The organism is Bartonella sp. AP331QHHD, assembly GCF_042195905.1.
Taxonomy (GTDB): Bacteria; Pseudomonadota; Alphaproteobacteria; order Rhizobiales; family Rhizobiaceae; genus Bartonella.
Genome location: NZ_JBHIPG010000010.1, coordinates 1 through 57,671, shown reverse-complemented (window position 1 = coordinate 57,671; position 57,671 = coordinate 1). Strand labels below are relative to the sequence as shown.

The 57,671-nt window shown below is 37.8% G+C and carries 45 protein-coding genes, 1 tRNA gene and 1 pseudogene (1 of these 47 running past the window's edge); 12 read left to right on the top strand and 35 right to left on the bottom strand.

Features of this window, described 5'->3' with window-relative positions; all coding sequences use genetic code 11:
* Nucleotides 1–860: the 3' portion of a DEAD/DEAH box helicase gene (locus ACFIMS_RS01345; protein ID WP_375682809.1), read on the top strand. The gene continues 544 nt to the left of window position 1, outside the view; the window shows 860 of its 1,404 coding nt (coding positions 545–1,404); its start codon lies off the left edge, out of view; its stop codon occupies nucleotides 858–860.
* 59 nt (nucleotides 861–919) lie between these two features.
* On the opposite strand, the gene gltX (ACFIMS_RS01340) is transcribed toward ACFIMS_RS01345, so the two are convergent.
* From gltX (ACFIMS_RS01340) to ACFIMS_RS01310, 7 genes are all read right to left on the bottom strand, one after another.
* Complete coding sequence (gene gltX / locus ACFIMS_RS01340; RefSeq protein ID WP_273790689.1) at nucleotides 920–2,293, bottom strand: glutamate--tRNA ligase; 1,374 nt, start codon at nucleotides 2,291–2,293, stop codon at nucleotides 920–922.
* A 10-nt stretch (nucleotides 2,294–2,303) separates the two neighbouring features.
* Nucleotides 2,304–3,965: an NAD+ synthase gene (locus tag ACFIMS_RS01335; RefSeq protein ID WP_375629641.1), complete on the bottom strand. Its 1,662-nt coding sequence runs from the start codon at nucleotides 3,963–3,965 to the stop codon at nucleotides 2,304–2,306.
* A gap of 119 nt (nucleotides 3,966–4,084) precedes the next feature.
* Nucleotides 4,085–5,464 (bottom strand): class II 3-deoxy-7-phosphoheptulonate synthase, encoded by a 1,380-nt coding sequence (locus tag ACFIMS_RS01330; protein WP_375696311.1) that lies wholly within the window; start codon nucleotides 5,462–5,464, stop codon nucleotides 4,085–4,087.
* A 68-nt stretch (nucleotides 5,465–5,532) separates the two neighbouring features.
* The gene (gor, locus tag ACFIMS_RS01325; protein ID WP_375620794.1) at nucleotides 5,533–6,924 is read right to left on the bottom strand and encodes a glutathione-disulfide reductase; all 1,392 of its coding nucleotides are present in this window, start codon (nucleotides 6,922–6,924) and stop codon (nucleotides 5,533–5,535) included.
* Nucleotides 6,925–7,127: 203 nt separating this feature from the next.
* Complete coding sequence (locus ACFIMS_RS01320; protein WP_375612140.1) at nucleotides 7,128–7,697, bottom strand: DUF2059 domain-containing protein; 570 nt, start codon at nucleotides 7,695–7,697, stop codon at nucleotides 7,128–7,130.
* A 106-nt stretch (nucleotides 7,698–7,803) separates the two neighbouring features.
* Nucleotides 7,804–8,508, bottom strand: coding sequence for a ribose-5-phosphate isomerase RpiA (rpiA, locus tag ACFIMS_RS01315; protein ID WP_375613478.1), 705 nt, complete (start codon nucleotides 8,506–8,508; stop codon nucleotides 7,804–7,806).
* A gap of 482 nt (nucleotides 8,509–8,990) precedes the next feature.
* A complete protein-coding gene (locus tag ACFIMS_RS01310; RefSeq protein WP_375613477.1) occupies nucleotides 8,991–11,249 on the bottom strand; it encodes a ComEC/Rec2 family competence protein in 2,259 nt (752 codons plus the stop codon).
* Between the two features lie 111 nt (nucleotides 11,250–11,360).
* Between ACFIMS_RS01310 and gltX (ACFIMS_RS01305) the strand changes: the two genes are divergently transcribed.
* From gltX (ACFIMS_RS01305) to ACFIMS_RS01275, 7 genes are all read left to right on the top strand, one after another.
* The gene (gene gltX, locus ACFIMS_RS01305; protein ID WP_375613476.1) at nucleotides 11,361–12,791 is read left to right on the top strand and encodes a glutamate--tRNA ligase; all 1,431 of its coding nucleotides are present in this window, start codon (nucleotides 11,361–11,363) and stop codon (nucleotides 12,789–12,791) included.
* Nucleotides 12,792–13,052: 261 nt separating this feature from the next.
* Nucleotides 13,053–14,348, top strand: a complete 1,296-nt coding sequence (gltA, locus tag ACFIMS_RS01300) for a citrate synthase (protein WP_375612136.1) — start codon at nucleotides 13,053–13,055, stop codon at nucleotides 14,346–14,348.
* 707 nt (nucleotides 14,349–15,055) lie between these two features.
* The gene (locus ACFIMS_RS01295; RefSeq protein ID WP_375612135.1) at nucleotides 15,056–15,808 is read left to right on the top strand and encodes a transporter substrate-binding domain-containing protein; all 753 of its coding nucleotides are present in this window, start codon (nucleotides 15,056–15,058) and stop codon (nucleotides 15,806–15,808) included.
* A gap of 464 nt (nucleotides 15,809–16,272) precedes the next feature.
* The gene (locus ACFIMS_RS01290) at nucleotides 16,273–17,025 is read left to right on the top strand and encodes a transporter substrate-binding domain-containing protein (RefSeq protein WP_375696310.1); all 753 of its coding nucleotides are present in this window, start codon (nucleotides 16,273–16,275) and stop codon (nucleotides 17,023–17,025) included.
* 79 nt (nucleotides 17,026–17,104) lie between these two features.
* Nucleotides 17,105–17,827 carry an ABC transporter permease gene (locus ACFIMS_RS01285; RefSeq protein WP_375612133.1) on the top strand — a complete coding sequence of 241 codons (723 nt, stop codon included), beginning with the start codon at nucleotides 17,105–17,107 and terminating at the stop codon, nucleotides 17,825–17,827.
* A complete protein-coding gene (locus ACFIMS_RS01280) occupies nucleotides 17,824–18,531 on the top strand; it encodes an ABC transporter permease (protein ID WP_375612132.1) in 708 nt (235 codons plus the stop codon). The genes ACFIMS_RS01285 and ACFIMS_RS01280 overlap by 4 nt, the downstream gene beginning before the upstream one ends.
* A 78-nt stretch (nucleotides 18,532–18,609) precedes the next feature.
* Nucleotides 18,610–19,383, top strand: coding sequence for an amino acid ABC transporter ATP-binding protein (locus tag ACFIMS_RS01275; RefSeq protein ID WP_375612131.1), 774 nt, complete (start codon nucleotides 18,610–18,612; stop codon nucleotides 19,381–19,383).
* Between the two features lie 20 nt (nucleotides 19,384–19,403).
* Here ACFIMS_RS01275 and lpxB read toward each other — a convergent pair.
* From lpxB to ACFIMS_RS01210, 13 genes and pseudogenes are all read right to left on the bottom strand, one after another.
* Nucleotides 19,404–20,601, bottom strand: a pseudogene (gene lpxB / locus ACFIMS_RS01270) (lipid-A-disaccharide synthase).
* The gene (locus ACFIMS_RS01265; RefSeq protein WP_375612129.1) at nucleotides 20,594–21,466 is read right to left on the bottom strand and encodes an LpxI family protein; all 873 of its coding nucleotides are present in this window, start codon (nucleotides 21,464–21,466) and stop codon (nucleotides 20,594–20,596) included. Before ACFIMS_RS01265 ends, lpxB begins: the two are co-directional and overlap by 8 nt.
* 2 nt (nucleotides 21,467–21,468) lie before the next feature.
* The gene (gene lpxA, locus ACFIMS_RS01260) at nucleotides 21,469–22,293 is read right to left on the bottom strand and encodes an acyl-ACP--UDP-N-acetylglucosamine O-acyltransferase (protein WP_375609506.1); all 825 of its coding nucleotides are present in this window, start codon (nucleotides 22,291–22,293) and stop codon (nucleotides 21,469–21,471) included.
* 24 nt (nucleotides 22,294–22,317) lie between these two features.
* The gene (gene fabZ, locus ACFIMS_RS01255) at nucleotides 22,318–22,785 is read right to left on the bottom strand and encodes a 3-hydroxyacyl-ACP dehydratase FabZ (RefSeq protein WP_375646798.1); all 468 of its coding nucleotides are present in this window, start codon (nucleotides 22,783–22,785) and stop codon (nucleotides 22,318–22,320) included.
* 1 nt (nucleotide 22,786) lies between these two features.
* Nucleotides 22,787–23,833: a UDP-3-O-(3-hydroxymyristoyl)glucosamine N-acyltransferase gene (gene lpxD / locus ACFIMS_RS01250; protein ID WP_375612127.1), complete on the bottom strand. Its 1,047-nt coding sequence runs from the start codon at nucleotides 23,831–23,833 to the stop codon at nucleotides 22,787–22,789.
* 65 nt (nucleotides 23,834–23,898) lie between these two features.
* Nucleotides 23,899–26,295 (bottom strand): outer membrane protein assembly factor BamA, encoded by a 2,397-nt coding sequence (gene bamA / locus ACFIMS_RS01245; protein WP_375696309.1) that lies wholly within the window; start codon nucleotides 26,293–26,295, stop codon nucleotides 23,899–23,901.
* Between the two features lie 202 nt (nucleotides 26,296–26,497).
* Nucleotides 26,498–27,646: an RIP metalloprotease gene (locus ACFIMS_RS01240; protein ID WP_375613470.1), complete on the bottom strand. Its 1,149-nt coding sequence runs from the start codon at nucleotides 27,644–27,646 to the stop codon at nucleotides 26,498–26,500.
* A 15-nt stretch (nucleotides 27,647–27,661) separates the two neighbouring features.
* Complete coding sequence (locus tag ACFIMS_RS01235) at nucleotides 27,662–28,477, bottom strand: phosphatidate cytidylyltransferase (RefSeq protein WP_375613469.1); 816 nt, start codon at nucleotides 28,475–28,477, stop codon at nucleotides 27,662–27,664.
* Nucleotides 28,478–29,208: 731 nt separating this feature from the next.
* Nucleotides 29,209–29,769, bottom strand: a complete 561-nt coding sequence (gene frr, locus ACFIMS_RS01230) for a ribosome recycling factor (protein ID WP_273790667.1) — start codon at nucleotides 29,767–29,769, stop codon at nucleotides 29,209–29,211.
* Nucleotides 29,770–29,806: 37 nt separating this feature from the next.
* Nucleotides 29,807–30,526, bottom strand: coding sequence for a UMP kinase (pyrH, locus tag ACFIMS_RS01225; RefSeq protein ID WP_273790666.1), 720 nt, complete (start codon nucleotides 30,524–30,526; stop codon nucleotides 29,807–29,809).
* Nucleotides 30,527–30,681: 155 nt separating this feature from the next.
* Nucleotides 30,682–31,605, bottom strand: a complete 924-nt coding sequence (gene tsf, locus ACFIMS_RS01220; RefSeq protein ID WP_375612122.1) for a translation elongation factor Ts — start codon at nucleotides 31,603–31,605, stop codon at nucleotides 30,682–30,684.
* A gap of 102 nt (nucleotides 31,606–31,707) precedes the next feature.
* On the bottom strand, nucleotides 31,708–32,487 hold the full coding sequence (gene rpsB / locus ACFIMS_RS01215; protein ID WP_273788135.1) for a 30S ribosomal protein S2: 780 nt from the start codon (nucleotides 32,485–32,487) through the stop codon (nucleotides 31,708–31,710).
* Nucleotides 32,488–32,654: 167 nt separating this feature from the next.
* The gene (locus ACFIMS_RS01210; protein ID WP_375620783.1) at nucleotides 32,655–33,491 is read right to left on the bottom strand and encodes a cell envelope integrity EipB family protein; all 837 of its coding nucleotides are present in this window, start codon (nucleotides 33,489–33,491) and stop codon (nucleotides 32,655–32,657) included.
* A gap of 145 nt (nucleotides 33,492–33,636) precedes the next feature.
* Between ACFIMS_RS01210 and ACFIMS_RS01205 the strand changes: the two genes are divergently transcribed.
* Both ACFIMS_RS01205 and ACFIMS_RS01200 read left to right on the top strand, forming a co-directional pair.
* A complete protein-coding gene (locus ACFIMS_RS01205) occupies nucleotides 33,637–34,098 on the top strand; it encodes a RidA family protein (protein WP_375607219.1) in 462 nt (153 codons plus the stop codon).
* 134 nt (nucleotides 34,099–34,232) lie between these two features.
* Nucleotides 34,233–34,655, top strand: a complete 423-nt coding sequence (locus ACFIMS_RS01200; protein WP_375607220.1) for an HIT family protein — start codon at nucleotides 34,233–34,235, stop codon at nucleotides 34,653–34,655.
* Nucleotides 34,656–34,662: 7 nt separating this feature from the next.
* On the opposite strand, the gene clpA is transcribed toward ACFIMS_RS01200, so the two are convergent.
* Both clpA and clpS read right to left on the bottom strand, forming a co-directional pair.
* Nucleotides 34,663–37,014 carry an ATP-dependent Clp protease ATP-binding subunit ClpA gene (gene clpA, locus ACFIMS_RS01195; RefSeq protein ID WP_375613468.1) on the bottom strand — a complete coding sequence of 784 codons (2,352 nt, stop codon included), beginning with the start codon at nucleotides 37,012–37,014 and terminating at the stop codon, nucleotides 34,663–34,665.
* 6 nt (nucleotides 37,015–37,020) lie between these two features.
* Nucleotides 37,021–37,392 carry an ATP-dependent Clp protease adapter ClpS gene (gene clpS / locus ACFIMS_RS01190; protein WP_375612119.1) on the bottom strand — a complete coding sequence of 124 codons (372 nt, stop codon included), beginning with the start codon at nucleotides 37,390–37,392 and terminating at the stop codon, nucleotides 37,021–37,023.
* Nucleotides 37,393–37,622: 230 nt separating this feature from the next.
* Here clpS and ACFIMS_RS01185 point away from each other — a divergent pair, with 230 nt between their 5' ends.
* Both ACFIMS_RS01185 and ACFIMS_RS01180 read left to right on the top strand, forming a co-directional pair.
* Nucleotides 37,623–38,972, top strand: a complete 1,350-nt coding sequence (locus tag ACFIMS_RS01185) for a D-alanyl-D-alanine carboxypeptidase (protein WP_375629618.1) — start codon at nucleotides 37,623–37,625, stop codon at nucleotides 38,970–38,972.
* 32 nt (nucleotides 38,973–39,004) lie between these two features.
* Complete coding sequence (locus tag ACFIMS_RS01180) at nucleotides 39,005–39,283, top strand: hypothetical protein (protein WP_375629616.1); 279 nt, start codon at nucleotides 39,005–39,007, stop codon at nucleotides 39,281–39,283.
* A gap of 1,830 nt (nucleotides 39,284–41,113) precedes the next feature.
* Here ACFIMS_RS01180 and ACFIMS_RS01175 read toward each other — a convergent pair.
* The 13 genes from ACFIMS_RS01175 to ACFIMS_RS01115 form a co-directional block, all read right to left on the bottom strand.
* Nucleotides 41,114–42,505, bottom strand: coding sequence for an L-serine ammonia-lyase (locus ACFIMS_RS01175; protein ID WP_375620780.1), 1,392 nt, complete (start codon nucleotides 42,503–42,505; stop codon nucleotides 41,114–41,116).
* A 340-nt stretch (nucleotides 42,506–42,845) separates the two neighbouring features.
* Entirely contained in the window at nucleotides 42,846–43,535 is a 690-nt protein-coding gene (locus tag ACFIMS_RS01170; protein WP_375612167.1) for a nitroreductase, read from the bottom strand.
* A 205-nt stretch (nucleotides 43,536–43,740) separates the two neighbouring features.
* Nucleotides 43,741–43,944 (bottom strand): hypothetical protein, encoded by a 204-nt coding sequence (locus ACFIMS_RS01165; protein ID WP_375638423.1) that lies wholly within the window; start codon nucleotides 43,942–43,944, stop codon nucleotides 43,741–43,743.
* 714 nt (nucleotides 43,945–44,658) lie between these two features.
* Nucleotides 44,659–48,870 (bottom strand): DNA-directed RNA polymerase subunit beta', encoded by a 4,212-nt coding sequence (gene rpoC, locus ACFIMS_RS01160; RefSeq protein WP_375638422.1) that lies wholly within the window; start codon nucleotides 48,868–48,870, stop codon nucleotides 44,659–44,661.
* Between the two features lie 172 nt (nucleotides 48,871–49,042).
* Nucleotides 49,043–53,191 (bottom strand): DNA-directed RNA polymerase subunit beta, encoded by a 4,149-nt coding sequence (rpoB, locus tag ACFIMS_RS01155; protein WP_375681414.1) that lies wholly within the window; start codon nucleotides 53,189–53,191, stop codon nucleotides 49,043–49,045.
* A 289-nt stretch (nucleotides 53,192–53,480) separates the two neighbouring features.
* On the bottom strand, nucleotides 53,481–53,852 hold the full coding sequence (rplL, locus tag ACFIMS_RS01150; RefSeq protein ID WP_273790654.1) for a 50S ribosomal protein L7/L12: 372 nt from the start codon (nucleotides 53,850–53,852) through the stop codon (nucleotides 53,481–53,483).
* 101 nt (nucleotides 53,853–53,953) lie between these two features.
* A complete protein-coding gene (rplJ, locus tag ACFIMS_RS01145; protein WP_012755027.1) occupies nucleotides 53,954–54,472 on the bottom strand; it encodes a 50S ribosomal protein L10 in 519 nt (172 codons plus the stop codon).
* Nucleotides 54,473–54,826: 354 nt separating this feature from the next.
* Nucleotides 54,827–55,531 (bottom strand): 50S ribosomal protein L1, encoded by a 705-nt coding sequence (gene rplA / locus ACFIMS_RS01140; protein ID WP_375613460.1) that lies wholly within the window; start codon nucleotides 55,529–55,531, stop codon nucleotides 54,827–54,829.
* Between the two features lie 4 nt (nucleotides 55,532–55,535).
* The gene (rplK, locus tag ACFIMS_RS01135) at nucleotides 55,536–55,964 is read right to left on the bottom strand and encodes a 50S ribosomal protein L11 (RefSeq protein WP_375696308.1); all 429 of its coding nucleotides are present in this window, start codon (nucleotides 55,962–55,964) and stop codon (nucleotides 55,536–55,538) included.
* A gap of 150 nt (nucleotides 55,965–56,114) precedes the next feature.
* Nucleotides 56,115–56,645 carry a transcription termination/antitermination protein NusG gene (gene nusG / locus ACFIMS_RS01130; RefSeq protein ID WP_273790740.1) on the bottom strand — a complete coding sequence of 177 codons (531 nt, stop codon included), beginning with the start codon at nucleotides 56,643–56,645 and terminating at the stop codon, nucleotides 56,115–56,117.
* 20 nt (nucleotides 56,646–56,665) lie between these two features.
* Nucleotides 56,666–56,878, bottom strand: coding sequence for a preprotein translocase subunit SecE (secE, locus tag ACFIMS_RS01125; protein ID WP_273790652.1), 213 nt, complete (start codon nucleotides 56,876–56,878; stop codon nucleotides 56,666–56,668).
* A 200-nt stretch (nucleotides 56,879–57,078) separates the two neighbouring features.
* A tRNA-Trp gene (locus tag ACFIMS_RS01120) sits at nucleotides 57,079–57,154 on the bottom strand.
* Between the two features lie 48 nt (nucleotides 57,155–57,202).
* Nucleotides 57,203–57,671 (bottom strand): EF-Tu/IF-2/RF-3 family GTPase (locus ACFIMS_RS01115; RefSeq protein ID WP_375629610.1); only part of this gene is annotated, 469 nt, incomplete at its 5' end.

The following is a 57,671-nucleotide window of genomic DNA, read 5'->3' as shown; positions in this document are numbered from 1 at the left end:
CGCGTCAAACTTTGTTCTTTTCTGCAACAATGGCGCCAGAAATTACAGAACTAACGAAACAATTTTTACATTCTCCCGTATCTGTTGAAGTTACAAAAGCTTCCTCAACAGCTACCACAATTACACAACGGCTTGTCAAATCTGGAAATAAATCATGGGATAAAAGAGCGGTTTTACGAGAGCTTATCCAAAATGAAGGTGCAGAGCTTCAAAATGCAATCATTTTCTGTAATCGAAAGAGAGATATTTCTGAACTTTTTAGATCGCTCATCAAACATAACTTTAATGTAGGGGCACTTCATGGAGATATGGACCAATATTCGCGCATGAACACCCTAGCTGATTTTAAAAATAATAAACTTACACTTCTTGTTGCTTCTGATGTTGCTGCCCGTGGACTCGATATTCCAGCTGTAAGTCATGTATTTAACTATGATGTTCCTACACATGCTGAAGACTATATCCATCGAATTGGTCGTACAGGGCGTGCAAATCGTAGCGGAAAAGCCTTTACAATCGTTACAAAAGCTGATCAAAAATATATCAATGCCATCGAGGAAATGAGTAATGAAAAAATTGAATGGCTCAATGGAGATCTCTCAACTTTAATAGCCGATGATCAAACAGAAGATATTGTTGTAAAGAAAAAATCTTCAAAACCATCAAAGAAAACTACTCCAAAAGAGACTGTTGCTCACACTAAAAAATCTGTAGAAGAGAATAAAACAGAATATATCAAAAATGCAAATAATAAGGAGAAGCCATCTGAGCAACAACGCTCACGAAAAAATAAGAATTACACACCTATTGGATTTGGTGATGATATTCCTGCTTTCATGCTTATAAAAACGTGTAAATAAACCCGTTCTCTACTCTCTTTTAGAGTGAAATGAACGAAATACTTTTAAAAAATCCGCTCTTATTTCCTAGAGAGCCTTTCCGTTACCTTTTCACGCCCTAAAAGCTGCAAAATTTTTCCCATTTCAGGTCCATGATCCATGCCCGTAAGTGCCTGACGTAATGGCATAAATAAAGCTTTTCCTTTTCGACCTGTTTTTTCTTTTAATGCTGTTGTCCAAATTTTCCAACTTTCCTCATTCAAAGCACCTTCAGGTAAGAAATCGAGTGATTGGTGCACAAAAGCACGATCCTCTAGTGCTACTGTATCAAAATTCTGTTCATCATGAATGATTTTCCACCAAAAAACAGCATCATTGACTTTATTAATATTGCTTCTTATCGCGTTCCAGAAATATTCCGCCTTATCTCCCTCAATAGAAAGTTTTTTAAGGCGCATTTTTACTTCCTCATAGGTTAACTCATGGACAAGATGACTATTCAAAGCAAGAAGATCAGCAATATCAAATTTTGCAACGGATCTTGACGTATCTTGGAGATTAAAATGCTCTAAAAGCGCAGCTTGATTGGGATAGGGATGCACATTTTGCGATGTCCCAATCAAAACGGCAAGGCATTGAACAGCTATAGATTCAAATCCTTCTTCCCGTAGAGAACGAATAGAAAGATCATTATTACGTTTTGAAAATCCTTTTCCTAAAACTGTCGCCAATAAATTGGTATGAGCAAAAACCGGTAATTCTGCATTAAGAGCTTTAAAAAGAGCAATTTGAGCGCCTGTATTTGTAATATGATCATCCCCACGAATAATATGCGTAATAGCCATATCTACATCATCAACAATAGACGGCAATGTATAAAGATAGGTTCCATCTTCACGAATAAGAACAGGATCTGAAAGAGAAGCTAAATCAATCGTCTGCTTTCCCTTTATTGCATCATTCCAGCAAACTTCTGTTCGCTTTGTGTGTAAAGGATCACTTTCAAAATTAGGAAGAAGAAAACGCCAATGGGGTTTACGACCTTGTGATTCAAAGTTTTTTCTCTCTTCTGTTGTCAACTTCAATGCTGCACGGTCATAAACAGGAGGCAATTTGCGTGAAAGCTGGATTTTACGACGCCGCTCTAATTCCTCTGTTGTCTCATAACAAGGATAAAGAAGGCCACGTTGTTTGAGAATTTCTGCCACTTCATCATATCGATTAAATCGCTTGGATTGGTAATAAATTGCATCTGGTTGAATACCAAGCCATTCAAGGTCAACAGCAATAGCATCGATATATTCTTGTTTAGAACGTTCAATATCTGTATCATCATAGCGTAAAATAAATTCTCCCTTATACGCTTGCGCATAAAGCCAGTTGAAAAGCGCAATACGGATATTGCCAATATGAATATAACCTGTTGGAGAGGGAGCAAAACGAACTTTAACCATAAAATAATACTCAATTTTTATCGCGAAAATGATTGACTATAGGATAGCGACGATCGCGTCCGAAATTTTTGTAACTGATTTTTACACCAGGCGCAGATTGACGCCTTTTATATTCGGCACCATAAAGAAGCTGTTCAACTTTCGCAACAGTTTCTCGTGAATGTCCACGTTTAACAATATCACAAATACTCATGTCATTTTCTACAAGATATTGTAATATATCATCTAAAATAGGATAAGGCGGAAGAGAATCTTCATCTTTTTGATTTTCCCGCAGCTCTGCAGAGGGTGCTTTTTCTATAATATTGGATGGAATGATCATTCCTTCTGGTCCTCTCAAATTGTGCAAGTGATTTTTATTGCGCCACTCCGCTAATGCATAAACCTGCATTTTATAAATATCTTTAAGAGGATTAAACCCGCCATTCATATCCCCATACAGTGTTGCATATCCCACAGCCATTTCTGACTTATTGCCTGTCGTTACCACCATTGAGCCGAATTTATTTGAAAGCGCCATTAAAAGTGTACCGCGTATACGACTTTGAAGATTTTCCTCTGTGACGTCAGAGGGTAACCCTGAAAAAACAGGTGCCATTGTCTTTAAAAAAGCCTCAACAGGTTGTGCAATCGGTATGATTTCATAACGACATCCCAAAAGATCAGCACATTCTTTGGCATCTTTTAATGATTCTTGCGAAGTATAATGATAGGGCATCATAATGGTGCGAACCCTCTCAGCACCAAGAGCATCCACCGCCATTGCCGTACACAGGGCTGAATCAATTCCTCCTGAAAGACCAAGAATAACATCCTTAAAGCCGTTTTTATTAACGTAATCTTTCAACCCCAAAACACAAGCTTGATAATCAGCCGCTAATCCATTGAGAAGTCTTTCATTAGGACCTGAAATACAGTGCCATCCCGTCGTTGTTTTTTGCCAATGGCTTAAAGCAATATGGCTATCAAAGTGTTTCATTTGAAATATCTTTTTGCCTTGTCCATTCAAGGCAAAAGACCCACCATCAAAAACGAGCTCATCTTGACCACCTACTTGATTAGCGTAGATAATTGGCACTCCAGATTGTAGAGCCTGTGTATGAACAACGTCTATACGTTTTAATGTTTTATTACGATAATAAGGAGATCCGTTAAGGACAAGAATAATTTCCGCTCCTTTATCTTTAAGCTCTGTACTAAGAGAGGAATCATTCCAAAGATCCTCACAAATGACTATTCCTAATTTAATTCCATGATAGACAATAGGCTGAGGACGTGGACCTGAAGAAAATAAACGCTTTTCATCAAATTCAGCATAATTAGGTAAATCAAACTTCAAACATTCGGCAATGACTCTCCCTTCATCAAGAACCATGACAGCGTTGTAAATATTACCATTGCGCCTTAATGGAAGACCAATGACAATTCCTGGTCCGCCTACGGTTATCTTTGCTAATTTCTCAACAGTCTCTTCACATGTTTTTGTAAAAGCAGGTTTTAGAACAAGATCTTCCGGCGGATAAGCACTTATAAAAAGTTCCGTGAATAAAACAAGATCAGCCCCCTCTTCTTTGGCCTTTTGATGCGCCATGACAGCTAAAGAAAAATTCCCCTCAATATCACCGACAATAGGATTTAATTGGGCAATTGATACCCGAAAATCATTTTTCATAAGCCTTTGTATCATTTCATCAGTTTAGCAACCACAACTTTATTCTTCATCATCGGAAACATCATTTTTTAAAATTCTTTTCTGCCATAATGACCTAAAAATATTAGGCAAATTTTTGCCTACCCCCCAGCAGCAATTGCTAACGATTCAGTCACGCGATTTTTTTTAAGGAGTTCAGCAACAAGAAAAGCCAATTCTAACGCTTGATCTGCATTTAACCGTGGATCACATTGCGTATGATAACGATCAGATAAATCGTCCACAGAAATGGCGTGCGCCCCTCCTGTACATTCAGTAACATCACGACCTGTCATCTCAATATGAATGCCTCCTGGATAAGTTCCCTCTCCACGATGCACTGCAAAAAAATTCTCTACTTCTTTTAAAACATAATCAAAAGGACGCGTCTTATAACCATTGGCAGTAATTGTATTGCCATGCATTGGATCACATGACCATATAACCGCACGCTTCTCGCGTTCAACAGCACGGATGAGTTTAGGCAGATAACTTTCAACTTTATCATAACCAAAGCGCGTAATGAGAGTAAGCCGCCCCAACTCGTTTTCAGGATTTAAAATATCAATTAATTTTAAAAGCTCATCAGGCTCAATGGAAGGACCACATTTTAATCCTATAGGATTCTTAATGCCGCGACAATATTCAACGTGAGCATGGTCAATCTGACGCGTACGGTCACCAATCCATAACATATGACCAGATGTTGCATACCAATCTCCTGAAGTTGAATCAATCCGAGTCAAAGCCTCTTCATAACCAAGCAACAGTGCTTCATGACTGGTATAAAAAGATGTTTCACGCAATGAAGAATGTGTTTTGGATGTAATCCCTATAGAACGCATAAAATCAATTGCTTCAGAAATACGCTCTGCCAATAATTCATAACGTTCTCCCTGCGGACTGTTAGAAACAAAACTCAACATCCATGTGTGAACATTTTCTAAATTAGCATAGCCACCTTGTGAAAAAGCACGCAATAGATTAAGTGTTGCCGCAGATTGGCGATAAGCCATAGACATCCGTTGCGGATCTGGAATACGAGAACCGGCTTCAAATTCAATGCCATTAATAATATCCCCACGATAAGCAGGAAATTCAACTCCCTCTTTTCTTTCAATATCAAAAGAGCGAGGCTTTGCAAATTGACCAGCAATACGACCAATTTTAACAACCGGTTTAGAACTACCAAAGGTCAAAACAATCGCCATTTGCAAAAATACACGAAAAAAATCACGAATATTATCAGCTTCATGTTCTGCAAAGCTTTCGGCACAATCACCACCTTGCAATAAAAAAGCTTGGCCTTTCGCAACGGCTGCTAATTCATTTTTTAAATCACGTGCTTCACCGGCAAAAACTAAAGGAGGATACCTTCTCAGTTTTCGCTCAACATCTTCTAACATAGACTTATCCGGATAAGTCGGAACTTGTTTAATTGGCCTTGTTCTCCAAGTGTCAGGCGCCCATTCTTTTATCATTACACTCTCTCTAAAGATTAATCTTACAGATTAGCATATCAAAAGCTTTTTACCGCAATATATGCTGTTTAACTTTCTATTTTCTTCCCATTTTCATATATATAACTTGGTTTATACATCGTTACCAATTCTTCTGCCATCGTTGGATGCACTGCCATCGTCTCATCAAAGATATCCTTCGTCAGCTTACCCTTGAGAGATATCCCTATAAGCTGAGCCATCTCACCAGCATTTTCCCCTAAAATATGAGCGCCCACAACAATACGGCTTTCACCGTCAACAATGAGTTTCATAAGCATTTTCTCTGAACTACCAGAAAGAACATTACGCATAGGACGAAAAACTGTACGATAAATTTCAAGACGCTTATAACGCTTTACCGCCTCCTCTTCTGAAAGACCAACCGTTCCAATCTCTGGCTGTGAAAAAACTGCTGTTGTAATTAAATCATAATCAGGTGTTGTTGGAATATTTTCAAATGCTGTCTTAACAAAACACATTGCATCATGAATCGCAACGGGTGTTAATTGAATATGACCTGTTACATCACCAACAGCCCAAATATGGGGGATATTTGTTGTCATTTTCTCATCAACAACAACTGCACCAAATTCATTCACCTTAACACCTGCCCGCTCAAGTCTTAAACCCGTTGTATTTGGTACACGCCCCGTAGCCAACATAATCTGATCGGCTCTGATTATTTTCCCATTTGATAAAACAACTTCATAACAATTTTCTGCAGCCTGCACTTTAGAAATTGTTATGCCATAAAGAATAGAAATCCCTTTTTCAATCATTGCATCGCTGAGCAATTGCCGCAAATCATGATCAAAATTACGAAGGATTAAATCACCACGATGAAGGAGTGTTGTTTTTACACCTAATTCATGAAAAATATTAGCAAATTCAACACCAATATACCCTCCACCAACAATCACTATTGATTTTGGGAGTTGATTAAGGTCAAAAATCTCATTAGAAGTAAGGCAAAATTCACCGCCTTCTATGGACGTATTTGGTGCAAGTTTTGCCCCTGTTGCAATCAAAATTTTTTCTGCACTTACCCGCTCACCCGTGGCAGAAAGCTCTAATGTGTGATCATCTATAAAAGTAGCACGACTTTCATAAATATGCACATTGTTATTTTCTAATCCCTTACGATACAACCCTTCTAACCTTGATATTTCTTTATTTTTAGCTGCAACCAACTTTTCCCAGCTAAAAATTGGATCCGCATATTCCCACCCAAAACCAACACTTTTCTTAAATTCTTTTACATATTGTGATGCATAAACATAAAGTTTTTTGGGAACGCAACCACGAATAACACAAGTGCCCCCTATACGATATTCCTCTGCTATAGCGACCCGCTTGCCAAGACCTCCAGCAAGCCGTGCTGCACGCACTCCACCAGAACCACTTCCAATAACAAATAAATCAAAGTCAAAAGAGCCCACGAATTATTCCTTCTTATACATCTGCAAGAGTAGGCTAAGATCTTTTATTATCAAATGAAAGTCTTTTTTTCTTTTGAAGAAGCCTTTTTTATAAAGCAGTATTCTAAAAAGACTTATTCTCATTAAAATATTTAAAACGGCGGGAAAACCGCCGCTATAAAAAAAATCAGAAATTGCCCATTGTTGTCATGATATCGATCAAGCTATTTTTTATTTTCTGAAGATTCTGATTTTATAGGCATATTTGTAGGCATAGTAGAATTATTCAAATTAAGTGTTTCAGACATCTCTTTTTTCACATTTTCTACAAGATCCCGCATAAGAGCAGTACGCCATATATCAAATGCTGAATAAGAATCACGTGCAATATTGGGGACTTCTGTCAAAAACTTTTTACCGGTATCAGAATTATAAAATGTTGTTATCGCATCAAGCTCTTTTTGAGTAAAATATTTTGCATATACGTGAGCAATCTCTTTTTCTAGATCAGAGCGCCTTTTAATTAAAGCAAGCGCCTGCTTATCAACAATATCAGAAATAGCTGTTGCCAAATTCGGATCATCGCTAATCAGTTCATTTTTGAAATCATGGACCGCATTTGGTAAAAAGCTATCAAATTGATCCGTTGCATGAATAGCTCTGATTGCCTTTCGCGCTGAATCTAAATGTTGATCACTCACACCTTGTGCATAAGCCATGCCAACATTCACAACAAAAATAGCAATTGCACTAAAATATACGACAAAACGCTGAAAAGAAAATATTATTTTCATTTAATGATTACCCCGATCGCTAATTATAATTTTAATTCGTTATTCTACCTAAAATCTTTAAGACCCTTTTTTACTGTGCTAACATATCATCATGTAAATGCCTTTTCTAAAAATCAAACGGTTCTAAAACTTTTATTTGACCATCAGCCATAGCGACAATTGCACGTGAAGCCAACCCCAAAAAAAGGCCATGCTCAACAACACCAGGAATAGCAAGAAGTGCATCCGATAATGGTTTTGGTTGCAAAATGCAGCCCCAAAATGCATCAAGAATAAAATGGCCACCATCTGTTTCAAAAGGATTTTTTCCATTCATTCGCAATGCAATTTTTCCAGAAAGCCCTAAATCATCAGCGACTTTTTCAATGGCTCTGCATGTTGTGTGGATACCAAATGGATTAACTTCAATTGGTAGTGCAAAAGCACCAAGTCTTTTTACCACCTTTGTTTCATCCGCAATGACAAGCATTGCACGAGATGCCGACGCTACAATTTTTTCATACAACAATGCTCCCCCTCCCCCTTTAATGAGCATCATCTCAGGACCAATTTCATCTGCTCCGTCAATATCAAGATCCAGCTCAGGTATTTGTTCTAAAGTGCTAACAGGCACTCCAAACTTATGACAGAGTTGTTCAGAATATTTTGAAGTAGCAACACCAGTCACCCGCAAACCATCCGCAACACGCTCACCTAGAAGATGAATAAATTCATTGACTGTCGAACCAGATCCGATACCAAGCCGCATACCATCTTCAACAAACTCAAGCGCTTTAATAGCTGCCATTTTTTTTAACTGCTGAACATTCATGAATAACTTTGCCTTCTATCCGTATAAGCAGCATTTATCACCCCTATTACCACCGATAATAATGATAATAAAAGATAACCTCTTGACGCAATCTATTTAAATTGACCATCATCTCTTGCTTGAAGAGATGTTACTCGTTATAGAAATATATGATAAGAATAAAATAGAATAATCAACAATTATCTTTTTTATTTCTTTGAGAATATTTGTTAGCATTTTTCTCATTCAATAAGAATTTTTGATTTATTTTGTGCTATCAATAGGATGCACAAAGATGCACATATCAATTTTTTTGAAAAAATTAAAATGATCAGATATAAAAAATCATCTATTTCTAGAAAACTGTAGATTATTATCTCATTTCAATAACGTTGATAAACTTACCAATTTAAATACCGTAAAATATTATGAGAAAAGTCTTCTGTTATTTTTTGTTTTGTCATTATCCAAATGTGAAGCAAAATATGACTGATTATATGTTTTTATGAATGCTGTCTGTGCATATTCCATGGTCTATGAAACCCTAGCGAAGACCAAATAATATCTCCACCTTTGGTCATCATAACGCTTCCTCGTGATAACAATTGTTGAGGTATAAATACTATTTTTGCCTTCTTGTAACAAGTTGGATTATGCATCACAAATGTCTGAATGAGAATATCTGCCTCTACACATTGATCTGTTTCTCTCTGTAAAACGATCACTTTTAATCCATTATCCAATAAAGATGTACATACATGATAATCACAAATAAATTGTCCGTGTAACGAAGGACCATATTTTGTTGGTTTAATCGTTTCATTCACACGAAATGACTTTTTCCATATGGATGTCGTGAACTTAGAAATATGGTAACGATCAATATATAATTTTTTATCATGAATAACGCCCACGAGGCGCATATTATCTGCTATAATCAGTTGTACAGGTGAATGCAATACACAAATAGAAACACCTGCCAAAATAAACAAACTAAAAAAGAGCCGGATGGGTGTTTTGCAAAAAGTCAGTCCAACCAAGCCTATGCTCAATAAAACTAACGCTGATAACGGCATAAAACCAGGATTCAAATCAGGAGAAATAGCCTTGATAGCATGTGCAATCTTTATTACAAGATCAACTCCAAAACCCATAATTTGAAGAGGAAGCCATTCGAATCCTCCTAACATTGCAAGAACTGCGATTAATCCAAAGGGAATGACAAAAATTGAGATGACAGGCAAAGCAAAGGCATTACTGATAATGCTCAAAGATGCCATATTAGAAAAATGATAAGCAGCATAAATTCCACTTGCACTCCCTGCAACAAAGGAAGAAGCACATGTTGAAAGAATCGATAAGAAAACAAAATTTATCACTCCCCCTCCAACATAAGAGGGAGTTGTTTTTCTTTTACGAAAAAATGATCTTCCACTCCACCAATCAAAAAAAGCGATCAAAGCAGCAGTCGCAGAAAAGGACATTTGAAAGCTAGGACCTAATATTTCATGGGGTGTCATCGCCAGAGTTATCAACCCTGCAATGGAAAAATTACGCATTGTTATAGCAGAGCGATTACACAATATAGCAACCAACATAACAGCAATCATCACAAAACTTCTTTGCGCTGATATTGCTAAGCCCGACAATAACAAATAAAAAGCTGTTATCATAAAAGCAACGATAGCAGCAAATTTTTTACTGGAATAATAGGAAGAAAAAACTGGAAAAAATGCTAAAAAACTACGGATACTCAAAAGAACTATGCCGCTTAACAACGCCATATGTAAACCTGATATTGATAAAATATGAGCTAATCCAGCTGTACGTAATGCTTCATTTGTCTCATTTGAAATACCAGCACGCTGCCCTGTTATGAGGGCAGCTGCAACACTCCCCTTTTCTCCTTCAAGGGCTATACGGATTCTTTGTGTCATCTTCGTGCGTAAATTTTCAATTTTCTGTAGAATGATAGCGAATATTCCATCAGGCTGCGAAACGGATATTTTTCTTGGTTTTCCTAAATAAACGCCTTGTGCTCCAATTCTTTTAAAATAATTATGAAAACTAAAATCGTAGCCTCCTGGACGCACCGGCCCAGAGAATGCACGAATCTTAACTTTTCCATGCAATCCATCACCAATCGCTAAGCCAGATGGCAAATATCTTGCCGATAAACGAACACGATGAAGACTATGGCGTAATACGGGATTTTCTGTATTCAAAATATCCAAAACTAAACGAAATCCTCCTTTGGCACCTGACTCAATAGAAACAATTCTTCCCGTCAATGTAGTGACAATGTCACTGCTTAGCATGGGTGTTGCAATACGCCACGTTTCTATTTTTGCCGCTAAAGCACCCAATATAATACAAAACAGAAACCCCACGGGAATCGATATTTTTCGATAAAAACGTGCTACATAGAATATTCCCAGAAAAATACTGACCAACGCCCCCAATTGTCCCCAACTTGGTTCCCACTCTAAATGAAAATAGAAAATGATTCCTAGGGCAAAAAAGACTAAAATCAGCGAAAAAAGGATACCAAAAGAAACTTCTTTATTAATACAATCTTCTAACCATTTGCGAAAAAAAATGATTACTTCTTTTAAGAGTGTCAATAAAAAAAGTTTTTGTTGATTATAGCTACTGTTCTTTGCATCATCATACCTAGAAAAAACACTCTGCCCTATCTGACATGGCTTTTTTCTTTCTGTAACAGATTTTTCGGATAAACCCTCTTTACTTTTATAAAACATCAGTCCCCCACTTTAACTCGCAATACGGCTATTGCACGCCCCATCACTTATGCTAACATGACTTTTCTATAAAATTCCATAAGTAATATCTTAGTTTAAAGGAAAATATTCGTGTCTGTTATTACTCGTTTTGCCCCTTCACCCACTGGCTTCCTTCACATTGGTGGTGCTCGTACTGCTCTTTTTAATTGGCTTTATGCAAAACATACCGGTGGAAAAATGCTTTTACGAATTGAAGATACAGACCGAGAGCGTTCAACCGAAGCAGCTGTAAAAGCCATTATAGATGGCTTGCACTGGATGGGTCTTAGTTATGATGGCGCCCCTATTTCGCAATTCGAACGAGCAGAACGTCACCGCCAAATCGCTGAACAGTTGGTCAAGAATGGCAAAGCATATTATTGTTATGCTTCACCTGAGGAGTTAGCTGAAATGCGTGAAAAAGCCCGTTCAGAAGGGCGCCCACCACGTTATGATGGACGTTGGCGTGACCGTGATAGTTCTGAAGCTCCTAAAGGTGTTAAGCCTGTTATTCGCATCAAAGCCCCTCAAGATGGAGAAACGATTGTACATGATCGTGTTCAAGGTGATGTCCGTTTTCCTAATAAAGATCTCGATGACTTCATTATTTTGCGTTCTGATGGTTCGCCTACCTATATGCATGCTGTTGTCGTTGATGATCATGATATGGGCATCACACATATTATACGTGGTGACGATCATCTTACCAACGCAGCCCGACAAACGATTATCTTTAAAGCAATGGGATGGGACATTCCTGTTATGGCCCATATTCCTCTTATCCATGGTGAAAACGGTGCAAAATTATCAAAGCGACATGGTGCGCTCGGTGTTGATGCCTACCGAACAATGGGATATCTTCCTGCTGCTTTGCGCAATTACCTTGTCCGTTTAGGTTGGAGTCATGGTGATGACGAACTGATGTCACTTAAAGATATGATTTCTTGGTTTGATATTGAGGATATTAACAAAGGTGCTGCTCGTTTTGATCTCAAAAAGCTCGATTCCATCAACGGACACTATATGCGTATGAGTAATGATCAAGAACTTTTTGATGCCGCTCTTAATATTCTACCAGAAACCGATAGGGGAGCACAAATTATTGAAAGACTTGATGAAAAACGCCGTGTTCAATTTTTAAAAGCAATCCCGCATTTGAAAGAACGTTCAAAAACACTGTGCGAACTGATTGACAATGCCTCCTTCATTTTTACGCAACGACCTTTACAACTTGATGAAAAAGCTCAAATGCTCTTAGATAAAAATGGACGAACCATTTTAAACGATCTTTATCTTGCTCTGAAAGCGTGCCCCTCTTGGGATACAAAAACTCTAGATGAAACACTTCGCTCTTTTGTCCAAACACAGAATCTCAAATTTGGATCTATCGCCCAACCACTTCGCGCAGCTCTTACAGGATGTGCAACATCACCAGGTGTTTTGGATATTCTTATTTTATTAGGACGCAATGAATCCCTTCATCGCATCAAGGACCAACTTATCACAACAATATGCCCATGATGTGCACTGAGTATATTTCCTCAAATAAGGATCTATACAGATATCTCAACGCGCCCTAAAAGAGTTTTTTATGTTATATCATTGAAATACATTTCTTATTGAGTAATAATGATCAATAAGGAAATATTTTTAGATTGCATGTACTCACTTTTAGAGGCAATCTACCCTTAAATAAGTAAGAAAAGCTTCAGTTATACATCCCCCACTCTGATGAAGCAGAGTCTTAATTTTTAGAAGTGAAGGATCTGAAAGGAATACCGAATGTCTGAGAATAACGCATATATTATTGTGAATGATAAAAAAGTAGAGCTTCCCTTGCGTAAAGGCACGAGTGGACCTGAAGTCATTGAAATTGCTTCTCTCTATAAAAAAACCGATATTTTTACTTATGATCCTGGTTTTACTTCAACAGCTTCTTGTGAATCAAAAATTACTTATATCGATGGTGATAAAGGCATATTGCTTTATCGTGGTTATCCTATTGATCAATTGGCTGAAAAAGGAGACTTTCTCGAAAGTTGTTATCTTTTACTTTATGGTGAACTCCCAACACAGCAAGAAAAAAATGAATTTGATCGATGTATTATGCAGCATACCATGGTCCACGAACAATTTGCACGCTTCTTCCATGGCTTCCGTCGTGATTCTCATCCTATGGCCGTCATGGTTGCCTGCCTTGGCGCTATGTCTGCGTTCTATCACGACTCTATTGATATTACAGATCCTCACCAGAGAATGATTGCTTCTGTTCGTCTTATCTCAAAAGTTCCAACGCTTGCTGCTATGGCCTATAAATACAGTATTGGACAAGCATTTGTTTATCCACGTAATGATCTTAGTTATGCTGCAAATTTCCTCCATATGTGTTTTGCTGTTCCTTGTGAAGAATATAAAACAAACCCTGTGCTTGCTCGGGCGATGGATCAAATATTTACCCTTCATGCAGATCATGAACAAAATGCTTCTACATCTACGGTACGTCTTGCTGGATCCTCAGGTGCTAATCCGTTTGCCTGTATTGCAGCAGGTGTTGCATGCCTTTGGGGACCAGCACATGGTGGTGCCAATGAAGCATGCCTAAAAATGCTACAAGAAATAGGTTCTATTAAAAGAATTCCTGAATTTATTGCACGTGCAAAAGATAAAAATGATCCTTTCCGCCTTATGGGCTTTGGGCACCGTGTCTATAAAAATTATGATCCACGTGCAAAAATCATGCAAAAAACCTGTCATAAAGTTTTAAAAGAACTCAACATTCAAGATGACCCTCTTCTTGATATTGCAATAGAGCTTGAAAGAATTGCCTTAAGTGATGAATATTTTATTGAGAAAAAGCTTTATCCCAATGTTGATTTCTATTCCGGCATTACATTAAAAGCTCTAGGTTTTCCAACTGAAATGTTTACTGTCCTTTTTGCATTGGCGCGCAGTGTCGGGTGGGTGGCACAATGGAAAGAAATGATTGAAGACCCTGCACAAAAAATTGGTCGTCCTCGACAACTCTACACAGGCTATGCTATGCGTGACTATGTTCCTATAGATGAACGTGCAAATTAAAAAAAGAAATCAATAAAGCTTCAATTTACTGAAGCTTTATTGAGAGTAATCAAAAAACATCCTTTAAAAATTTTTATAAAACGTGATTTTAAAACTCTTTCTACAGAGATAACATCATCATAAAAATTTACTAAAAAATTCTAAGTTTTAGCTCTGTAAAGAAATTGAGAATACTCTTCTGCAAATTAGCCAAACATTTAGCAAAAAGAAATTGAAAATTTTACCTTATAATCCTCATTATCTTTAATGGAAATGTATTCCCTATCATTCCCCCATGTTTAAAAGCCTTATTACATATTAAAATCTAGCAATGTCAGAATTTTTCTTTCTATCTTCTTCAGATAAAATTGCAAAAAGCTTACATTAAGTGCTTCTCTAATTAGAATAAAAACACTTTTACATTTTGTCCTGTTAAAAGCTGAAATTTTCTTTGTATTTAAGTTGATAGTTTTTCTTTTAAAGATAAATTATTGATTTTTAAATAAAATTATTAAAAATCACCCTATAACCAATAAGAGGTGACTTTCTTTCCTATATTTTTTATTCCCATACTTTATAAAAAGAAATTATTTTTTTGATAATGATATTCAGCATAATGATAGCAAAATGAACACAGATAAATTTTTTACATTGCTCCAAAAGAGCTTACAGATTATAAAAATTCATGATGGTTTCATATTTGCCAGCTTATCTAATAGGAGAACATAATGAAATTATTAGCAGGAGCTCTTATAATAAGCGCGACACTGTTTACCCTATCGGCCAATTCTCAAACGCTGAAAATTGCAAGCGATGCTTCTTATCCGCCATTTAGTTATATTGACTCAAATAACAAACTGCAAGGGTTTGATATTGATATATCTTATGCGCTTTGTAAAAAAATGAATGTTGAATGTACTATTGTCACACAAGACTTTGAGGGGATGATTCCCGGTCTTCTTGCCAAAAAATATGATGCTATCGTTTCTTCCCTTTCTCCTACAAAAGAGCGCTTACAAAAAATTGATTTTACAGATCCTTACTACAACACAGCACTCGCTGTTATCGTTACCAAAAATTCGGAAATTAAAGAAATCTCAACACAAGCCTTTAGAGGTAAAAACCTTGGTGTACAATCAAATACAACACAAGCTGCATATGCGGAAGATCATTATGCCTCTGAAGGAGTTAATATCAAACTTTATCCTACAGCAACAGAAGTTAATCGTGATCTTTTAAGCCATCGGCTTGATATCATCATCTTTGATAAATTAAAAGCATTAAATTGGCTTGAAAATGAAGGAAAAGACTGCTGTCTCCTCTTGGGAACTCTAGAAGAAACAAATTTTCCTATTGCAATTGCACTCCGTCAAAATAATAATGATCTTAAAAACAGTTTTAATAAAGCAATAGAAGAAATCCGCGCCGATGGAACCTATGAGAAAATTATGAGAAAATATTTTACTTTCGATATCAATTAGATAGTACTATGAATTAAAACTCAATCTGTATATTTAAGGGGTATCTTTAACTCTTTATTGAACATGCAGGTATAATTGGAAATTCGGCATTTTTATAAGAAAATTTACATTTATCAAAATAGCTTTTAATTGCTCCTTGAGATCTAAATATTTTGTAGAATCTAATGACAACAATAAGGTTGTATTTTTACCGTATCAAAATCTAATTTTTTTATGTTCAAATTTAATAGCCTTATTTTCAAGAAAAATCCTCAGTTTTTACTCATGAAATGATTCAAATCAATCATTTCGTGAAAATTAAGCTATCATACAAGCAATAAGATATTTATTCTTTTTTTATCAATAATGCCCAACATAATGATCTAAAATAAACATCAATAAATTTTTGAATTGCTCCCAAAAAGCTTACAGATTATAAAAACATAATGATTTCATATTGCCCGCTTATCCAATAGGAGAACATCATGAAACTATTAGCAGGAGCTCTTATAATAAGCGCCGCACTATTCACCCAATTGGCTGATGCGAAAACATTAAAAATTGCGAGTGAAGGCACCTATCCTCCCTTCAGTTATATTGACTCAAATAATAAATTGCAGGGACTTGATATTGATATATCTTATGCACTTTGTAAAAAAATGAATGTTGAGTGTACTATTGTTACACAAGACTTCGAGGGAATGATCCCTGGACTTATTGCAAAAAAATATGATGCTATCATTGCTTCCCTCTCTCTCACACAAGAGCGTTTACGAAAAATTGACTTTACAGATCCTTACTACGATACAGCACTGGCTGTTATTGTTACCAAAGCTTCGGGAATTAAAGAAATCTCGACAAAAGACTTTAGAGGTAAAAATCTTGGTGTGCAATCAAATACAACACAAGCTTTCTATGCAGAAGATCATTTTGCCTCTGAAGAGGTGAAAATAAAACTCTATCCTTCCACAATAGAAGTGAATCGTGATCTTTTAAATCATCGACTTGATGTGATCATTGTTGATAAATTACAAGCATTAAATTGGCTTAAAAATGAAGGAAAAGATTGTTGTCTCCTCTTGGGAACTCTAGAAGAAACAAGATTTCCTGTTGCAATTGCAGTCCGTCAAAATAATAATGATCTTAAAAATAAGTTCAATGAAGCTATAAAAGAAATCCGTTTGGATGGAACTTATGAAAAAATTATGAGAAAATATTTTACAAGTGATGTTTATTAAATATCAATATGATATTTTAATGAAACCCGTTGGTTATTGCTAAAAAATATTATCTAACTCTTTCATGAGGAATACAAGAATGATTGAAAATTTAGCATTGCTATCATTTAGCAATGGTGGATGGGGAGCAGTTATACTTTCCAGTGCAGGAATGACTTTGTCATTGGCATTATGTTGTGGACTTCTAGGATTTCCTCTAGGGCTTCTCAATGCAGTGATGATTCGATCCAATATTAAGATGGCCAAAGCTATGGCACGCCTCTTTTCAACGATATTTCGTGGGCTACCAGAGCTTTTAACTTTGTTTTTAGTTTACTACGGATTACAAAGCCTTATTCAAAATTTATTTGACTATTTTAGTTTTGAAATCATGTTCAGTATCAATGCTTTTGTTGCTGGTGTTCTTGCCCTTAGTATGGTTCTTGCAGCTTTTTCTTGTGAAGTTTGGCTTGGAGCATTTAATATTTTTGATAAAGGTCAATATGAAGCAGCTAAAGCTTTAGGACTTTCACGGTCAACCACATTTTTTCGTATTGTCTTCCCTCAGCTCATCCGAAATGCCTTGCCAGGACTTTCTAATAATTGGCTTACTTTACTGAAAGATACATCCCTTGTTTCTACCATCGCGCTTGTTGACCTCATGCGACAAACGAATCTAGCTGTCGCTGCTACCAATAAACCCATGCTATTTTATTTTGTAGCATGCTTACTCTATTTGTTATTTTCAGCGGTTTTTACTGCAATCTTACGCCATTTGGAAACATACACTCAAATAGGCTATAAAAAGGTGCTAAGTCAATGATTCCTGAGTGGCTTTATTTTCTTTTTAATCCTGATCTTTTAAGTCATTATGGACCCAAATTTATTAATGGCTTTATTGTTACTGTTGAACTTGTTTCTATTTCTTGTTCTCTAGGCCTTTTTCTTGGTATGATTATCGCTTTTGCACGTCTATCAGAGAATACATTTTTACAATATTTTGCAAATGCTTATGTCTATTTTTTCCGTGGCTCTCCTTTATTAGCTCAACTCTTTCTTTTTTATTATGGGCTTGGTTCAATGAACAGTTTTTGGCAACAAGTGGGGCTATGGTGGTTTTTTCAAAACGCGTGGTATTGTTGTCTTTTTATTTTTACACTCAATTCTGCTGCCTATCAATCTGAGATCTTTAAAGGAAGTTTTCTATCCGTAACAACTGGACAACGCGAAGCATCAAAAGCTTTAGGTTTAAGCAACTCTGTCACATTTTTTAGAGTTATTCTTCCACAAGCAATGATTGTAGCATTACGCCCCTTAGGAAATGAGTTGATTTTAATGATTAAATCCAGTGCTGTTGCCTCACTTATTACTGTTTATGATTTAATGGGGGTTGCTAAACTCGCTTATTCACGGACTTTCGATTTTCAAGTTTACGTTTGGGCTGCTCTTATCTATCTCTTTATCGTTGAACTCATTCATCGTTTTATTGTTTTTATCGAGCAGCGCCTCACTCGATATTTACGGTAAATAAAATGATCATAAAAACAGTATCAAATCAAAATGTTGAATTAATCAAGTTCTTCATCAATGAAAGAATAAAATAAGATGAATTTGAAAAATAATAAATCGATCTCTCCCAGTAAAAACCCTGTGATCTCTATCCAAAATCTAAATAAATGGTATGGAAACTTTCAGGTCCTACATGATATCAACTTTAATGTTCAAGCTGGTGAACATATCGTTATTTGTGGACCATCCGGATCAGGAAAATCAACGTTAATTCGTTGTATTAATCAATTAGAACAAGCACAAAAAGGTTCAATCTGTATCCATAACGTTGATATCCATACTGCACCTATACAACAGCAAAAAAATGTTCTTCGTAAGATAGGAATGGTCTTTCAGAACTTTAATTTATTTCCCCACATGAGCGTTATACAAAATTGTATTTTAGCACCTATGACCGTTCAAGGGCTTTCCAAACAACAAGCACAAGAACGGGCAATTCGTTACTTAACGCATGTTGGTATTGAAAAACACTGTGAAAAATATCCTTTACAACTTTCTGGTGGGCAACAACAACGTGTTGCGATTGCCCGTGCACTTTGTATGGAACCCGAAGTCATGCTTTTTGATGAACCAACCTCTGCTCTTGATCCAGAAAGTGTGGGAGAAGTTTTGGAAGTGATGGCTCGATTAGCCGATACAGGGATCACAATGCTTTGTGTTACCCATGAAATGGGCTTCGCACGTAAAGTCTCAGAAAGAATACTCTTTCTAGAAAATGGAAAAATTGTTGAAGATGCAGCCTCTGAAGAATTTTTTACCAATCCTAAAAGCCAACGTGCTTGTAATTTTCTTGCTAAAATTAAATATTAATCATTAAAATATTGCTTTATTTATACAATTTTATTCCTGCTTTTTAAAAGAGTGATAATTGTTTGTGCGCCAACAACCCCCGATGGTACTTCAGTTTTCATTTTCTGTTCTACCATCTCAAAGGAATCAAGTTGTGCCTGTCGCAATAAAGGATTAGCCAAAAGTTGTTCTACCTGTCTTGCTAACATGCCAGGACGGATTAATTCATTCAAATATTCCGAAACAATAGGCTTATCAGCAATAATATTTGGAAGAGCAGCACTCCATAACATCATTTTAGGAAAAATAAATAATTTAGAAAAGAAATCAAGTTTATAGCAAAGAACCATAGGAACTTTTGCTAAGGCTAATTCAAGTGAAACAGTTCCATGTGCAGCAAGAGCAACATTTGCTTGTGCAAAAGCACGCCATTTTTCATCTTCACCAACTACAATTTCTATCTTGCTTTTCCAGCCCTGCACAAAGTCCCGGATTCTATCTACCAAATGAGGTAAGGTTGGTAAAATAATACGTAAATGAGGAATACGTTGTACAAGAATCTCTACTGTTTCTCGAAAAATAGGCATTAAGGAACGAATTTCTGAATTGCGTGATCCTGGCAAAATAACTAATGTAGGCGATAATGTTTGTGTATCGATCAAATTTCTTTGTTCTAATTGGCTTTTTTTTTTCTGACTGAACTCTCAAAAGGGGAGGATATGTCAAAAGACGATGTCCAACATAAGTCGTGGCAGGGCCTCCCAAATCTTGCATAATCTTTTCTTCAAAAGGAAAAACCGCTAAAACATGATCAACAAATCCACACATAGCTTTTGCACGCTCTGGCCTCCATGCCCAAACGGTTGGTGCAATATATTTAATGATAGGAATAGAAGGCGCTAAAGCACGTACCTTTTTTGCAATACGATGCGTGAAATCAGGACTATCAATAATAATTAAACAATCAGGTTGTTCTTGTGCAATAAATTTGGATAAATTGCGAATATGTAGCAACAACAATGGTAGTTTTTTCAACACCTCCTTTAAACCTATTAAAGCAATATCATGGGAATCAAAAAAGCTTTTTAAGCCTAATGCCTTTAAATGGCTCCCCCCAACACCAATCAAATGAATATTGCATCCTATCTGTTGTGATAAACAAGAAATTAGATCGGCCCCAAGTAAATCACCAGATTCCTCACCTGAAACCACTGCAATCTTTAAGAAACAATTATTCATGACCAAACTTTTCAAATGTCTCTATAAATAAAGAATATTTGTTGGCTTTTTCTATTGTTGTTTTCACTGATAATATTAGACTTCTATTTGCCTCCACCGCAACACCAGATAAACCACTCTTTGCAATATTCATTATTGTCGCGGGCCCAATTGATGGCAAATCAACGCGATTATCCTGTTGTGGTTTTGCGCATTTTACAAGAATGCCACCTTTAAGGGGAATTTGCCCTCTTTCTCGCATTTCACAAATACGCCACAACATATTATCAGTTCCCTCAGCGCCCTCTAGAGCAACCACCCTTCCTTGGACAACGACAACGGCTTGCCCGATATCTAATTGACCTAAAAGCTTTGCTGCTTCTACTGCTAAAAAAATATCTTTTTTCTCTTTTGGAGTAGCGCGCCGTACTGTTAAATTAAATTCTATGGGAGCTAAAAGATCTGGGACTATTTCGTGAGCACCAATAACACAAAAACCGTGTGCTTCAATAACCCGTATAAAAGCTTTTAATAACGCATCATCTCCCCTCTTCAAAGCTCCGATTAACTTAGGAAGAGCTAAAAATGTTGTCCAGTCCAGTCGCAATTGTTTAAGAAGTGGACGCTTTTTCACACCACCTGCCAAAACAACATTATATACACCAGCCTCTTTTAAAATTTTAACGAGTCGTGCTAGCTCTACAATTGATAGCTCGCAATGCTCATAGCGATAAAGAACAGAATCTGCCTCACCATGCAAAAGCACAAGAAAAGGATTTTCTCCATTCTTCTCAAGAGTCTGCGCAACAGTAATCGGTAGAACACCATTTCCTGCTATAATAGCAGTACGGCCGGAAAGAAAACTTCTGGCTCCCCAAATAGGCATTTTTAATCCTTATGTTCTTTTATTCTAACACCTTCAAATTTTGGTGTGCAATAAAAACGCTTTCCTTCTTCTTTAATAAAATTAACAACTTCAGAAACAGACTGAGAAGAAGAATAGAAAGAAGCAACATCACTGACACGCTCTTTAAATGGTTTGCTATGATCAAAAAGCATAGCAACCGCATGACGGAGTGCATGAATATCTTGACGCTCAAGTCCTGCACGCTTCATGCCAATAATATTGAGTCCAGCAAGTTTTGCCTGCACACCAACAGCTGTTCCATAAGGTATCAGATCACCAACCAGTGCAGATACGCCGCCGATAAATGCATGGTGTCCAACACGAACAAATTGATGAACAGCAGCACCACCACCAATAATCACATAATCACCAATAGTAACATGACCAGCAATCATTGCGTTATTGGCAAATGTTACATGATTGCCTACATAACAATCGTGAGCGATATGCGCATAACAAAAAAATTGGCAATTATCACCAACAACTGTCATTCCTACACTCGAATCGGAACCCCTATGCATTGTTACACCTTCACGAATCGTACAATTCTTACCAATAAAAAGAGTTGTAGCCCCTCCTTTATGTTTATTATTTTGCGGATCTGCCCCCAAAACGGCATGAGAAAATACTTTACTCTTGGCTCCTAACGTTGTCTTTCCCATTATTACAACATGACTTGTCAAACTACATTCATCACCAATAACAGCCTCTGAACTAATATGGCAAAATGGTCCAACGCGTACATTCTCACCAAGCTGCGCTCCCTTCTCCACAAGAGCAGTTGGATGGATTTTCGTACCGGACATTTTTTAATTCCCATCAAATATCGTTTATGCTTCTTCGACAATCATCGCAGCAATTTCTGCTTCAGCGACGCGAACATCTTCTACTTTTGCAACACATGAAAAACGTCTCATACCAGATCTTTTTTTCAAAAGCTGAACATGGATTTTTAGCTGATCACCAGGCATAACCGGCTTACGAAATTTCGCATTATCAACCGTCATAAGGTAAACTAAATTTGTTTGCTTATTGCCTAAATTTAAAAGTGCTATTGCTCCTGCCGTTTGTGCCATAGCTTCTAAAATCAAAACTCCAGGCATAACAGGCTTTGAGGGAAAATGTCCTGTAAAATGTGGCTCGTTAATCGTTATATTTTTAATACCAATCGCTTCTTGTTCACCATCAATATCAACGATACGATCAATTAATAAAAATGGATAACGGTGCGGTAATATTGATAATAGTTTTTCAATATCGACAGCCTCTAAGTTTTTAGTTTTTTCACTGCTGATCATATCAGCGTTTCTCCTTTTTAACTTTTCCCATACTGCGCAACGCCGCTACTTCACGAAACCATTGTTTAAATGGTCGCGCTGGACTACCTCCCCATTTTTCGCCATCCGGAATGTCATTCATAACACCACTACGAGCAGCAATCTGAACAGATTTACCTATTATGATGTGATCAGCTACTCCCACACTTCCGCCAAGCTGAGACATATCCCCTATAGATGTACTTCCCGCAATGCCACATTGAGCGGCAATAAGACAATAGCGGCCAATTTTTACATTGTGGGCAATTTGTACAAGATTATCAATCTTGCTTCCTTCACCAATAACGGTATCTTGAAATGTTCCACGATCAATTGTCGTGTTCGCACCAACTTCTACACCATCCTCAATAATAACGCGACCAAGCTGTGGAATTTTCTCGATTCCAGAAACGCCCCCAACATAACCAAAACCATCTTGCCCAATGCAAACACCAGGATAAAGCTGAACCTTATCACCTATTATAGAACACTGAACTGTTACCTTAGGAGCAATATAGCAGTCACATCCAATACGGCAATTTTCACCGATAACAGCTGTGGATGAAATAAGAGTTCCTGCACCAATCTCAACATTTTTACCAATAACAGCTCCCGCTTCAATACACACATCATGTGCCAACTTAGCCGTTGGATGAATATGCGCATGCGATGAAATCCCCTTCTGCCCCAACCAAGGCATTGGCTTGACAGAATCTGGAAACAAAATACGACCAATCTGAGCAAAGTCACGCTGTGGTGTGGATGTCACCAAAATTGCCATAGTTTCGGGAACTTTAAAAACAATCTCATTCGTACACAAAACAGCAACAGCAGAACTGTCCAGTAAAGCATCAGAAAACTTCCGATGCTCTACAAAAACAAGCGAACCTTCCACAGCACTCTCAAGTGAAGAAAGAGTATTGATAACTTTATGAGAAAACTCTGGATTAAGAAGCTTTGCACCCGTCAACTCAGCAGCATTTGCAACTGTCAATCGTCGGGACGGCGTAAAAAAAAATGTATCCGCCATCAAAACACTTTCTCTCCCAGCTTAAGCTATTCTCTTCAAGTTTTTCCTTCTTAAAATCGCTCAAATCAGAACTTCGTAGAAATACCAAAGTTCAATTGTTGCAAACGATCACCTTCCTGCTTCGTTATTGGCCAAGCATAATCAAAACGCAAAGGACCAAACGGAGAATCCCACATCAAACTCACACCTGCAGATGAACGCCAAGCACTTTTGGTATTGGTAACAGACGGTTCACCCTTAAAAACGGCTTTATAATTATTGCCATAAAGCGTGGCAATATCCGCAAATAAAGCACCGCGCAACCCAAATCCTTCAGGCACGACAGGGATAGGGAACTGTACTTCAGCAGTCGCATTCAGATATGTCGTTCCCCCCAAGAAATAAACCTCACCCTTACTGGAAACCTGACGCGGACCTATTCCATTATATTTGAACCCTCGAATCATATCAGAATTTACTTTAAACATATCGAAAATACGAACACCATCTCGGCCCATTCCGTGGATATAACCACCCCCAAAGGAAAGCAAACCAACGATATCCTTCTGGTCAGAAAGAGTCTTGTACATCATCGCCTTACCCGTGGTCTTCAAGAACTTTGCACTCCCACCAAGCCCTGCATATTCCTGAAGCAGATGCACGTACCACCCATCATGGGGGGATCTCATATCATCAATCGTATTATAGGTGAAACCATAACTAATTGATGAACGTTTCCAAGGGCTGTGTTTTGCAGCTTGAACAATCGCACCAGAATATTTCCCATATAATTCTATTATGTCACTCTCTTTGTCAAAATCATACTCTCCGCCAAAATCATATTCTTCCTGCACATAAGAATAAGCTACATTAGCAGATAATTGATTATTAATAGGTAACGAAAACCGCAGCGATCCACCTGTCTGCCGTACATCATAGGCTTTATCAGCACGATAAGTACTACGAAAAACATCAACACCAGCAGATAAACGATACCCTAAGAAATAAGGATCAACAAATGATAAATTATAATTACGAGATTTTTCTTGCCCCGCACCTAATCCTAAACGAACATATTGACCACGTCCCCCAAGATTACGTTCAGTAACAGAAACTTCAAGTGACATACCAGGACTTGTTCCCCCTGTTGTATACCCTCCAGAAAGAGAAAGATCTCCTGTTGAAGCTTCAACGACATCTATTACCAAAACAACTTGGTCAGATTGATCTGTAGGAACCATTGAAATATTAACGGCTTTGAAGAAACCTAAACTTTCTAGACGACGTTTTGCCCGCTGTAATAAAGTTTGATTGTAAGCATCTCCTTCGTTTAAATCAATCTCACGGCGAATGACGTAATCACGCGTTTTCTCATTGCCACGTATATCAATACGTTGAATATAAGCACGTGTTCCCTGTTCAATATTATATAAAATTGAAATTGTATGATTTGCTAAATTACGATTTCCCCGCGGTTCAACTTTAGCAAAAGCATATCCCGAATCAGCAACTTTGTTATTAATAGTTGCAACAGACTGTTCAATATCTTCTGCACTATAAACATTACCTGGCTGGGTTTTAAGTATCCTTTTCACAGATTGAACGTCAATTCCATCAACATCACTTTCAACCTGAATATCGCTAATTTTATAGAGCGCACCCTCATCAAGAACGAAAGAAATTTTATACGTATTGCTTGCTGCATCAAAAGTTGCTTTAGAAGAGACTACACGAAAATCTGCATAACCACGGTTATAATAAAAGCGACGTAAAGCTTCTTCATCAACAGCGAGGCGCTCTTCACTGTAAACATCACCTCCCAATAGCTTCGAAAAAATTCCCGAAGTTTTTGTTGAAATCACATCACGCAAACGGCGACTTCCAAAGACATTATTTCCCTTAAAAGTGATATCACCAATCTTTGTTTTTTTCCCTTCAACGACATTAAATACCACATTAACCCGCCCTTTTCCAAGGTTAATCGTTTGAACGTTAACAGTGATATTATTACGACCAAGAGTTTTATAAGCCTCACGAATTGTATTTATATCAGCAGAAAGCTTAGCAGAATTAAAAGGCTCATTCGGTTTTAAAGAAATAAACCGCTTAAGATCTGGGTCTTTAAAAGATTTATTTCCTTGAAACAATATTTGATTGACAACCTCATATTCTTTTACGAATACAACCAATTTATCACCCACCGGATTTATTTTAACATCATAAAATAAACCCAATTCGAAAAGGTTCTTCACAGCACTATCAACATCACCACTGGAAACACCTTGCCCAACCTTAATCCCCATATTGTCTCGAATCGCCTGAGAACTTACAAACTTATTCCCACGAACCTCAATAGAGCGGACTACAGACGCTTGTATTTCTCCGACCGCAGCAATTGACATAAAAACCGTTGCTGGGGCAAACATCCCCATCTTTAACACCAATACAGATGCTGCATTTAAAAACTTTGAATTCGTAGTCATTGGCTTTTTTACCTTACTCTCGTTCCTTGGACATGATGCCTTAAAAGCTAACTGCCATAACAACCTTTTTACAGCGAGACTTTTCATTCCTTAATTACTCATTATAATGTACAACGCCACAACATTTTGTAGACATGGTAAACAACCTTCAATTTGTTTTTGCTATTATTACTTAATTTATAAAGCGTTTTCCATAATTTAATTAGCTAAACCAACAAAAATAATCATTAAAAAAGACAAAGATCATAAAAAGGAGAAGAATGGAAAAACCTAAACGAAAAACGATTCCCTGAATTTTAGCAGATATTTTCCTCCCAGTAATGACCTCAATGACATGCAATAAAAGATGCCCACCGTCAAGCGGTAGAATCGGAAAAAGGTTAATAAGCCCAACACTTATTGAAAGAAAAGCTGCCAAATTCAACAAAGAGATAAAACCTGTCTCGCTCACTTTCCAAGCAATTTTAACGGTTTTAGAAGGTCCACTTAGCCGACAACGATCCTCTTTGCCTCCTATTAAACGACTCATAAAAAGAACGGTTTGAGTGGCGATAAACACAGTACGGTCTGACGCTTTTCTTACAGCTGTTACAAAACCATAGCGAATATGTTTTATATAAGTTGGATCTAAACGTGCAGGATTATTTAAATCAACAGGAACACCTACACCTATCATAGCACTTCGTGTTCGATTACCAAATCCATCATCTCGCTCAACGACTTTCGGGGTAATCATCGTTGTAAAGACTCGCCCCATGCGTTCTATTTTAAACTCTATGGGTTCTCTTCCGTGAAAAGCTACATAATTCATCAAATCTTCAAAGCTTTCAACCCGTCGTCCATCCATTTCAACAAAACGATCACCTAATTCCAAACCGGATTGAAGAGCAGGGCTATCTTTTACCAAAGAACCAACAACGGGCTCAATGGCTACACGACCATAGATAAAGAAAAAAAATGTTAGAATAACAACAGTAAAAAGGGCATTGAAGAAAGGACCGGCAAAAACAGTTGCTGCTTTTTTCCAAGCATGCGCACTAGCAAATGAACCATCAACAATCAGAGATGATTGGGATGATTCCGTATCGATTTTTTCCTCATCCCCAACAAATTTTACATAACCTCCTAAGGGGATAAGTGCTAAACGCCACTTCGTGCCATGCTTATCTGTATAACTCGCTATTTCTGGTCCAAATCCAAGCGAAAAAATTAACGCCTTAATACCACACCACCGACCAATGAGATAGTGCCCAAATTCGTGCACAAAAATGATAATCATAATGATGAAAAGAATACTCAAACTTCTTAAAAGAAAATCACCCATAGTGACGATATGATTTAAAAGTTCCAAACTATCTTCTCCCAATTAGATCATACTAAAAAGATTAAAAGGCGCATCCATATCAGACATAAATGAACCAATTAAATAAAGAAGAAAAGCTGCCCCTACCAATCCATCTATACGATCCATAAAACCACCATGTCCAGGCAATAAAGAACTAGAATCTTTAACAGAAAACCGTCTTTTGAGCCATGATTGCCCTAAATCACTCAATTGTGAAACAATTGACAAAACAAGTGTAAGGAGTGGCACAAAAAAACTGGCTAAATTTATATCAAAAAATCCAAAAGCAACCCATATACCACCGAAAACTCCGACAAATGTACCACCAAGTGCTCCTGACCATGTTTTATTAGGAGAAAATTGTGGTGCTAATTTAGGGCCCCCTAATGCACGTCCGATAAAATAACCACCAATATCTGTTCCCCACACTATCGTAAATAAGAAAATAACAACTTGGAACCCCAACATTTCATGATCCCGTAGAAAGCATAAAGCAACAACAGGAAAAGATGCATATAAAAAACCACAAAAAACCCAACCACTCTTTTTTATAGATATAATAGCTAACACTGTAGCTAAAACGATTAAAACACAAAAAATCAATGAAGCAGATACACTCAATACTAAAAAAAAGCCAAAGATTAAATAAAAGATACTTGCTAATATTTTTTGTAAAATACACCATTTCTCTTTAGTAATACTCATCCACTCATAAAGAACAAAACCGCCAATACACCATACAAATAAAAAAAAGAAGTTTCCTCCCAACCATGTTAGATACAACGCAATAATGCCAAAAACAAAAGCTGTCAGAATACGATAAACCAAATTAGACAAAACAACATCCAAACAATAAAAATAGAAAATACAAGCTCTAAAATTAACGCAAGAAAAACTCCCCTACGCAGTATTTTTATCTCATACCTGTATAATTTCTCTTATAATTTATCATAAATAATTCAGTCTACTAAGATAGCGCTTATGAAACTAATAATCAATGAAAACAGCTTCAAAAATCTCCGTCAAAATTATAAAATATTTTTTTAATATTTTCTCAATATAAAATGAAAAAGCAGTTACCTCTGCCCCATACAAATTAACTAATATAGGTTTCGTATAAAAACACTTTTCTATCAACTATTCGTCATTAAAAAATGAATTACGCCACATAACATCTGCTTGATCAATTATACTCACATGTTTTATAATGAGAAATAAGAGAAAGGTTAGACTTGTTTTTTTGCATTATATTCTTTCCTCAACCTTCATCTTAGAATATTTGAATAATTTCTAATAATGCTTTCATTATGCATTTTAACAAAGACGTGCTCAACTAAAAACCCGCACCATGCTGTTAAATAGTGTCTCCCAGCAAAGGGCATGATTTATCACGCAGACTAAAAAATTAAAACATCTGCCCTTTCAAATCAGTCTCTCCCATATCAAAATGATAGAACACCTTCCTGCATCACACCTTGCTACCACAGAGCACACCACTCCCCACAATTATCCCTAGAAACAATTTACAGGCTGGGAGTAAATATCCTTTTTCTAGTGACAAAATCGTCTTAAACGTGCATAATTTCAGATTCTTTTACGGCTAAAATTTTATCAATATCAGCAATAGTTTCATCCGTGAGTTTTTGAACTTTTTCAGACAAACTATGGGCTTCATCTTGTCCAATTTCACCATCTTTTTCTAACTTTTTCAAATTGTCCAGACCATCCCGACGAACATGACGTGTAGCAACACGCGCTTGCTCTGCATAGTGATGCGCAATTTTTACAAGTTCTTTACGGCGCTCTTCATTCAATTCAGGCAAAGGAATACGTAGATTCGTACCATCAGTTATGGGATTTAAACCAAGACCAGAATCGCGAATAGCGCGCTCTACAGCTCCGACCATCGTTTTATCCCATACAGAAACAGAAAGCATCCGAGGTTCGGGAACAGAAATATTAGCAACCTGATTTATATGCACAACAGAACCATAAGATTCAACGGTCAACGGTTCTAATAAACTGGCCGATGCACGTCCAGTCCGCAAACCACCTAATTCATGTTTAAAAGCCGTAATGGCACCATCCATGCGACGTTTCAGATCATCCATAATTGATGTAACATTCATATTTCTGTCTCCTTCAATTGTCCTTTGAAGCTTACCCTTATTCCGATACTATTGTAAAGCGTCCTGTTCCATTCAAGACCTTAGCCAAACCGCCTTTTTCATGAATGGAATACACAATAATCGGTACATTGTTCTCACGTGCTAAAGTGACCGCCGTTGAATCCATAACAGATAATCCCCATTGCAAAACTTCAACATGTGTTAATTGGTCAAAACGCTTAGCCGTAGGGTCTATTTTTGGATCTGCTGAATAAATACCATCAACTTGTGTTCCTTTAAGAAGGACATCCGCACCAATTTCTGCTGCACGTAAAGTAGCAGCAGAATCAGTGGTAAAAAATGGATTTCCTGTACCACCTGCAAAAATAACAACTTTTCCCTGATTCATATAAGCTATTGCTTTACGTTGCGAGAAGCTTTCACAAATTTGTGGCATAGCAATCGCAGAGAGTACAACAGTTTCAACCCCTAATTTTGTCAAAGATGTTCGCAATGCTAAAGAGTTAATAGCAGTTGCAAGCATTCCCATATGATCACCTGTCACTCGGTCCCCACCATGCGAAGCAACAGCAACGCCACGAAAAATATTTCCCCCACCGATAACAACCGCAACTTCTATCCCCATTGTGCGCACTTCTGCAATATCAGCGGCAATACGGTCTACAACAGAAACATCAATGCCAAAATTCTGCCCTCCCATAAGAGCTTCACCAGAAGCCTTTAAAAGAATACGTTTATACGGAAGTGCTAATGCCATTCATAATCTCCCCAAAAGCACATTTATTTTCGCTTTTGACACCACGAAGGGCACCACTTTTTTCACGTGAGCCCTCTCAACAATTATATTGTTCCCCTCAGAGATTCTACAACCAACGATATGACTTTAAATCTCTGTTCAAGAGTTTGCAATAACTAGCCTTTTACAGCAGCAGCAACCTCTGCAGCAAAATCAGACTCCTCTTTTTCCACACCTTCACCTAATGCAAAACGAATAAAGCCTGTAATTTTTGCTGGAGCACCAATTGATTTCTCAGCATCCTTTAAAGCGGCCTCAACAGTTATATCAGGATTCATAACAAAAGCTTGAGAAAGCAAAACAACCTCTTCAAAAAACTTACGCATACGTCCTTCTACCATTTTTTCAATGATATTTTCAGGTTTTCCAGACTGACGTGCTTGATCTGAAAAAATTTCTTTTTCTCGCTCAACAGCAGCAGCATCAACATCTTGTGCTGTAAGTGCTAATGGATTGGTTGCCGCAATATGCATCGCGACCTGCCGACCAAAAGCAAGAGCAGCCTCTTTATTTCCTGTTGTTTCAATCGCAACCAAAACACCAAGTTTTCCAAGCCCATCAGCCACACTATTGTGTATATAAGTCGCAACAACACCATTCTCAACAGACAATTTAGCGGAACGACGAAATGTCATATTTTCGCCAATTGTACCAATTGCATCTTTAATCGTAAGCTCTACAGTCTTCTCAGAACCTGGATAAAGAGAAACAGAAACAGATTCAACATCCCCTAGCGTATCTAAGGCAGCAGTTGCTACTTTACGCACGATGTCTTGGAATCCATCATTGCGCGCAACAAAATCTGTTTCAGAATTAATCTCAACCAAAACTGCATGTGAATCTTTTGATACGACTCCGATTAATCCCTCAGCTGCTGTACGACCAGCCTTTTTATCTGCTTTAGCTATTCCTTTTTTACGAAGCCAATCAACAGCAGCTTCCATATCACCATTGGTCTCTGCTAGGGCGGCTTTACAGTCCATCATACCAGCGCCAGATAGTTCTCGAAGTTCTTTTACTTGTGCAGCAGTAATGCTCATATTTGCCTCTTTATTTTATAACAGTGAAAGCGTGCAAAATCCCTCTGCACGCCTATAACTTCTTCTTTAGACAATAAAAGTACCTTAATTAGGCATTTTATATTATTCAGAAACTTCTGAAACTGCATTTTCTTCCAAAATAGGCTCCACAGGTGCATCAACTTGAGCTCCTAAATCGATACCCATTGCTCCTTGCTGGCGTGCAATACCATCAAGAGCAGCACGGGCAAAAAGATCGCAATAAAGAGAAATTGCACGTGAAGCATCGTCATTACCTGGTATTGGATGTGTTACGTCATCGGGATCACAATTGGTATCAATAATAGCAATCACTGGAATACCTAAACGCTTTGCTTCTTGGAGTGCAATATTTTCTTTATTCGTATCGATAACAAAGATAAGATCTGGAACAGAACCCATATCTTTAATACCACCAAGCGCACGATTAAGCTTTTCACGATCACGTTCAAGATTTAAACGTTCCTTTTTAGTAAAGCCTTGCGCTTCAGCAGCAAGAATTTTGTCAAGCTTCCGCAAACGATGGATCGAATTGGAAATCGTTTTCCAGTTTGTGAGCATGCCGCCAAGCCAACGTGCATTAACGTAATACTGAGCGGAACGATTCGCCGCATCTGCGATAATGTCAGATGCTTGCCGTTTCGTACCAACAAAGAGAATACGACCACCACGCGCTACAGTATCTGAAACAAGTTTAAGTGCTTGGTGTAAAAGTGGAACGGTCTGAGCAAGGTCAATAATATGGATATTATTACGCTGGCCATAAATATAGGGAGTCATTTTGGGATTCCAGCGATGAGTCTGGTGACCAAAATGCACACCGGCTTCTAAAAGCTGGTGCATAGTAAAATCGGGTAGTGCCATAAATCTTATCCTTTCCGGTTCAACCTCCGCGGAAAAAGCAGGAAGACCTGCTACCGGCGGATGCTTGCTAGAAGTTTCTCACAGATCATTTGCAAACACCCAGACTCCGCGTGTGGAATAGCGCAAACATACTAATATTTGATTCTTTTTCAAGTTATTTTCTTTAATCATTTAATATTTGCATTTTCACATTGATTAAGATCTTTTCCAAGTTCCAAGAATTCGAGACTGTTCAATTTTGCACGCACTGAAAAAGTTCCATAATCTATATGAAGATCACGCATGACACCATTCTCATGTAAGAGAAAACTGCTACGATAAACCGGCAAACCATCTTTATTTTCTCCATCATCAAAATAAGAAATTGTAACAGGCCAATATTCTTCTTCATCCAATTTTCTTACTTTTTCCGTTTCGCTATCAGATAAAAGCGTCTTCTTTTCCCCTATGACGATACTTTCTTTTATAACTTTATCTGCTTTATTTGTCCCATCAAATACAGTAACATTGTAAAAATGATCTCCTGCTTTTGCATGGCGGATAATATTTTTTAGTTGCATCATTGGAAATTCAGCCATTGCAAGCTTATACTCTTTTTCCTTTGGCTTTTTTAAGGTAACTGTGATACCATCTTGCGTACGCTCCGCAACCCCCTCGGCACGATGCACAACCTCTTCTCCCTCTTGATCTGTAATATTAAAACGAAATGTACGGCTGTCTCCTGTTTCATAACTCGTCGTCTGTTGATCCGTCAAACGTACTGGCATATCTTCAATGTGAACACGGCTAATAAAACGAAAACGTGTGCTATAGCCCTGGCATGCCGAACCAGTGAGCTCGTAAACCATTCGTCCTGACATCGCAGAAATTGTCATTTCATGAGAAACACTATCGAGATGAAAATCATAAATTGCTCGATGAGGCACAATAAAAATGGGCTCTTCAGCTCTCGCAGTACATAAAAAAACAATATATAAAATTATTATAAATAATGATCTAATCATTCCCAACTTCCGAACTTTATCCCCGTTGCATAACATCATACAATAAGGCAAAAAAGGCTAATTTCTCAATTAACCACACATTTTCTTAAATCAAAAAATAGATTATGCAATGAATATATTATAAAGCAGCTATGGAGTTAAAATTATGACCAATATGATTGAAAAAAACTTAGAAAAATTCGGAATCACTCTTCCTGAAGTAATCTCCCCCCTTGCCAATTACATCACCACTTCACAAAGTGGCAATCAACTCTTTATTTCTGGACAACTCCCTCTTATTAATGGAAAACCAATAGCCATCGGTAAAGTTGGTGCAACTGTGAATACCGAACAAGCCCAAAAAGCATCTGAAGCTTGCGCTCTCAATATTCTCGCGCAACTCAAGGCAACTCTGGGTGACTTAAATAAAATAAAACGTGTGGTCAAAATTACTGTTTTTGTGGCTGTAGATTCTCATTTTACCGATATTCCTTTTGTTGCCAATGGAGCTTCTAATTTATTCGTCAATATCCTTGGTGAAATTGGAAAACACGCCCGTTCTGCTATTGGTGTTGCCTCTCTTCCTATGGATGTTCCTGTAGAAGTTGAAGCCATCATAGAAATCTAAACCTTCATTAAGACAGTGCATTATCCTAAATATAACTGAAGTCAAAATACTTCTTTGTCTTACACTCTGATAAACCTTGCATTTTTTCGTTTTTAAATTAGAATCTTAAACTTACGATAAAAGGAAATATTTGTATGAAACAAGCTTATGACAATAACAATATTTTTGCTAAATTGATTCGCAATGAAATCCCTTCTGTTCGGGTCTACGAAGATGATGATGTTATTGGATTTATGGATATCATGCCACAGGCACCAGGTCATACGCTGGTCATTCCTAAAAAAGGCTCTAGAAACTTACTTGATGCAGATCCTGAAACATTATTTCCTGTTATTAAAGCTGTTCAAAAAATTGCAAATGCTGTCAAAAAAGCCTTTCAAGCAGATGGCATAACTGTCATGCAATTTAATGAAGCAGCTAGTCAACAAACCGTCTATCACCTTCATTTTCATATTATACCACGTATGGAGGGAATAGAGCTTACCCCTCATAATGATATGGTAACGCCTCCAGAAATACTTGAAGAGAATGCAAAAAAAATTCGTGCAGCTTTATAACACACTCTTAAGTTGTTGTGCTTTTTTTTCCTACACGTTTTTTTGTAAAGTTTTCCATTTTACTTTTCTTTGAACTTACAGATATATCGGAAGATGAAATTTCTAACTGTAAGCTTTCTTTTTTACCATTTGATTTTTGTGTCAATACGCGAACGGTACCACCATTGCGTAACTTTCCAAATAAAATTTCATCAGCTAATGGCTTTTTAATATATTCTTGTATAACACGCCCTAATGGGCGTGCTCCCATCTGAGAATCATATCCTTTATTAGAAAGCCATAAAGTTGCAGAAGGGCTTAATTCAAAACAAATTCCTCGATCAGCTAATTGTGCTTCAAGCTGAAAAATAAATTTTTGCACTATCTGATTGATGATTAAATGAGATAAAGGTGCAAACGGAATAATTGCATCTAACCGATTACGAAATTCTGGTGTAAATAACCGATTGATTGCTTCTATATCCTCACCATCACGATGTACTTTCCCAAATCCAATAGCTGATTTTGCCATATCTGAAGCACCAGCATTGGTTGTCATAATCAAAATAACATTGCGGAAATCAATTTTCTTACCATTATGGTCTGTTAATCTACCATAATCCATTACCTGCAATAAAATATTAAATAACTCTGGATGCGCTTTCTCAATCTCATCTAGCAATAGAACTGCGTGAGGTTTCTGATCAACGGCATCTGTAAGGAGACCTCCTTGATCAAACCCTATATAACCTGGAGGTGCTCCGATTAAACGTGCTACCGTATGCCGTTCCATATATTCTGACATATCAAAACGCAATAATTCAATGCCTAAAGATGATGCAAGCTGTTTTGCAACTTCAGTTTTTCCTACACCTGTTGGTCCTGAAAATAAATAACTTCCTATTGGTTTATCCGGTTCGCGTAAACCTGCTCGCGCCAATTTTATGGATGAAACTAAGACGGAAATTGCCTGATCTTGACCATAAACAACATGTTTGAGTTCTCTTTCAAGCTTACTCAGTATCTTCTGATCATTCCGGGAAACTGTTTTTGATGGAATTCTTGCAATTGTAGCAACAGTCGCTTCAATTTCTTTAACACCTATACTCTTCTTGCGTTGTTTTTGTGGCAAAAGCTTTTGCGCTGCGCCACTTTCATCAATAATATCAATTGCTTTGTCAGGTAACCTACGGTCAATTATATAACGTGAAGATAATTCTACAGATGCCTTCATCGCCTGATCTGTGTATTTAATCTGATGAAAATCTTCAAAGTAAGGCTTCATCCCCTGCAAAATCTTAATCGCATCTGTAACAGAAGGTTCATTAATATCAATCTTCTGAAAACGACGCTCTAAAGCACGATCTTGTTCAAAGAATTTGCGATATTCTCTGTAAGTCGTCGAACCAATACATCGCATAGTTCCAGAAGATAACACAGGTTTCAAAAGATTTGCTGCATCCATATTTCCCCCTAATGTCGCTCCTGCTCCAATTAAGGTATGAATTTCATCAATAAATAAAATAGCATCTGGATACAGCTCAAACTCTTTAATAACTTGTTTTAAGCGTTCTTCAAAATCACCGCGATAACGTGTACCTGCAACAAGTCCCCCCATATCAAGAGAAAATATTGTTGCATTTGATAAAACTTCAGGCACTTGCCCATCAACAATACGCTTTGCCAACCCCTCAATTATAGCTGTTTTCCCTACTCCAGGATCACCAACCAAAAGCGGATTGTTTTTTGACCTTCGACATAAAATCTGTATCATGCGTGAAATTTCTATTTCACGGCCAATTAATAAATCAATTTTTCCATTACGTGCTTTACAATTGAGATCAACACAATAATTCGTTAAAGCACTTGTTCCTCTTTCACCATTATCCGAAATCTGCTGATCTAATTGCTCTTCAAGTCCTTCAAGTAACATGGATAACCCATCATCACGCGTGACACCCTGTGAAATAAAACGTACAGCATCGTAGCGTGTCATTCCCATCTCTTGAAGAAAATATGCTGCATGGCTTTCACGTTCAGAAAAAATTGCAACAAGAACATTTGCCCCCGATACTTCATCTTTTCCAGCTGATTGTGCATGAATCACCGCACGTTGGATAACACGCTGGAAAAAAGCTGTAGGCTTTGTATCCTCATCAGCTCTAATCTGTTCATCTAACTCTGAGCGAAGATAATTGGTTAAGCGCTCTCGCAATTCCTCCACATCTACTTGGCAAGCCTGAATAACGGAATTTGCATCGGCATCATCTAACAGCGCAAGTAGAAGATGCTCTAGTGTTGCATATTCATGCCGTGCTTGAGTAGCAATTGTTAATGCACGATGCAAAACCTCTTCAAGACTAGGTGTAAAAGATGGCATAGCTCCTCACTTCCATTCCATTACACATTGTAACGGATGTTCATTTTGACGCGCACATTCCCTCACTTGTAATATTTTCATTTCAGCGACTTCATAAGTGTAAGTCCCACATTCTCCTATCCCATTGTGATGAACATTTAACATTATCCGCGTTGCCTCTTCGAAACTTTTTTTAAAAAAGTTCTTCAAAACGAAAACAACAAAATCCATAGGTGTGTAATCATCATTAAGCAAAAAAACTCGACATAATTTAGGTTTTTCGAGTTTTTCTCTAGCCTTAGGCATTATAACCGCACCATGCCTACCTTCATCCCAATTCTTGCCCTTTTCATTATGCATAATATGAGCTATAGAGTTTATTATGAGCATCTGTCCCATTATCGTTTTCCATGCAGCACATTTTTATTAATTTTAAATTCTTTCATAACTATTGCAATACCTGTTTGTATTAGAAATTTCCCTCTATGGTTAGACTTCAATCACTCACTCATAAAATAACTTCTGTAAACAAATTAGTAATACCATTCGTCTAAACTGCATCAATAAATTACAGAAAAGGAAGCTTTATAGAAGTTTTTTAGGATAAATGGAGAAATAGGATACTGCAAGTGTATATTAATTATCAAAAAATTATGCGCTACTGTAAAACAATAGCAATTTCTTTTGTTATGTTAGCTTTTTCTTACTGTTGGGCATCCGCCACACCTCAAGGCGCCTATCCTGATAAGTATGCGGCTATTGTTATAGATGCTACTACGGGAAAAACTTTATTTCAAGCCAATGCAACACTGAAACGTTATCCTGCTTCTTTAACAAAAATGATGACATTGTACTTACTCTTTGAAGCTATGCAGATGCGTCGTGTGACACCAAATACACCAATTCCTGTTTCACATTATGCAGCAATGCGTCCACCGACAAAAATTGGATTTAAAGCAGGCCAAACAATTTCTGCAGAATCAGCAGCTAAAGCACTCATTACAAGATCCGCAAATGATGTTGCTGCTGCCATTGCAGAATATCTTGGAGGTAGTGAAAAAAAATTCGCTCAAATGATGACAGTAAAAGCTCGTAAACTTGGCATGAAACATACACATTTTGCAAATGCTTCAGGACTTCCGGATGTGCACAATTATTCTACAGCACGAGATATAGCGACTTTGTCATTAGCTTTACGTAAACATTTTCCCAAACAATATAAATTGTTCAAAACAAAAAGTTTTAATTTCCGTGGACATAAAATTAACAGCCACAATAAACTTGTTAAAATAATGAAAGGTGTCGATGGAATTAAAACAGGCTACACACAAATGTCAGGTTCTAATTTAGCAACTTCGATGCGTCTTGAGGGGCGCTCTATTGTCGCTGTTGTTATGGGAGGTAAATCATCTACTGCACGTGACGAGCATATGGCTAGCTTATTGAATCAATATTTGCCCAAAGCAAGCCAAATGAAAAGTGGTGAACGTTTAATAGCTTCTGTACGCTATCACTTACCCACTGGGGCCAATACTCCTATACCGACCATTAAAGCTGATTCAAGTAATTTTGACGATGAAATTTCGACTATGTTGACAGCATTTGCAGAACAACCTAAAAACTCCAATATCGCAATAACGGCTGTCAATAAGGTAATTATACCAATACCGAATCCTCAAAAAACTATACCGGCTGAGACTCATAAAATTGTAACAGTCTCTTTGTCCGAAAATGCCGGATGGGCTATCCAAATTGGTTCTCTTCCTAGTGAAGAACAAGCAAAAACTCTACTTTTAAAAGCAAAAAATATAGCTTTTTCTACTTTAAAGCACGCATCTTCACACATGCAACTGTTTGAAAAAAATGGGCGGCGTTATTACCGAGCGCGCTTTACAGGGTTTCAATCAAAAAAAGCTGCATTTGACGCTTGCTCTACATTAAAGAAAGCAAATTTTAACTGCTATACTGTAGCCTACTAAAAATTTTTGAATTCTGCGTTAAGGATAGTATTATGACAGATAATGCTTTTGCTTCATTCCATAAAAAAGAAATTTTATTGAAGCAATCATCCCTCCTTTCATTGCGTCCTCTTCACGATGCTGCCGCAAAACTTACTGGTTTAAAATATAATTCTACTGCATTAGATACACAGTCTCTTGTTAACCTTCTCATTTGCCAAACAATGCGCAACCGTCGTCTCATAATGCCTCCTGTACGCATTCATTTACGCGTTGCGAGCCAAACTGGTAATGTGCCTATTAAAATCCGTTTAGGAGCAACAAATATTTAATTCTACAGACCCTCTCTAAAAAATTATTTTATTATTAACCATTATCTACAACCTTAGAAAACCTTTTGATAAACATACTTTTTTCTTAAATTGTTGAATTTTCTGACAGCTTTTCCAACTATCCAATATCTCCAAGCTTTCAATAAAACATTGTTAAGGACATAAAAATACCCAATATTTTTCCACTTTTGGATTTAATATAAAAAATTATCCTTGATATCTTTCTGGAAAAAATGAATAGCTTCATTAGATGAAAGCTTATCATTTGGTGGGATTATTGTAAAAGTTCAATAAAGAAAATCCCTCTTAATAACGCTCCCTATACAACATAAACGCTGTAAAAAAAAAACAATCTCACTTCTCTTACTTGTATTTATGTCAACAGGCACAGAAAATTGGAAAATACAAATACTATCGATGAAAAAACGTAAATAAATTATCAGATTAAATATTATGATAACGATTCCCATAAGATTTTAATTTATAATTATAATTTATTTTTTGCATATTGAACAAGAGATTTTCGTAAAATACTCTTATTTTACTTCTTATATTGAATCAGTCAAAATCGCTCGCTTGCTCATCACGAGCAAAATTGACATATAAACCATTTACAAAAGGAATCAAAGTATCCCTTATGAATCATTTCAAGTACTAGGATCTTTTGTAATATTGAACGTTGAAAAAAAGGATGATATTGCTGGTTTTCTCCCTTTATAAATAAAGATGCTAATACTCTATAGATTTTATACCATTCATGGAAAACTTACATTATATTATTCATATGCAAGATACTGATTTATAAAGATAATTAATTATTTTGTATGTTAGATGAGAATCTCGAATATCGTAAGATTCTCTCATTTAAAATCTGTTTATGTTGAATCAATCAAAACCGTCTCTTGCATGTTATGAGCGAGATTAGTGTGTAGCGTGAAACTGTACCAAAAAGACTAAAAATGCCTATAATGAACCGTTTCAAATGCCAAGTGCTTTAGTCCCCCTGTACAGAGGGGGGTTCTGGCAAAGTGTGTAACCATGCCAGCGTACTTCTTTTTATTAAGCATAAAGATGGAGACAGCTCAATGGATTTACCGTTATATCATTCACAGGTGCCATCGCGAAATGAGCTTGGGGGCACCTGAGAGATATTTTTTTAAAACGAACTCACGAACGCGTAACACGATAATGTTCTATCGTGTGCATTCTATTCTCATGAGAATTTTTATAAATATTTCTTAATGTATACGTTATTATTTATTTTAATTTTTTTGTCGGTACAAAATTTATAAATAAAAAAGATATTTCCAATATATCTCTTAATTATTGTAAATTAGTGTTTTTTTCAAGGCATTTTTTATCATACTAGGTAGAAAAAAACTTCACTTTTAAAAAATTAAAACCTTTAAAATTCTACTTTCTTCATCATAATTATTCAGACTTAAAACAAATTTTCCTTGGATACTCAGGCATAATCTTCCATTACTTAAAAGATATATGGCTATGGAAACTTTTTAAAGCCATAAAACCCAGCTAAAAATAATGGCAGATTGATCACTAATTTTACTTTACGCTTTCTTATTTTTTCCAAATTACACTTTTTCCCCACTTTAGAGACAAATCAAACAGATGTACAACACTCTCCCCTCCAAGCTTGCATGCAACACCTATTATTCGTTAAGAAAACACTGAATCATCTCAGATTTATTTCAAACTACTGCTGCATTAAAGTGGAATTTTGATTTATAAGGAACAAAAAACATAAGCTTTATTAGGAAATACGATCTCTCTCCAAAAAGTCCAGTTATGGATTGAAAAATGTTCCAGCTCTTAACAAGATATCGCATTGACTGCAAGACCACCTTTACTTGTCTCTTTATAGCGTTCACTCATATCATGACCAGTCTGGCGCATTGTTTCTATACAAGCATCAAGAGAAACAAAATGATCTCCATTACCATATAATGCAAGAGAAGAAGCCGTTACCGCCTTAACAGCTCCCATTGCATTACGCTCAATACAAGGCACTTGTACAAGACCTGCAACAGGATCACATGTCATTCCCAAGTGATGTTCAAGCGCAATTTCTGCCGCATTTTCAATTTGAGCTGGTGTTCCACCTAACGCTGCGGTCAACCCTGCTGCGGCCATTGAAGATGCCGTTCCAACTTCACCTTGACACCCAACTTCTGCACCAGAAATAGAGGCATTATGTTTAATAACACCACCTATAGCTGCTGCCGTTAATAGAAAATTATGTATTCCCTCTCGATCTGAATCATCATTAAACTGAAGATAATAACGCAAAACGGCTGGGACAACACCGGCTGCTCCATTTGTTGGTGCTGTAACAACACGACCACCTGCTGCATTTTCCTCATTGACTGCTATAGCATATACCGAAAGCCAATCATTTGCCCAAAGTGGATAATTGTAATTTTTCTTTTGTTTTTCCAAAAGCGTTTCATGCAGCTTTTTAGCGCGCCTTAAAACACGCAATCCACCAGGCAACTCACCTTCTTGTGAAAGACCTCTATCAATGCAATTTGTCATCGCTGAAAAAATTTCATCAAGCCCTACATCAAGAGAAGAACGCTCTATCTTTGTTTCTTCATTTAAGCGCTTCATTTCAGCAATTGAAAGCCCTGATTTTTCTGCCATTGATAACATTGTACAAGCAGAATCGAATGGATATGGTACCTCAAATGCTTCTGGTTGTATATTATCATTCATATGGCTTAATTCATCCTCAGTCACAACAAAGCCACCACCGATAGAATAATAAATCTGCCGCAACAGAACATTCCCATCAGTATCAAGTCCTTCAAAGGCTAGTCCATTTGTATGTCCAGGGAGGATTTGCTTTCGTTCAAAAATAAGATCACGTTGCACATCAAACTGATAAGCGGGATGACCTTCTGGTTGCACTTTTTTTTCACGTATAACTTTTTCTAACAAAAACCCCATGCTATCAGGATCAACAGTAGAAGCTTTTTCTCCTAAAAGTCCTAATATGATAGCTCTATCTGTTGCATGACCAATACCCGTGAAAGCTAAAGAACCATAAAGATAAACACGTATACGAGAAACTTGAACATCAGACGACTGAGAAAAATCTCCTATCTTTTGCAAAAACATATTAGCAGCAGTCATTGGTCCCATCGTATGTGAGCTAGAAGGACCAATCCCAATTTTAAAAAGTTCAAAAACAGATAGAAACACGTATCACCTTAAACTATAGTACAGCTTGAGCATATATGCTTTTTCATAACGTTTCTTCCGTTTAAAATCAAATTGCGAGATAAACTAAAAAAATGACAACAATAAACACGAATGTCGCTCGTCTTGCTACCACCCAACACTTTCTTTCTATAGTGTTTTCCATTAGCCAACCTTTAAAACGGACAATGCCCCTAGAGTCACCACTCCCAATGTTCCAAACGTAGTAAAATAAGTGTTAATATGCAATATTAAAATTCAATAAGGATGAGAAATCTTATCGGAAATATTTTTCATAATGCACTAAGTTCTTCAAAACATATGCTTAATTGTATAAAATATTTTATGGGTATGTTTCAATGAAACGTACAAATTTTTCTAACGATTCTCGTTCTGTCTCAAAATTGTTTTCTGGAGCACTCATATCGCGATAACCAAGTGCCATACCACAGATAATATGGCGATCAGAAGGAATAGATAAAAGCGTACGAATCTGTTTATGATAATCAGCAAAAGCAGCTTGAGGACAGGTATCTAATCCAAATCCACGTGCTGCTAACATAATGGTCTGCATAAACATACCCAAATCAAGCCAACTCCCCATTTCCATGTCGTGATCCATTGTAAATAAGAGTCCTACAGGTGCATCAAAAAATAAAAAATTTCGCGCCTTTTGATGAAGTATTTTTTCTTCATCACCTTTTTGAATTCCAAGACTCTGATAAAGATCCAAACCAACTTTTCGACGCCTTGAAATATAGGGCTCACGCCACTGACGTGGATAATAACTATATTCACGCTCTCCTTTTACACCTGAAAGCACAAGTTGTGAAAGCTCTTGCCCTACTTTCTGTAATACACTTCCTGTAAGCACAATTACTTGCCATGGCTGAATATTTGTTCCAGATGGTGCACGTGCTGCAAGTTTTAAGATTTCTTTGATTGTTTCCAAACTAACTGGCTGATCAGTAAAAGCGCGAATTGACTTTCGTGACAATATAGATTGAAAAACACTCATAGGAGAAACTGTCATTGTTTTTACTTTCTTTATGAAAAATAGTTTTTTCTTATCAAGAATAATATACTGCGAAAATACCTTTGCAGCTTTTTCAAACACTCTATTTCTTTAAATGACTTACACATTTCACGCAGTGGTAAATATTCCCCTTAGAGACGGTATAATCTATCTCTTTTAAGAGAAAGAAATTAGTCTAAAAGAAGACAAAATAAATTTATAATCAATGACTACCCCCCAACTCCGCTAAGCTCTCAAAAAAACTCTCTTCAATTCGTTCTAAATCCTGTAGAAGATCATCAACATCATGCTGCATCTGCTTTAAATCAGTTTGTTTTTTATGAATTCCTGCAATTAATTTCTTAAGCTTTTTCTCATCATCAGGTGGTTTTCCAACCATTGTCAACATATCAGATATTTCAGACAACGAAAATTTTACTCTGTTAGCATACAGGATTTGTTTTAACTTATGACGATCCGTTTATGTATAAAGCCGTGTACTTCCACACCGAAAAGGGATAAGAAGTCCCTCTTCTTCATAGCAAAGTTCGAGCTATTATTGAAAACTCACGTGTTAATTTTCCAATTGAATAATATTCGTACATTTTATTATTCTGTCTGCATAGATCACATTGTTATAAGAAATATGTCTATTTTTTATAAAACTTAGTGAGCACCTTAATCTCTACTTTTCTGCATTCTAATTTAGAAGAAAATACATTCACAAACATTGTATAGTAGAGAATCAATTATTTTTTAGATTATAGAAAAGACTCTTGATCTTTCATCATAAGTCCTTTTAAATTTTTATAGAAGATATCAATCAAAAATTTTCCTAAAGTTCAAAATCAATCTTATTTGATTTGTAGATAATCAACTCTTTTCCTTGAATATGATTTTTGAGTTTCACATATTTTGGAAAAATTCTATACTGCTTTTAGAAATTAAGAAACTTTAAAATAAAGTAACAAAAAAGATAAGCATCATTACAAAATAATAAGCTACTAAAGATGTTTAAAATAACTATCGCCTTATAATTTTTGATATTTTTCAAGAAAATATACAACTTCTGCATTTCGAAATAAAAAACGTCTGAACTTTCTATTCAGACGTTTTTATATTATGTGGTGTTGTATTTAAATTATTCAGTAACGGCCCCGGTTGTCATATTTGTCAACATAGCCTTAGCCACTTCGTTATTACTAGACTTACGCTGCTCATCTACAATCAAATCATCACGAACTGCAGCAATACGACGGATTTGAGAAATTGTACCACCCGTACCTGCTGGAATAAGACGACCGACAATAACGTTCTCTTTAAGTCCTTGCAAAGTATCAATTTTACCAGAAACTGCTGCTTCAGTAAGAACACGTGTTGTTTCCTGAAACGATGCCGCCGAAATGAAAGAAGGTGTTTGAAGAGAAGCTTTTGTAATTCCAAGAAGAATGGGATTACCAGATGCAGGTTTCTTCCCTTCTGCAATCAAATTATCATTGATTTCATCAAGTTCAATACGATCAACATTATCACCTGGAATATAACCAGAATCTCCAGATTCAGTAATTTCAACTTTTTGCAACATTTGACGAACAATCACTTCAATGTGCTTATCATTAATAAGAACTCCCTGCAGACGATAAACCTCCTGAATCTCATTAACAAGATAAGATGCCAAAGCTTCAACCCCCTTAATCGCCAAGATGTCATGAGGTGCTGGATTACCATCAAGGATATAATCTCCCTTTTCAATTTGATCGCCTTCTTGGAAGTGGAACAACTTACCTTTTGGAATCAAGTATTCTACTGCCTCAAGAGTTTTATCATTTGGTTCAATAATGATACGACGTTTATTCTTATAACCACGGCCAAATCGAATTGTACCACTAACTTCAGCAATAATCGCATGATCCTTTGGACGACGCGCTTCAAAAAGCTCAGCCACACGAGGAAGACCACCCGTAATATCTTTCGTCTTGGCACTTTCCATTGGCAAACGAGCAATAACATCACCAGCCTTAACATGAGCACCAAGCTCAACAGAAAGAATAGTTTCCACTGACATCATATAACGGGCTTCACCTCCCTTATACAATTTAGCAATGGATTCACCTTCTTTATCCGTGTGAATAATAATAGCTGGTTTAAGATCCGCACCACGTGGATTAGCGCGCCAATCAATCACCAAACGCTTCGTAATACCCGTAGATTCATCAGCTGTTTCAGTGACAGATAAACCATCAATCATATCTTCAAAACCCACATAGCCTTCAACTTCCGTTAAAATTGGACGTGTATAAGGATCCCATTCTGCTATACGTTGGCCACGTTTAACCACATCACCATCATCAACAAAAATATGAGCACCATAGCTAACACGATGTACAACGCGCTCTTTTCCTAACTCATCCTTGATAAGGATAGCCATATTACGCCCCATAACAACCAAATGGCCTTCAGAGTTACGAACTACATTACGATTACGAATCTCCACCTTACCTTCATAAGATGCCTCTAAATACGATGAATCAACAACCTGCGCAGTTCCTCCTAAGTGAAAAGTACGCATAGTAAGCTGTGTTCCCGGCTCACCAATGGATTGAGCAGCAATAACACCAACCGCTTCTCCCTGATTAACAGGTGTTCCACGCGCCAAATCACGACCATAGCATTTTGCACAAACACCAAGACGTGTTTCACATGTTAATGCAGAACGAATTTGAACAGATTGAATCCCAGCTGCTTCAATCTTCGCGACATCAGCTTCCTCAATCATTGCTCCACCTTCAAGGATAACCTCTCCAGAGACAGGATGTAGAATATCAACAAGCGCTGTACGACCAAGAATTCTTTGCCCAAGGGAGGCAACAATTTGTCCTGCATCAACAATCGGCTGCATGGTAAGCCCTTTTGCGGTACCACAATCAACTGCTGAAATAATAGCATCCTGTGCAACATCAACAAGACGCCGTGTTAAATAACCAGAGTTCGCCGTCTTTAACGCAGTATCAGCAAGTCCTTTACGTGCACCATGCGTGGAATTGAAGTATTCATTAACAGTTAGACCTTCTTTAAAATTTGAAATAATGGGTGTTTCAATAATTTCACCCGATGGTTTTGCCATTAATCCACGCATACCGGCCAATTGTCTCATCTGGTTAGCAGAACCACGAGCACCAGAGTGCGACATCATATAGATAGAATTCATCGGCCGTTGACGACCTGTTTTAGGATCAAAATCCACAGCTTGAATACGTTTCATCATTTCATCTGCGACGCGATCTGTACATTTACCCCAAGCATCTACAACCTTATTGTATTTTTCACCTTGTGTAATCAAACCATCATTATATTGCTGTTCGTACTCCTTAGCCAAAGCTTCTGTTTCTGCGACTAAACGCGACTTACTATCAGGAATAACCATATCGTCCTTACCGAATGAAATTCCTGCACGACAAGCATAAGAAAAGCCAAGCTGCATAATACGGTCACAAAAAATAACCGTCTCTTTTTGTCCACAGTGCCGATAAACATGATCAATCATTTTAGAAATGTTCTTTTTCGTCATCTCTTGATTGACAATATCAAATGAGATATCCGCACTTTTTGGCAAAAGCTCACCGATAATCAAACGACCAGGTGTCGTATCATAAAGTTTAGAGACTTCTTTTCCATCCTTCCCCATATTCTTAACACGGCCTTTAATCTTCGTATGAAGCGTTATAACCTTATTTTCCAAGGCATAATGAAGCTCACCTATATCAGAAAAGGCCATTCCTTCACCTGGTTCTTTTTCAGAAACAATTGAAAGATAATAAAGACCAAGAACCATATCCTGTGAGGGAACAATAATGGGAGCACCATTGGCCGGATGAAGAATATTATTGGTGGACATCATCAAAACACGGGCTTCAAGTTGTGCTTCAAGAGAAAGCGGAACATGAACCGCCATCTGATCACCATCAAAATCCGCATTAAAAGCAGTACACACCAATGGATGTAGCTGTATAGCTTTTCCCTCAATCAAGATAGGCTCAAAAGCTTGAATTCCCAAACGGTGCAATGTTGGTGCACGATTGAGCAAAACAGGGTGTTCACGAATAACCTCATCCAAGATATCCCAAACTTCTGGATGTTCTTTTTCAACAAGCTTCTTTGCCTGCTTTACCGTTGATGAATAGCCTTTTGCATCAAGCCGCGCATAAATAAAAGGCTTAAATAATTCAAGAGCCATTTTTTTGGGAAGACCACATTGATGTAATTTTAATTCAGGACCCGTCACGATAACAGAACGCCCCGAGTAATCAACACGCTTCCCAAGTAAGTTCTGACGAAAACGCCCTTGCTTGCCCTTCAACATATCTGATAAAGACTTAAGAGGACGTTTATTGGCTCCAGTAATCACACGCCCACGCCGTCCATTATCAAACAATGCATCAACAGCTTCTTGTACCATACGCTTTTCATTGCGTACGATAATTCCAGGAGCTCGCAATTCAATCAGCCGCTTCAAGCGGTTATTACGATTAATAACACGCCGATAAAGATCATTCAGATCTGATGTCGCAAAACGCCCACCATCAAGCGGAACCAATGGACGCAAATCCGGTGGAATAACCGGAATTGTTTTCATAATCATCCACTCTGGCTTATTTCCAGATTCAAGAAAATTTTCAACGATTTTAAGTCGTTTAATCAATTTTTTCTGCTTTAACTCTGAAGTTGTTTCAGCTAATTCAAGACGCAAATCATTAGCGATTTTATCTAACTCCATACTAGCTAAAAGCTCGTAAATAGCTTCAGCGCCAATCATAGCTGTAAACTGATCTTCTCCAAATTCATCAATAGCAAGCATATATTCTTCTTCAGAAAGAAGCTGATGGAGCTTAAGAGATGTTAACCCTGGTTCGGTTACAATATAATTCTCAAAATAAAGAACCCGTTCAATATCTTTTAAAGTTAAATCTAAAAGTGTAGAAATACGGCCTGGTAATGATTTAAGAAACCATATATGCGCAACGGGTGCCGCAAGTTCAATATGCCCCATACGCTCACGACGTACGCGCGAAAGAGTAACCTCTACACCACATTTTTCACAAATAATGCCCTTATACTTCATGCGTTTATATTTGCCACATAGACATTCATAGTCCTTAATAGGGCCAAATATACGTGCACAAAAAAGACCATCACGTTCTGGTTTAAAAGTCCGATAATTAATAGTCTCAGGCTTCTTAATCTCACCATACGACCAGGACAAAATTTTCTCAGGACTCGCAATAGAAATACGAATAGAGTCAAATGTCTGCGCTGGCGCTTGAGGATTGAAAAGATTCATGACCTCGTGGTTCATGCTGTTCTCCTTCAAAGATTCTTAGAACCTGTTGTAATATCTCATTTATTTTATAACAGATCTTCTTTAAAATACATTTACTTTTAAAAATGACCTGTATAGCCTTAATAAGGTTATTGAGCCTCTTAAAGTAATAAGAGCGCAGCCCTTTTCTAGTGCGCTCCTTGAATTATTATTCTGCCGTATCAGACAATGCCCGCTGTGCAATAAGTTCACGCGCATCATCAAGCTCCACATTAAGAGCAAGTGAGCGCATTTCTTTTACCAACACATTAAAGCTTTCGGGTATACCTGCCTCAAATGTATCATCACCACGCACAATTGCCTCATAGACTTTTGTTCGACCAGCCACATCATCTGATTTTACTGTTAGCATCTCCTGCAAAGTGTATGCAGCACCATAAGCTTCAAGCGCCCATACCTCCATTTCACCAAAACGCTGACCACCAAATTGTGCCTTACCTCCTAATGGCTGCTGCGTAACAAGTGAATAGGGACCAATAGAACGCGCATGAATCTTATCATCAACAAGGTGATGCAATTTCAACATGTAAATATATCCCACCGTTACTGGACGATCAAAAGGCTCCCCAGTACGACCATCATAAAGCGTAACCTGCCCTGAACTATCTAAGCCTGCGTCTTCCAGCATCATGTTAATATCAGACTCATGTGCTCCATCAAAAACAGGCGTTGCAATTGAAACCCCTTTCTTCATCTGCAATGCCAATTTGTAAAGGCTTTCATTATCATACTGACGAACTGGTTCATTATGATTATCATCAGGCATAAGATTTTCAATACGCTGACGCAACGGCAATATATCCCCAGTCTCTTGATATAACTCTAACAAAGCACCAATCTTCTTGCCCATCCCCGCACATGCCCAACCAAGATGCGTTTCAAGAATTTGTCCAACATTCATACGACTAGGCACACCCAGCGGATTCAAGACGATATCAGCATGGGTCCCATCTTCAAGAAATGGCATATCTTCTACGGGAAGAATACGTGAAACAACACCCTTATTCCCGTGACGTCCCGCCATCTTGTCACCTGGTTGGATTTTGCGCTTCACAGCCACAAAAACTTTCACCATTTTCATGACACCAGGAGGCATTTCATCACCTCTTTGGACCTTTTCAACCTTATCCATAAAGCGACGTTGTAATGCTTCTTTTGATTCATCATATTGCTTGCGCAAAGCTTCAATTTCATTTTGAAGCTTTTCATCCTCAACAGCAAATTGCCACCACTGGGATCGCGGATAATGCCCCATTACTGTACTATCAAGCTTTTTACTACCCGAAAAGCCTTTCGGACCTTCTACAGCAACTTTACCTGTCAACATATCGGTGAGGCGCGCATAAACATTGCGATCAAGAATAGACTGTTCATCATCACGGTCTTTTGCTAAACGCTCAATTTCTTCACGCTCAATTGCCATCGCACGTTCATCTTTTTCCACGCCATGGCGATTAAAAACGCGAACTTCAACAACAGTACCAAAAGTCCCAGGAGGCATACGCATAGAAGTATCACGAACATCGGATGCCTTTTCCCCAAAAATTGCACGCAGAAGCTTTTCTTCCGGCGTCATGGGACTTTCACCTTTCGGGGTAATCTTTCCAACTAAAATATCACCTGGTTGAACTTCAGCACCAATATAAATAATGCCAGCTTCATCAAGATTTCTTAACGCTTCTTCCGCAACATTAGGAATGTCGCGCGTAATTTCCTCAGGTCCAAGTTTTGTATCGCGTGCCGCAACTTCAAATTCCTCGATATGAATTGAAGTAAACACATCATCAGCAACAATGCGCTCGGATAACAAAATAGAATCTTCATAATTGTATCCATTCCAAGGCATAAAGGCTACGAGAACATTCCGCCCAAGAGCCAAATCACCAAGATCCGTGGATGGACCATCTGCAATGATATCACCTTTCTCTACCCTATCACCGACATGTACAAGAGGACGCTGATTAATACAAGTGGACTGATTAGAACGCTGAAATTTCTGTAAGCGGTAAATATCAACGCCTGATTTTGAAGGATCTAAATCTTCTGTTGCACGGATAACAATACGGGTAGCATCGACTTGATCAACAACACCACTACGTTTTGCACTCACAGCAGCTCCTGAATCGCGCGCAACAATAGATTCCATTCCCGTCCCAACAAATGGCGCTTCAGCGCGTACAAGAGGAACTGCTTGACGCTGCATGTTCGATCCCATAAGCGCACGATTCGCATCATCATTTTCCAAAAAAGGAATAAGCGCTGCTGCAACTGAAACCAACTGTTTTGGTGAAACATCCATCAAATCAACATGATCACGCGGCGCCATTAAAACTTCACCAGCATGACGGCAAACAACAAACTCTTCTATAAAACGACCTTCGTTATCTAATGAAGAATTAGCCTGAGCGACATAATGCTTTGCTTCTTCCATCGCTGAAAGATAAATAACTTCTTTTGTGACTTTTCCATCAATAATTTTTCGATATGGGCTTTCAATAAAGCCATATTTGTTAACTCGCGCAAATGTTGCTAAGGAGTTAATCAGACCAATATTGGGGCCTTCTGGTGTTTCAATCGGACAAATACGACCATAATGCGTAGGATGTACGTCACGGACTTCAAAACCCGCACGTTCACGAGTCAAACCACCTGGACCAAGAGCAGAAAGACGGCGCTTATGGGTAATTTCTGACAATGGATTGGTTTGATCCATAAACTGCGACAATTGTGAAGACCCAAAAAATTCACGGACTGCTGCTGCCGCAGGCTTTGCATTAATCAAATCCTGTGGCATAACTGTATCAATTTCAACCGATGACATACGCTCTTTTATCGCACGCTCCATACGAAGAAGACCAATGCGATATTGATTTTCCATCAACTCCCCGACGGAACGAACGCGACGGTTGCCAAGATTATCAATATCATCAATTTCACCACGTCCATCACGCAATTCAACCAACATCTTAACAACAGCAAGAATATCCTCTTGGCGTAAAATGCGAACTGTGTCTGGACAATCAAGATCCATACGTAAATTCATCTTAACACGCCCGACAGCGGAAAGATCATAACGCTCTGGATCAAAAAACAATGAATGGAACATTGCTTCTGCTGTATCGATTGTTGGTGGTTCACCTGGACGCATCACCCGGTAAATATCAAATAACGCATCCTGCCGACTTTCATTTTTATCCACCTTCAAAGTATTGCGGATGTAAGCGCCAATATTCATGTGATCAATATCAAGAATATTGACTTGATCAGCACTAACATCGAGCAGAACTTTTAATACTTTTTCGTCAATTTCATCACCAGCTTCAAGGTAGATTTCACCTGTTTCGTAATTGACGATATCTTCGGCTAGATAACAACCTAATAAATCATCTTCACTAACTTTAACCGCTTTAAGTCCTTTTTCTACCAAAGACTTCGCATTACGAACTGTTAATTTTTTACCAGCCTCCGCAACGACTTCACCACTATCTGCATCTATAAGGTCAGAAATGAGCTTCATTCCTTTAAAGCGATCCACAGAATAAGGAACTCGCCATCCTTCTCCATCACGCTCATAAGTCACTTTATCATAAAACGTCGATAGAATATCCGACGCATCCATACCTAATGCCATCAAAAGACTAGTAACAGGAATCTTGCGCCGTCGATCAATACGCGCATAAATGATGTCCTTAGCATCAAACTCAATATCAAGCCAAGAACCACGATACGGAATAACACGAGCAGCAAAAAGAAGCTTTCCTGATGAATGGGACTTTCCTTTATCATGGTCAAAAAAGACACCAGGAGAACGATGCATCTGAGAAACAATAACACGCTCCGTACCATTAACAATAAAGGTACCATTCGTCGTCATTAAAGGCATATCGCCCATATAAACGCCTTGCTCTTTAATGTCTTTGATATCTTTGGAGCCAGTATCCTCATCAACATCAAAAACAATCAAACGCAATATGACCTTTAATGGGGCAGCATAAGTTAAATCACGTTGACGGCACTCTTCAACATCAAATTTTGGTAAATCAAATTCATAACCTACAAACTCAAGCATAGCTGTACCGGAAAAATCTGAAATAGGAAAAACCGATTTAAAAACAGCTTGCAAACCTTCATCTGGTCGCCCACCTTTCGGTTCCTCAACCATGAGAAATTGATCGTATGAGGCTTTTTGAACCTCAATAAGATTCGGCATTTCTGCTACTTCAGGAATCTTACCAAAAAATTTCCGTACGCGCTTACGACCATTGAATTGAGACATCATTGCGTGAGTCTGAGCCATCGTCGCTCCTTGATCTTTACTCTTCAAGGTAGACCAACCTTGAAAGCCTTATACCATTAACCTGCATATGCAGACCAGTTCACTTGACACTCAATAATGAGCATCATTAACTTTCCCCACCAACATAAGCCATTTATCTCTTTGACTCTATGATGAAGGGGTAAGTAATCCAAACCTATCCCATTCCTGTTACGAAACCATTGGGAAAAGTTTTTTACTCATTATTTTCCCTCTTTGTATTAAGAGAAAGAAAATCGGCGAACATAAATGCCCGCCGATAAAATTAAATTTACTTAAGTTCCACCTTAGCACCGGCAGCTTCAAGTTGAGATTTAATTTTTTCTGCTTCTTCTTTAGAAGCAGCCTCTTTAATAGGCTTAGGTGCACCTTCAACCAGATCTTTAGCTTCTTTAAGACCAAGTCCAGTAAGAGCACGAACTTCCTTAATAACATTAATTTTTTGTGCGCCACCTTCAACAAGAATAACATCAAATTCTGTTTTTTCTTCAGCAGCTGGAGCAGCAGCACCAGCAACAGCAGCGACAGCTACAGGAGCAGCAGCCGAAACTCCCCACTTTTCTTCAAGTAACTTAGAAAGCTCAGCGGCTTCCAAAAGGGTTAGATTAGAAAGGTCTTCTACGATCTTCTCTAGATCAGCCATTTTTAAATTCCTTCAATTAAAAGATTTGAACCATTATTAAATCTTATTCAAAAAAACAGAAAAGCATTAAAGCTCTTCCATAAACGTAAATACAAACAGCCTTAAGCCGCCTTATCCTCCTGAGCATATGCTCCAATGACACGTGCAACCTGACCAGCAGGGGCATTAACAACCTGTGCAATACGGGTCGCAGGGGTAGAAATCATACCCACAAGTTTTGCACGCAACTCGTTTAATGAAGGCAATGAAGCCAATGACTTCACAGCATCTACAGTTAAACTTGTTGCACCCATTGAACCGCCAAGTATGACAAATTTGTCATTGCTTTTCGCAAAATCAACAGCAACTTTCGGTGCTGTGATTGGATCTTCTGAATAAGCAATAAGTGTTTGTCCAGTAAACAAACCCACTATCGATTCAGATTCCGTGCCCTGAAGAGCGATTTTAGCAAGACGGTTTTTGGCGACCTTAACGGCACCGCCAGCTTCACCCATTTTCGAACGCAGATCATTCATCTGTGAAACTGTCAGACCGGAATAATGTGCAACAACAACAGAACCAGACTTCCGAAAAGCCTCGTTAAGCCATGTAACAAATTCGCGTTTTTCCGCTCTATTCACTGTCTCTCTCCATTTAACAGATTTGCTTAAAACAAACCTGTTGGTTACCTTTGATAACATAAAATACTTCATGTCACCGATGAGGATCCTGTCCCCTTTTTCACGCACAGCGTTCAAAGGCAACCTTGGCTCAAACCCTTTAAGTCTTTTAACTCTCAGTTTTTACCCCAGTCTCATGCAGGTTTTTTTGATTAAGATACTTAAAAGCATCACCTACAATCTCGGACAGGATATTCCGGAATTTCTCCCGGTACAACCTAAGCCCTATAAAGCTTAGATAGCGAGCTGATCAAAATCAGCATTTTAAATACAATTTTGATATTCCCATACCCCAAAACAAAATTATAAATCAGCTTATACTAGCTCTGAACGAACCGTTGCTGGATCAACTTTAACACCAATTCCCATAGTCGACGAAACAGCAACGCGCTTAATATACTCACCTTTTGCACCTTGCGGTTTGGCTTTAATAACTGCACTTGCAAAGGCTTTTATATTTTCTACGATTTTTTCAACACCAAAAGAAGCCTTACCAATACCAGCATGCACAATACCAGCTTTTTCCACACGAAACTCAACAGCACCACCTTTAGAAGCTTTGACAGCACCGGCGACATCAAGTGTTACAGTACCAACTTTCGGATTAGGCATCAAACTCCGTGGACCAAGAATCTTACCAAGACGACCAACAAGAGGCATCATGTCTGGCGTTGCAATACAACGATCAAAATCTATAGTCCCTCTATTAACGCTTTCAAATAAATCTTCGGCACCCACAATATCAGCTCCTGCCGCCTTAGCTTCCTCAGCCTTATCCCCACGAGCAAAAACGGCAACACGAATATTTCTCCCTGTTCCATTAGGCAAATGAGCAACGCCTCGAACCATTTGATCAGCATGACGAGGATCAACACCCAAGTTCATTGAAATTTCGATTGTTTCATCAAACTTAGCAACGGCACGCTCCTTAACCATTGAAACGGCATCTTTTAAAGCGTAGAGTTCATTAAAATCAATATCTTTTCGGATATTTTTTATTCTTTTTGCTACTTTTGCCATAATATTAGCCCACCACTTCCAAGCCCATCGAGCGAGCAGAACCTTCAACCATACGCATTGCTGCCTCAATGTCATTCGCATTAAGATCTTTCATCTTTGATTCCGCAATCGAACGAATTTTATCGCGAGAAATGCTTCCTACAGACACTTTACCAGGCTCTTTTGAGCCAGATTTCAGGTTTGCTTCCTTCTTTAAAAAGAATGATACAGGAGGCGTCTTGAGAAAAAAGGTGAAAGACTTATCTTGGTAATACGTAATAACAACTGGAATCGGTGCCCCCTTTTCCATTTCTTGTGTCGCTGCATTAAACGCCTTACAAAATTCCATTATATTAATACCACGCTGCCCAAGAGCTGGACCAATTGGTGGAGATGGAGTAGCAGCTCCTGCAGGAACCTGCAACTTAAGCTGACCTATACTTTTTTTTGCCATAACAATCTGCCTTTAATTTCACTGGTATACTGACAATTCATCTTGCCCGTTACCCGCTTGCAGTCACGTGGTTCGGATCATTAAGCCGACAAAAGCTATAAATCACCTCCCACTCCTTCCTTAAAGTAATTAAAACTACTCTAAGTTTAATCAGAGTTTTTCAACCTGACCAAATTCCAAATCAACAGGCGTAGGACGCCCAAAAATAAGCACTTCAACCTTAAGACGAGAGCGCTCTTCTTCAACCTCTTGAACAATTCCATTAAACGAAACAAAAGGACCATCAGCAACGCGAACTTGCTCTCCAACCTCAAACAATACAGAGGACTTTGGAGACTCAACCCTTTCCTGAACTTGTTTGAGAATTTGCTCAACCTCTCGATCAGAAATAGGAACAGGACGCGCATCCGACCCTAAAAAACCTGTCACTTTAGGCGTATTCTTAATAAGATGATAAACTTCATCTGTTAACTCAGCACGAACAAGAACATAACCAGGAAAAAATTTTCGCTCAGTATCAACTTTGCGTCCACGACGAACCTCTACAACACGCTCTGTTGGAACAAAAATCTTTTCAAAAAGATGATCAAGTCCCTTTTGCTTTGCCTCCTTATCAATAGCTTCCGCTACTTTCTTTTCAAAATTTGAATATGCCTGAACAATATACCAACGAGCTGCCACAGTCACACTTCCTTACATTCTCAACTAAAAAGATATTTCAGAAGATCAATAACCCGCCAAACACCAAAATGCATAACCTGATCCACAATAAAAAAGAAAGCTGAAGCCAATGCAGTTACCAACAAAACCATAATAGTAGAAATAACCGTCTCACGACGTGTAGGCCATTTCACTTTAATTGTTTCTGCATAAACCTGCTTCAAAAAGGTAATCGGATTGGTTTTAGATGCCATCGTCACACTACACTCTCTCTAGTCCTATTGTGTTTTATAGAACAAAATAAACAGGAAAAAATGCAAAAGCCAACTTTCAGACTTATGCAATTTCCTTACTTTCTATTCAATACCGTTTCACACACAAAAAAACAAGCCCCATATCAAAAAAAGCGAAAAAGGCAGCAAAATCCACTCCCTTATATGTAAAATCCCCCCTTTGGCAGGGGCAGCAGGACTTGAACCTGCGACCTGCGGTTTTGGAGACCGCCGCTCTACCAACTGAGCTATACCCCTAACTCTCAAAACTAAAAAAACTTTTAGTATCCCTGCAACAAGCATTATTTATTCAATGATCTTAGAAACGATACCGGCACCAACAGTACGACCACCTTCACGAATAGCAAAACGAAGTTTCTCTTCCATCGCTATCGGAACGATCAACGAAACATCCATCGCAACATTGTCGCCTGGCATAACCATTTCCGTTCCTTCTGGAAGCGTAACAATACCTGTAACATCCGTCGTACGGAAGTAAAACTGAGGGCGATAATTCGTGAAAAATGGTGTATGACGCCCACCTTCATCTTTTGTCAAAATGTAAGCTTCTGCTTTAAAACGTGTATGAGGTGTAACGGATCCTGGCTTTGCCAATACTTGACCACGCTCAATCCCTTCACGGTCAACACCACGTAGCAGAGCCCCTATATTATCACCCGCTTGACCTTGATCCAAAAGCTTGCGGAACATTTCAACGCCTGTAACCGTCGTCTTAGACGTTGGACGAATACCGATAATCTCGATTTCCTCTCCA

What these genes read in the sequence shown, in the direction of transcription:
- rplA (WP_375613460.1), bottom strand. Translation starts at nt 55,531, where the DNA reads ATGGCAAAAGTAGCAAAAAGAATAAAAAATATCCGAAAAGATATTGAT.
- ACFIMS_RS01275 (WP_375612131.1), top strand. Translation starts at nt 18,610, where the DNA reads ATGAATTTGAAAAATAATAAATCGATCTCTCCCAGTAAAAACCCTGTG.
- bamA (WP_375696309.1), bottom strand. Translation starts at nt 26,295, where the DNA reads ATGACTACGAATTCAAAGTTTTTAAATGCAGCATCTGTATTGGTGTTA.
- ACFIMS_RS01265 (WP_375612129.1), bottom strand. Translation starts at nt 21,466, where the DNA reads ATGCCTATTTGGGGAGCCAGAAGTTTTCTTTCCGGCCGTACTGCTATT.
- ACFIMS_RS01295 (WP_375612135.1), top strand. Translation starts at nt 15,056, where the DNA reads ATGAAATTATTAGCAGGAGCTCTTATAATAAGCGCGACACTGTTTACC.
- ACFIMS_RS01180 (WP_375629616.1), top strand. Translation starts at nt 39,005, where the DNA reads ATGACAGATAATGCTTTTGCTTCATTCCATAAAAAAGAAATTTTATTG.
- lpxA (WP_375609506.1), bottom strand. Translation starts at nt 22,293, where the DNA reads ATGTCCGGTACGAAAATCCATCCAACTGCTCTTGTGGAGAAGGGAGCG.
- ACFIMS_RS01335 (WP_375629641.1), bottom strand. Translation starts at nt 3,965, where the DNA reads ATGAAAAATGATTTTCGGGTATCAATTGCCCAATTAAATCCTATTGTC.
- ACFIMS_RS01210 (WP_375620783.1), bottom strand. Translation starts at nt 33,491, where the DNA reads ATGATTAGATCATTATTTATAATAATTTTATATATTGTTTTTTTATGT.
- rpiA (WP_375613478.1), bottom strand. Translation starts at nt 8,508, where the DNA reads ATGAATGTTCAGCAGTTAAAAAAAATGGCAGCTATTAAAGCGCTTGAG.
- clpS (WP_375612119.1), bottom strand. Translation starts at nt 37,392, where the DNA reads ATGGGACAGATGCTCATAATAAACTCTATAGCTCATATTATGCATAAT.
- ACFIMS_RS01320 (WP_375612140.1), bottom strand. Translation starts at nt 7,697, where the DNA reads ATGAAAATAATATTTTCTTTTCAGCGTTTTGTCGTATATTTTAGTGCA.
- lpxD (WP_375612127.1), bottom strand. Translation starts at nt 23,833, where the DNA reads ATGGCGGATACATTTTTTTTTACGCCGTCCCGACGATTGACAGTTGCA.
- pyrH (WP_273790666.1), bottom strand. Translation starts at nt 30,526, where the DNA reads ATGGCATTAGCACTTCCGTATAAACGTATTCTTTTAAAGGCTTCTGGT.
- ACFIMS_RS01200 (WP_375607220.1), top strand. Translation starts at nt 34,233, where the DNA reads ATGAAACAAGCTTATGACAATAACAATATTTTTGCTAAATTGATTCGC.
- tsf (WP_375612122.1), bottom strand. Translation starts at nt 31,605, where the DNA reads ATGAGCATTACTGCTGCACAAGTAAAAGAACTTCGAGAACTATCTGGC.
- ACFIMS_RS01280 (WP_375612132.1), top strand. Translation starts at nt 17,824, where the DNA reads ATGATTCCTGAGTGGCTTTATTTTCTTTTTAATCCTGATCTTTTAAGT.
- ACFIMS_RS01205 (WP_375607219.1), top strand. Translation starts at nt 33,637, where the DNA reads ATGACCAATATGATTGAAAAAAACTTAGAAAAATTCGGAATCACTCTT.
- ACFIMS_RS01330 (WP_375696311.1), bottom strand. Translation starts at nt 5,464, where the DNA reads ATGATAAAAGAATGGGCGCCTGACACTTGGAGAACAAGGCCAATTAAA.
- rplL (WP_273790654.1), bottom strand. Translation starts at nt 53,852, where the DNA reads ATGGCTGATCTAGAGAAGATCGTAGAAGACCTTTCTAATCTAACCCTT.
- gltA (WP_375612136.1), top strand. Translation starts at nt 13,053, where the DNA reads ATGTCTGAGAATAACGCATATATTATTGTGAATGATAAAAAAGTAGAG.
- clpA (WP_375613468.1), bottom strand. Translation starts at nt 37,014, where the DNA reads ATGCCATCTTTTACACCTAGTCTTGAAGAGGTTTTGCATCGTGCATTA.
- ACFIMS_RS01285 (WP_375612133.1), top strand. Translation starts at nt 17,105, where the DNA reads ATGATTGAAAATTTAGCATTGCTATCATTTAGCAATGGTGGATGGGGA.
- rpoB (WP_375681414.1), bottom strand. Translation starts at nt 53,191, where the DNA reads ATGGCTCAGACTCACGCAATGATGTCTCAATTCAATGGTCGTAAGCGC.
- ACFIMS_RS01170 (WP_375612167.1), bottom strand. Translation starts at nt 43,535, where the DNA reads ATGACAGTTTCTCCTATGAGTGTTTTTCAATCTATATTGTCACGAAAG.
- rpoC (WP_375638422.1), bottom strand. Translation starts at nt 48,870, where the DNA reads ATGAACCACGAGGTCATGAATCTTTTCAATCCTCAAGCGCCAGCGCAG.
- secE (WP_273790652.1), bottom strand. Translation starts at nt 56,878, where the DNA reads ATGGCATCTAAAACCAATCCGATTACCTTTTTGAAGCAGGTTTATGCA.
- ACFIMS_RS01310 (WP_375613477.1), bottom strand. Translation starts at nt 11,249, where the DNA reads ATGTTTTATAAAAGTAAAGAGGGTTTATCCGAAAAATCTGTTACAGAA.
- gltX (WP_273790689.1), bottom strand. Translation starts at nt 2,293, where the DNA reads ATGGTTAAAGTTCGTTTTGCTCCCTCTCCAACAGGTTATATTCATATT.
- rplK (WP_375696308.1), bottom strand. Translation starts at nt 55,964, where the DNA reads ATGGCAAAAAAAAGTATAGGTCAGCTTAAGTTGCAGGTTCCTGCAGGA.
- frr (WP_273790667.1), bottom strand. Translation starts at nt 29,769, where the DNA reads ATGAATGTTACATCAATTATGGATGATCTGAAACGTCGCATGGATGGT.
- fabZ (WP_375646798.1), bottom strand. Translation starts at nt 22,785, where the DNA reads ATGATCAGCAGTGAAAAAACTAAAAACTTAGAGGCTGTCGATATTGAA.
- rpsB (WP_273788135.1), bottom strand. Translation starts at nt 32,487, where the DNA reads ATGGCACTACCCGATTTTACTATGCACCAGCTTTTAGAAGCCGGTGTG.
- ACFIMS_RS01290 (WP_375696310.1), top strand. Translation starts at nt 16,273, where the DNA reads ATGAAACTATTAGCAGGAGCTCTTATAATAAGCGCCGCACTATTCACC.